The sequence below is a fragment of the Streptomyces sp. NPDC054834 genome (assembly GCF_053611185.1).
This window is the reverse complement of the sequence record NZ_JBSGZV010000063.1, coordinates 1-40556: the sequence shown is the minus strand read 5'-3', so window position 1 is coordinate 40556 and position 40556 is coordinate 1. Positions and strand designations below refer to the sequence as shown.

32 protein-coding genes and 1 pseudogene are annotated in these 40556 nt (G+C 72.1%); 11 read left to right on the top strand and 22 right to left on the bottom strand.

Going from position 1 to position 40556, the window contains the following annotated elements; all coding sequences use genetic code 11:
- Window positions 1–56: 56 nt before the first annotated feature.
- Together typA and ACWGJM_RS44250 are read right to left on the bottom strand one after the other, a co-directional pair.
- Window positions 57–1964: a translational GTPase TypA gene (gene typA / locus ACWGJM_RS44255; RefSeq protein ID WP_453417442.1), complete on the bottom strand. Its 1908-nt coding sequence runs from the start codon at window positions 1962–1964 to the stop codon at window positions 57–59.
- A 281-nt stretch (window positions 1965–2245) separates the two neighbouring features.
- On the bottom strand, window positions 2246–4360 hold the full coding sequence (locus ACWGJM_RS44250; protein WP_453417441.1) for an ABC transporter family substrate-binding protein: 2115 nt from the start codon (window positions 4358–4360) through the stop codon (window positions 2246–2248).
- Window positions 4361–4649: 289 nt separating this feature from the next.
- On the opposite strand from ACWGJM_RS44250, the gene ACWGJM_RS44245 reads away from it, so the two are divergent.
- The 4 genes from ACWGJM_RS44245 to ACWGJM_RS44230 are packed head-to-tail and all read left to right on the top strand — an operon-like array spanning window position 4650 to window position 8512.
- Window positions 4650–4940 (top strand): hypothetical protein, encoded by a 291-nt coding sequence (locus tag ACWGJM_RS44245; protein ID WP_453417440.1) that lies wholly within the window; start codon window positions 4650–4652, stop codon window positions 4938–4940.
- Between the two features lie 25 nt (window positions 4941–4965).
- Window positions 4966–5787 carry a hypothetical protein gene (locus ACWGJM_RS44240; protein ID WP_453417439.1) on the top strand — a complete coding sequence of 274 codons (822 nt, stop codon included), beginning with the start codon at window positions 4966–4968 and terminating at the stop codon, window positions 5785–5787.
- Between the two features lie 17 nt (window positions 5788–5804).
- On the top strand, window positions 5805–7745 hold the full coding sequence (locus ACWGJM_RS44235) for a fumarate reductase/succinate dehydrogenase flavoprotein subunit (RefSeq protein ID WP_453417438.1): 1941 nt from the start codon (window positions 5805–5807) through the stop codon (window positions 7743–7745).
- Window positions 7742–8512 (top strand): succinate dehydrogenase/fumarate reductase iron-sulfur subunit, encoded by a 771-nt coding sequence (locus ACWGJM_RS44230; RefSeq protein WP_453417437.1) that lies wholly within the window; start codon window positions 7742–7744, stop codon window positions 8510–8512. Before ACWGJM_RS44235 ends, ACWGJM_RS44230 begins: the two co-directional genes overlap by 4 nt.
- Here the strand turns inward: ACWGJM_RS44230 and ACWGJM_RS44225 are convergent.
- The 3 genes from ACWGJM_RS44225 to ACWGJM_RS44215 form a co-directional block, all read right to left on the bottom strand.
- Window positions 8493–8798: a hypothetical protein gene (locus ACWGJM_RS44225; protein WP_453417436.1), complete on the bottom strand. Its 306-nt coding sequence runs from the start codon at window positions 8796–8798 to the stop codon at window positions 8493–8495. The two genes, ACWGJM_RS44230 and ACWGJM_RS44225, sit on opposite strands and share 20 nt — an antisense overlap.
- Before the next feature lie 27 nt (window positions 8799–8825).
- Window positions 8826–9743, bottom strand: a complete 918-nt coding sequence (locus tag ACWGJM_RS44220) for a class I SAM-dependent methyltransferase (protein WP_453417435.1) — start codon at window positions 9741–9743, stop codon at window positions 8826–8828.
- 121 nt (window positions 9744–9864) lie between these two features.
- Window positions 9865–11016, bottom strand: a complete 1152-nt coding sequence (locus tag ACWGJM_RS44215) for a hypothetical protein (protein ID WP_453417434.1) — start codon at window positions 11014–11016, stop codon at window positions 9865–9867.
- A gap of 80 nt (window positions 11017–11096) precedes the next feature.
- Here ACWGJM_RS44215 and ACWGJM_RS44210 point away from each other — a divergent pair, with 80 nt between their 5' ends.
- Entirely contained in the window at window positions 11097–12662 is a 1566-nt protein-coding gene (locus tag ACWGJM_RS44210) for a hypothetical protein (RefSeq protein ID WP_453417433.1), read from the top strand.
- 85 nt (window positions 12663–12747) lie between these two features.
- Here the strand turns inward: ACWGJM_RS44210 and ACWGJM_RS44205 are convergent, their stop codons facing one another.
- The 6 genes from ACWGJM_RS44205 to ACWGJM_RS44180 all read right to left on the bottom strand — a co-directional run bounded on the left by ACWGJM_RS44205 (window position 12748) and on the right by ACWGJM_RS44180 (window position 19174).
- Window positions 12748–15333: a SpoIIE family protein phosphatase gene (locus ACWGJM_RS44205; RefSeq protein ID WP_453417432.1), complete on the bottom strand. Its 2586-nt coding sequence runs from the start codon at window positions 15331–15333 to the stop codon at window positions 12748–12750.
- Window positions 15334–15597: 264 nt separating this feature from the next.
- On the bottom strand, window positions 15598–16026 hold the full coding sequence (locus ACWGJM_RS44200) for an ATP-binding protein (protein WP_453417431.1): 429 nt from the start codon (window positions 16024–16026) through the stop codon (window positions 15598–15600).
- A 97-nt stretch (window positions 16027–16123) separates the two neighbouring features.
- The gene (locus ACWGJM_RS44195) at window positions 16124–16522 is read right to left on the bottom strand and encodes a (deoxy)nucleoside triphosphate pyrophosphohydrolase (RefSeq protein ID WP_453417430.1); all 399 of its coding nucleotides are present in this window, start codon (window positions 16520–16522) and stop codon (window positions 16124–16126) included.
- A gap of 41 nt (window positions 16523–16563) precedes the next feature.
- The gene (locus ACWGJM_RS44190) at window positions 16564–16761 is read right to left on the bottom strand and encodes an SPOR domain-containing protein (RefSeq protein ID WP_453417429.1); all 198 of its coding nucleotides are present in this window, start codon (window positions 16759–16761) and stop codon (window positions 16564–16566) included.
- 331 nt (window positions 16762–17092) lie between these two features.
- Window positions 17093–17845 (bottom strand): GntR family transcriptional regulator, encoded by a 753-nt coding sequence (locus ACWGJM_RS44185; RefSeq protein ID WP_453417428.1) that lies wholly within the window; start codon window positions 17843–17845, stop codon window positions 17093–17095.
- Window positions 17846–17992: 147 nt separating this feature from the next.
- On the bottom strand, window positions 17993–19174 hold the full coding sequence (locus ACWGJM_RS44180) for a DUF4190 domain-containing protein (RefSeq protein ID WP_453417427.1): 1182 nt from the start codon (window positions 19172–19174) through the stop codon (window positions 17993–17995).
- 89 nt (window positions 19175–19263) lie between these two features.
- Between ACWGJM_RS44180 and ACWGJM_RS44175 the strand changes: the two genes are divergently transcribed.
- The gene (locus ACWGJM_RS44175) at window positions 19264–20469 is read left to right on the top strand and encodes a serpin family protein (RefSeq protein ID WP_453417426.1); all 1206 of its coding nucleotides are present in this window, start codon (window positions 19264–19266) and stop codon (window positions 20467–20469) included.
- Between the two features lie 366 nt (window positions 20470–20835).
- On the opposite strand, the gene ACWGJM_RS44170 is transcribed toward ACWGJM_RS44175, so the two are convergent.
- The 6 genes from ACWGJM_RS44170 to ACWGJM_RS44145 are packed head-to-tail and all read right to left on the bottom strand — an operon-like array spanning window position 20836 to window position 30528.
- A complete protein-coding gene (locus ACWGJM_RS44170; protein ID WP_453417425.1) occupies window positions 20836–24285 on the bottom strand; it encodes a hypothetical protein in 3450 nt (1149 codons plus the stop codon).
- Window positions 24282–25355: a hypothetical protein gene (locus tag ACWGJM_RS44165; protein WP_453417424.1), complete on the bottom strand. Its 1074-nt coding sequence runs from the start codon at window positions 25353–25355 to the stop codon at window positions 24282–24284. Before ACWGJM_RS44165 ends, ACWGJM_RS44170 begins: the two co-directional genes overlap by 4 nt.
- Window positions 25352–26371, bottom strand: coding sequence for an NYN domain-containing protein (locus ACWGJM_RS44160; protein WP_453417423.1), 1020 nt, complete (start codon window positions 26369–26371; stop codon window positions 25352–25354). Before ACWGJM_RS44160 ends, ACWGJM_RS44165 begins: the two co-directional genes overlap by 4 nt.
- A complete protein-coding gene (locus ACWGJM_RS44155; protein ID WP_453417422.1) occupies window positions 26368–28026 on the bottom strand; it encodes a hypothetical protein in 1659 nt (552 codons plus the stop codon). The genes ACWGJM_RS44160 and ACWGJM_RS44155 overlap by 4 nt, the downstream gene beginning before the upstream one ends.
- Window positions 28023–29528 carry a hypothetical protein gene (locus tag ACWGJM_RS44150; RefSeq protein WP_453417421.1) on the bottom strand — a complete coding sequence of 502 codons (1506 nt, stop codon included), beginning with the start codon at window positions 29526–29528 and terminating at the stop codon, window positions 28023–28025. Before ACWGJM_RS44150 ends, ACWGJM_RS44155 begins: the two co-directional genes overlap by 4 nt.
- Before the next feature lies 1 nt (window position 29529).
- Window positions 29530–30528, bottom strand: a complete 999-nt coding sequence (locus ACWGJM_RS44145) for a hypothetical protein (protein ID WP_453417420.1) — start codon at window positions 30526–30528, stop codon at window positions 29530–29532.
- Between the two features lie 103 nt (window positions 30529–30631).
- Between ACWGJM_RS44145 and ACWGJM_RS44140 the strand changes: the two genes are divergently transcribed.
- Window positions 30632–31774 (top strand): FHA domain-containing protein, encoded by a 1143-nt coding sequence (locus ACWGJM_RS44140; RefSeq protein WP_453417419.1) that lies wholly within the window; start codon window positions 30632–30634, stop codon window positions 31772–31774.
- Window positions 31775–31785: 11 nt separating this feature from the next.
- Here the strand turns inward: ACWGJM_RS44140 and ACWGJM_RS44135 are convergent, their stop codons facing one another.
- From ACWGJM_RS44135 to ychF, 3 genes and pseudogenes are all read right to left on the bottom strand, one after another.
- Window positions 31786–33621: a P-loop ATPase, Sll1717 family gene (locus ACWGJM_RS44135; RefSeq protein ID WP_453417418.1), complete on the bottom strand. Its 1836-nt coding sequence runs from the start codon at window positions 33619–33621 to the stop codon at window positions 31786–31788.
- Between the two features lie 445 nt (window positions 33622–34066).
- Window positions 34067–34303, bottom strand: a pseudogene (locus tag ACWGJM_RS44130) (hypothetical protein); the annotation flags it as partial.
- A 273-nt stretch (window positions 34304–34576) separates the two neighbouring features.
- Complete coding sequence (ychF, locus tag ACWGJM_RS44125) at window positions 34577–35665, bottom strand: redox-regulated ATPase YchF (RefSeq protein ID WP_453417417.1); 1089 nt, start codon at window positions 35663–35665, stop codon at window positions 34577–34579.
- Window positions 35666–36012: 347 nt separating this feature from the next.
- Here ychF and ACWGJM_RS44120 point away from each other — a divergent pair, with 347 nt between their 5' ends.
- Window positions 36013–36420, top strand: coding sequence for a DUF6542 domain-containing protein (locus tag ACWGJM_RS44120; RefSeq protein WP_453417416.1), 408 nt, complete (start codon window positions 36013–36015; stop codon window positions 36418–36420).
- A gap of 9 nt (window positions 36421–36429) precedes the next feature.
- Here the strand turns inward: ACWGJM_RS44120 and ppgK are convergent, their stop codons facing one another.
- Window positions 36430–37200 carry a polyphosphate--glucose phosphotransferase gene (gene ppgK / locus ACWGJM_RS44115; protein WP_453417415.1) on the bottom strand — a complete coding sequence of 257 codons (771 nt, stop codon included), beginning with the start codon at window positions 37198–37200 and terminating at the stop codon, window positions 36430–36432.
- A gap of 51 nt (window positions 37201–37251) precedes the next feature.
- A complete protein-coding gene (locus ACWGJM_RS44110; RefSeq protein ID WP_453417414.1) occupies window positions 37252–38268 on the bottom strand; it encodes a 4-hydroxy-3-methylbut-2-enyl diphosphate reductase in 1017 nt (338 codons plus the stop codon).
- 72 nt (window positions 38269–38340) lie between these two features.
- Between ACWGJM_RS44110 and xseA the strand changes: the two genes are divergently transcribed.
- From xseA to ACWGJM_RS44095, 3 genes are all read left to right on the top strand, one after another.
- Complete coding sequence (gene xseA / locus ACWGJM_RS44105) at window positions 38341–39561, top strand: exodeoxyribonuclease VII large subunit (RefSeq protein WP_453417413.1); 1221 nt, start codon at window positions 38341–38343, stop codon at window positions 39559–39561.
- Complete coding sequence (locus ACWGJM_RS44100; protein WP_453417412.1) at window positions 39558–39782, top strand: exodeoxyribonuclease VII small subunit; 225 nt, start codon at window positions 39558–39560, stop codon at window positions 39780–39782. Before xseA ends, ACWGJM_RS44100 begins: the two co-directional genes overlap by 4 nt.
- A 132-nt stretch (window positions 39783–39914) precedes the next feature.
- Window positions 39915–40505: a malonic semialdehyde reductase gene (locus ACWGJM_RS44095; RefSeq protein ID WP_453417411.1), complete on the top strand. Its 591-nt coding sequence runs from the start codon at window positions 39915–39917 to the stop codon at window positions 40503–40505.
- The last annotated feature ends 51 nt before the right edge of the window (window positions 40506–40556 follow it).

Genomic DNA, 40556 nt, shown 5'->3' with positions numbered 1-40556 from the left:
GGGCGTCCCAGGACGCCCGGCCGTGCTGCTTACCCGTGTCTACCCGTTGCCGTGTCTCAGCCGTGCTTGGCGCGGCTGGCGGCGCGGGCGCGCTCGCGGGCGTCCAGGTTCACCTTGCGGATGCGGACCGCCTCCGGGGTCACCTCGACGCACTCGTCGTCGCGGCAGAACTCCAGGGACTGCTCGAGCGACAGCTTGCGCGGCGGCACGATCGACTCGGCCACGTCGGCCGTCGAGGACCGCATGTTGGTGAGCTTCTTCTCCTTGGTGATGTTGACGTCCATGTCGTCGGAGCGGGAGTTCTCGCCGACGATCATGCCCTCGTACACCTCGGTGCCCGGCTCCACGAACAGCACGCCGCGCTCCTGGAGGTTCGTCATCGCGAACGCGGTGACGGCACCGGAGCGGTCGGCGACCAGCGAGCCGTTGTTACGGGTCTGCAGGTTGCCGAACCAGGGCTCGAAGCCCTCGTGGATGGAGTGCCCGATACCCGTGCCGCGGGTCTGGGTCAGGAACTCGGTCCGGAAGCCGATCAGACCGCGCGAGGGCACGACGAACTCCATGCGGACCCAGCCGGAGCCGTGGTTGGACATGTTGTCCATCCGGCCCTTGCGGACGCCCATGAGCTGCGTGACCGCGCCCATGTGCTCCTCGGGAACGTCGATCGTCATCCGCTCGACGGGCTCGTAGACCTTGCCGTCGACGTCCTTGGTGACGACCTGCGGCTTGCCGACGGTGAGCTCGTAGCCCTCCCGGCGCATGGTCTCGACCAGGATGGCGAGCGCCAGCTCACCGCGGCCCTGGACCTCCCAGGCGTCCGGACGCTCGGTCTCCAGCACGCGCAGGCTGACGTTACCGATCAGCTCGCGGTCGAGGCGGTCCTTGACCTGGCGGGCGGTGACCTTGCGGTCCTTGACGGCCGCCTTCGCGTCGGCGCCCTTGCCGGTGCCGCCGCGGCCGACCAGCGGGGAGGTGTTGGTGCCGATGGTCATGGAGATCGCGGGCTCGTCGACCGTGATCAGCGGCAGCGGGATCGGGTTCTCGGTGTCCGCGAGGGTCTCGCCGATCATGATGTCCGGGATACCGGCGACGGCGCAGATGTCACCCGGGCCGGCCTTCTCGGCGGGCTTGCGGGTGAGCGCCTCGGTCATCATCAGCTCGGAGATGCGGACGTTGCCGATGCTGCCGTCCCGCTTGATCCACGCGACGGTCTGGCCCTTGCGCAGCTCGCCCTGCTCGACGCGCAGCAGCGCGATACGGCCGAGGAAGTTGTCGGCGTCCAGGTTGGTGACGTGGGCCTGGAGCGGGGCCTCCTCGTCGTAGGTCGGGGCCGGGATGTGCTCCAGGATCGTGGAGAAGAACGGCTCCAGGCTGTCGCTGTCGGCCGGGACCGTGCCGTTCTCCGGCTTGGTCAGCGACGCGATGCCGTCACGGCCGCAGGCGTAGACGATCGGGAACTCGATCTGCTCCTCGTCCGCGTCCAGGTCGAGGAAGAGGTCGTAGGTCTCGTTGACGACCTCGTCGATACGGGAGTCCGGGCGGTCCGTCTTGTTGATGCACAGGATGACGGGCAGGCGCTGCTGGAGGGCCTTGCGCAGCACGAAGCGGGTCTGCGGCAGCGGGCCCTCGGAGGCGTCGACGAGCAGGACGACACCGTCGACCATCGACAGACCGCGCTCGACCTCGCCGCCGAAGTCGGCGTGGCCGGGGGTGTCGATGATGTTGATGGTGATCGGGTCCCCGCCGTCCTTGGGGTGATACTTCACCGCCGTGTTCTTGGCGAGGATCGTGATGCCCTTCTCACGCTCCAGGTCGTTCGAGTCCATCATGCGGTCGTCGACGCCCTCGAGCTGGTGGGCGGCGAAGGCGCCGGCCTGCTTCAGCATGCCGTCGACGATGGTGGTCTTGCCGTGGTCGACGTGGGCGACGATGGCGACGTTGCGGATGTCGTGGCGCGTGGCCATAAGTTGCCGTACTCCCGGAGTGTGAGGATTGCCCTGCGCTTACGTCTGTGTCGCGCGGGTCCTGCCGGGCTGGACACGCCACGGCCTCACCCCATGGTACGCGGCCGCTGCCGCTGGGGCTTGCCGGGATACGTCGGTGCACTCCAGGGCTGCTTTTCGGCACCCTGCGCCGGTGCTGGGGCGAGGGAGGCGCAGCTCGGCGCCAGGAGGTGCCGCTGCGCCCACCCGTGCCGCCCCAGCGGCACGATCGCCCGCAGCTGCGGTGGCTGCGGCGGTCGTGGTTACGAGGACGGGGTCGGCGATGCCTTCGGGCCGGAGGTCTTCGCGCCCTTCTTCAGGAAGCCCATGTCCTCGTAGACCGGGGTCTGGAAGCCGAAGGCTCCGGTGTTCGCCAGGGTGGTGCGGGCGCCGACCAGCTGGGGGCGCTGGTAGAGCGGGATCGAGCCGGCGGCGGCCCAGATGCGGGAGTCCGCCTTGCGGATCAGGTCCCGGGACTCGTCCTCGTCCAGCGTGGTGGCGGCCTGGTCCAAGAGCTGGTCGATCTGGTCGGTGCCGACGCGGGTGTAGTTCTGCTCGACGTTCAGGGAGCCGTCGGCGGCCGGGACCGGCTTGGCGTAGATCGGGCGGGCGTCGGTGGCGGGGAAGGCGGAGGACGGCCAGGAGTACAGGGCGAGGTCGTACTGGCCGGCGGCGATGTGGTCCTTGAAGTAGCTCTCGTCCGGGACCTTGGTGATGTCGGTGCGGATGCCGACCTTCTGGAGCATGTTCGTGATCCGGTCGGCGACCGCGCGCAAGGCCTCGGAGCCGGGGCCGGAGGGAAGCACGAAACGCAGGATGAGCGCCTTGCCGTCCTTGGCGAGCGCTCCGGTCGCGGCGCCCCCGGGGGCGGCGGTGCCCCGGGGGGCGTACGCGCCGGGGGCACCGCCCTCCTTGCCGGTGTGCTGCCTGCCGTCCTTCGCGAGGTGCTTGCCGCCCTCGTCGGTCTTCGTGTGGTCCTGGTGGTCCCTGGCGTCCTTGTTGTCCTCGCCGACGATGTACGCGCCGTCGTCGCCGCCCTCCGACTCATCCCCCTTCTTCCGCTCGGGGCCGGCCGCCTTCTCGGGCTTCTTCTGCTTCTTGACCGGCCCGCCGAGCACCCACCCGGCGTCCGCGAGCAGCGCCTGTGCCTCGGCGGTGTCCTGGCCGCCCAGGGCGCCGCTGTTGTCGGCGTAGTCGGCCTGCCCGGACAGGGCGAGGTGGCTGCCGACCGGGACGGCGGGCAGGCCGAGGGGGGTGAGGACGACCTTGGCGAGCTCCGTCCGGTCCAGGGCGTGGGCGACGGCGCGGCGGACGCGCTCGTCGGCGAGGGGACCCTCGGAGCCGTTGAGGGCGAGCTGGGTGTAGGCGGGCTCGAGGGACTTGCGGACCTGGAAGCCGCGCAGCTGCTGCTGCCGGTGCAGATAGGTGGTGAGGGACTCGCGCAGCTTCTTGGCGGCGGTGCGCCCGGCCCCCTGGAGGGGCGTGCCGGTGCCCTTCTCGCGGGTGGCGAGGTTGATGCGCTGGGCCTCACCGGTGTCGACGTCGGCGAGGTCCACCGTGCCGTCGGCGAGCGCGGCGGCCCGCTTGTCGCGGGGCACGGCGTGCAGCACGATCTCGGACAGCTTGGCGGGGTGGCCCCACCAGCGGGGGTTGCGGGAGAGGACGACGTCCTTCTGCGCGGTGTCGACCTTCTTGACCTTGAAGGGGCCGGCGGTGACGTCGAGCTTGCGGCGGGCGCCGTCGTTGAAGGCGTCGGGGGTGCCCATGACGTCCTTCGGGTACAGCGGGGAGAACAGCGACCGCCAGTCGGCGTAGGGGCGGCTGAAGGTGACCCGGACCTCGAGGTCGTTGGCGCCGCGTTCGATCTTGGCGATGCGGTCGTAGCCGGCGTTGCGGGCGGTCCAGTAGGCGGTGTCCTTGCCGGACAGGGCGCGCCACTGGGCGGCGAAGTCGGGGGCGCCGATCTCCCGGCCGTCGCTCCACACGGCCTGCTGGTTCAGCCGGTACAGGACGACCTGGCGGGGCTCGGTCTCGATGACCTTGGCTTCCTCCAGGTAGTCGGGGTTGCGCACCGGGCGGCCGGCGGCGTCGAGGCGGAACATCGACGGCAGGACGGCCTGGGCGACCCGCGTGGTGGCGGAGTCGGCGTCGGCCTGGAAGGTGTTCAGCGTCTCCGGTACGTCGTCCACGGCCCAGCGGAGGGTACCGCCGTCGGCGATCCGGTCGCGGGCGGCGGTGGCGATGTCCTGCCCGGCCAGCGGGGCGCTCGTGTCGTCGTCGGATCCGCAGCCGCCGAGAAGGGGCATCGCGAGCGCGCCGGCGGTGAGGAAGGCGACCGAGCGCATGACCGCGCGCAGTCCGACGCCGTCGTGGGACATCTCTGCTACCTCCGGGGAGCCGCGGGCGTTATGATCACTTTTGGCGGTATATGGAGCTGATCAGATCTATCTCACCCACTGAAGGGGAAAGGATCCGGCAACAGAGCGCGACACGGCGGCGACGGACGGCAAACCCACCCGTGCGGCGCAACACACCAGGAGATGCACCCGTACGCCCCCGGCCAATCGATGCACATCTCTTCACAGAGTCAGGTGTGGCGCGCAACACTCGCAGGCGCATGAACGTTGCCGCCCAGGGCCCGAGGGCCCGTGGAAGTGAGGGCAAGTCATGTCCGTGCACGATGAACTGACATCAGTCCAGCACTGTCTCGACGACCTCTACCGGTCGCTGGGACGTCTGGAGAAGCAACTCGGCAGCGGCGGTCTGGAGATGCGCCGGGTCCGGACGGACGCCGGCCATCTGCGCGAGAGCGTGGCGCTGCTGCGGGACGCGGCCGCCGCCCCGGCCACCGCCAAACGGCCCGACCTCGTCACCATCTCCGACGCCCCCTACGACATGAGCCTGTGGACGGACTCGGACGACGAGGGTCTCGGCGCCCGCGACCGGCACGCCCCCTGACCCCTGACCCGACCGGAGTCCTGCCTTGGCCACTGGTACGGAACCCAGACCTGACAGCGGCGGTGTACGCAACCGTACGCGCGCCGCGATCGCCGCGCCGCACCTGCGGACCGACCGCTGGTGGCTGGCCCCTGCCGTCACCGCGGCCGGTCTGTTCGCGTTCGTCGTCTACTCGACCTGGCGGGCCTTCGCCAACGCGGACTACTACGCGGCGCCGTACGTCTCGCCCTTCTACTCGCCCTGTCTGGCGGAGAACTGCCGGACGATGCACGCGGGCCCGAACGCCGATCTCTTCGGCAGCTGGTGGGCGATCTCCCCCGCGATCATCATCCTGATCTTCCCGCTCGGCTTCCGGCTGACCTGCTACTACTACCGCAAGGCGTACTACCGCAGCTTCTGGGCGTCCCCGCCGGCCTGCGCGGTCGCCGAGCCGCACCGCGGGTACACCGGCGAGACCCGCTTCCCGCTGATCCTCCAGAACGTCCACCGGTACTTCTTCTACGCCGCCCTGCTGGTCGCCGGTGTGCTCACCTACGACACCGTGCTGTCCTTCCGCGACGAGCACTACCGCTGGGGCCACATGGGCCTCGGCACCCTGGTGTTCCTGGCCAACATCGTGCTGATCTGGGCGTACACGATCTCCTGCCACTCCTGCCGGCACATCGTCGGCGGCAAGCTCAAGCACTTCTCCAAACACCCCGTGCGCTACCGGATGTGGCAGTTCACGGGGCGGCTGAACGCCCGCCACATGCAGCTGGCCTGGGCGTCCCTGGTGAGCGTGGCGCTCGCCGACTTCTATGTGTACCTGGTCGCGTCCGGCGTCTTCGACGATCCGCGCTTCTTCTAGATGAGTGGGGCTTTGTGATGTCCGTGGTCGACCGTCAGCAGTGGGACGTCGTCGTGGTCGGCGCGGGCGGCGCCGGGCTGCGGGCCGCCATCGAGGCGCGTGAGCGGGGGGCCCGTACGGCGGTGATCTGCAAGTCACTGTTCGGCAAGGCGCACACGGTGATGGCCGAGGGCGGCATCGCGGCGGCGATGGCCAATGTCAACGAGCACGACAACTGGCAGGTCCACTTCCGGGACACCATGCGCGGCGGCAAGTTCCTCAACCAGTGGCGGATGGCCGAGCTGCACGCCCAGGAGGCCCCGGACCGGGTGTGGGAGCTGGAGACCTGGGGCGCGCTGTTCGACCGGACCAAGGACGGCCGGATCTCGCAGCGCAACTTCGGCGGCCACGAGTACCCGCGCCTCGCACACGTCGGCGACCGTACGGGCCTGGAGCTGATCCGCACGCTCCAGCAGAAGATCGTCGCACTCCAGCAGGAGGACCGCCGGGAGACCGGGGACTACGAGTCCCGGCTGAAGGTGTTCCAGGAGTGCACGGTCACCCGGGTCCTGAAGCAGGGGGAGCTGGTCTCCGGGGTCTTCGGCTACGAGCGGGAGTCCGGGCGTTTCTTCGTCCTGGAGGCGCCCGCCGTGGTGATCGCCACCGGCGGCATCGGCAAGTCCTTCAAGGTGACGTCGAACTCGTGGGAGTACACCGGCGACGGCCACGCCCTGGCGCTGCTCGCCGGGGCGCCGCTGCTGAACATGGAGTTCGTGCAGTTCCACCCGACGGGCATGGTCTGGCCGCCGTCGGTCAAGGGCATCCTGGTCACCGAGTCCGTGCGGGGCGACGGCGGGGTGCTCAGGAACTCCGAGGGCAAGCGGTTCATGTTCGACTACGTCCCGGACGTCTTCAAGGAGAAGTACGCCGAGTCGGAGGACGAGGGCGACCGCTGGTACGAGGACCCCGACAACAACCGGCGCCCCCCGGAGCTGCTCCCCCGGGACGAGGTCGCCCGGGCGATCAACTCCGAGGTGAAGGCGGGCCGCGGCTCCCCGCACGGCGGGGTCTTCCTGGACGTGTCGACGCGGATGCCGGCGGAGGTCATCAAGCGCCGGCTGCCGTCGATGTACCACCAGTTCAAGGAGCTGGCCGACGTCGACATCACGGCCGAGGCGATGGAGGTCGGGCCGACCTGCCACTACGTGATGGGCGGCATCGCGGTCGACTCCGACACGGCGGCGGCGCGCGGGGTGCCGGGTCTGTTCGCGGCCGGTGAGGTCGCGGGCGGCATGCACGGCTCCAACCGGCTCGGCGGCAACTCGCTCTCCGACCTGCTGGTGTTCGGGCGCCGGGCGGGCTGGCACGCGGCCGAGTACGCGGCGGGCCTCGCGACGGCCCGGCCGCCGGTGGACGACACCCAGGTGGACGCGGCGGCGGCGGAGGCGCTGCGGCCGTTCTCCGCCGAGGCGGAGGCCGGGGAACCGGCCGGCGGGCCGCCGGAGAACCCGTACGCCCTCCACCAGGAACTCCAGCAGACCATGAACGACCTGGTCGGCATCATCCGCCGCGAGGCCGAGATGGAGCAGGCGCTGAAGAAGCTCGGGGAGCTGCGGGTACGGGCGCGGCGGGCCGGGGTCGAGGGGCACCGGCAGTTCAACCCCGGCTGGCACCTCGCCCTGGACCTTCGGAACATGCTGCTGGTCAGCGAGTGCGTGGCCCGGGCGGCGCTGGAGCGCACGGAGTCGCGCGGCGGGCACACCCGCGAGGACCATCCGTCGATGGACCGCGCCTGGCGCCGGCTCAACCTGCTGTGCCGGCTCACCGATCCCACGGGCGGACTGGCGGCGACGGACCCGGTCCGCGGCCAGATCACGCTCGCCCAGGAGACCACCGATCCCATCCGTTCCGACCTGCTCGCCCTCTTCGAGAAGGAGGAGCTGGTCAAGTACCTCGCCGAAGAGGAGCTGTACGAGTGAGCAGCTACGAGGCCCGCTTCAAGGTGTGGCGGGGTGATGTCGGGGGCGGCGGCCTGGAGGACTTCAAGGTCGAGGTCAACGACGGCGAGGTGGTGCTCGACATCATCCACCGTCTCCAGGCCACCCAGGCGCCGGACCTGGCGGTGCGCTGGAACTGCAAGGCGGGCAAGTGCGGTTCGTGCTCCGCGGAGATCAACGGGCGGCCCCGGCTGATGTGCATGACGCGCATGTCGGTGTTCGACCGCGAGGAGACGGTCACGGTGACCCCGCTGCGGGCCTTCCCGGTGATCCGGGACCTCGTCACGGATGTCGGCTTCAACTACCAGAAGGCCAGGGAGGTCCCCTCCTTCGTCCCGCCGGCCGGTCTCGCCCCGGGCGAGTACCGCATGATGCAGGAGGACGTGGACCGGTCGCAGGAGTTCCGCAAGTGCATCGAGTGCTTCCTGTGCCAGGACACCTGCCATGTCGTCCGCGACCACGAGGAGAACAAGACGGCGTTCGCCGGTCCTCGCTTCCTGATGCGGGTGGCGGAGCTGGACATGCATCCCCTGGACGCGGCGGCGGAGACCGGCCTGGACCGCAAGAGCACGGCCCAGGACGAGCACGGGCTCGGCTACTGCAACATCACCAAGTGCTGCACGGAGGTCTGCCCCGAGGGCATCAGGATCACGGACAACGCGCTGATCCCGCTGAAGGAACGCGCCGTCGACCGCAAGTACGACCCGCTGGTGTGGCTGGGGTCGAAGATCAGGAGGCGGACCTCGTAGCACCGCGGCCGGGACGCTGGGCCAGGGCCTGGAGTCCGAGGCCGGCCATGAACATGAGCCAGCCGATGACCGGCAGCGGGCTCAGCCCCGCATCGGCGAGGGGCCCCAGGAACATGAACAGGGCCATGCCGGCGGCGCCGAGCAGCGCCCCGTATCCCCACAACCGCGGGCGCAGGACCCGCCCGCGGGCCCAGGGCATCACCCAGTCCGTCGCGACGGCCGCGCCCCCGAGGGCCGCGAGCAGCAGCACGGACAGGACGGCCGCCACCACCAAGTACATGTGCATGACGGCCATCGTCCCACGAGGGCCGGCTCAGGTCTCCGCCCGCAGATAACCCGAGTGCGCCACCCGGCCGAGGAGCCGCAGCCGGGTGTTCGTGGTCATGTGCTTCTCGAAGGCCTCCTGGACGCCCGGCCACTTGGGGTGCCCGAAGTCGTCCAGGACGACGATGCCGCCGGGCGCGACGATCTCCTCGGCCCACTCCAGGTCCGCCGCGACACCGGCGGCGGAGTGGTCGCCGTCGACGATGATCACGCCGTAGGAGCGGTCGGAGAGCAGGGCGCGCACCCCGGCGTCCTCGGAGAAGCCCTGCTGGATCCGGGTGGCGGCACCGGCCGCGCCCGCCAGGGCCAGGTTGGTGCGCACCGCGGCTGCCCGCACGGGGGTGCCCGACGCGTCGTCCGCCATGGCGGCGCCGGGCTGCAACTGCGTTCCGGCGAGCGGGTCGACGATCGTCAGCCGCGGGTCACGGCCGGCGCGCTCCATCATCCGGATCAGGGCCGCGCCGAACATCCCGTACAGGGTGCCGATCTCCAGGATCTCGTCGTTCGGCGGTTCGAGCAGCGGTACGGCGGACAGCTTGCCGACGATGTTCATGGTGCCGCCGGCGATCCGGCCGACCCCCAGCGCCTCCATCGCGATGAGCAGCCGGAACGCCTGGGCGACGTTGCGCTCGGCGCCGTCCCTGTCCCCGGTGACCCGGGTGAGCTCCTCGATCGCGCGGTCGAGGTGCGCGGTGGACGGCAGCCGTGACACGCCGCGCCCGGTCGCGTCGAAGAACAGTTCCAGGGGCCGCTGGCGGTTCCGCAGCCTCTTGATCTCCTTCCGCAGGTCGTCCGAGGAGATGTCGTCGACGGCTCTGCGGACCTGGCGCTCGATGCGCTGGTCGATGAGTTCGGTCACCGGTCGCAGGGCGCGGCGGACGGCCTTACCGGTCAGTGCGGATCGCATCAGTTGAACCTTCACAGGGACGGGAGATGTGGACGCTAGGCGGCTCACAGCGCCCACACAACCAACGGACGCGCCCGTCGAGGAGAAGCACACATGACGACCCTGCGAAGAATCCTCGACCTCAGCCGACCCAGCCTTCCCGGTACGCCGCCCAGTCCTCGTCCGTCGCCGCGAAGTCCACGTACAGAGCGACCCCGAACCGGGCGCGGTCCGCGTCGGTGCGGGACAGGCCCAGGCGGACGCCCCGGACGGCGGCCGGGACGGTCTCGGCGAAGCCCCAGTGACCGAAGCGGTTCTCGTGGTAGAAGGGCAGGCCCATGAGGAGGTCGGTGGTGGGCGGGGTGACCTCCAGGGCCAGGGAGGTCTGCTGGGCGACGTAACCGCCGTACAGGCTCTGCGACGGCTGCATGGTGTCGTACGACATCACGGCGATCTGGTCGACGCGGCGGGCCACCTGGCCGAAGTACGCCTGGGACCACCACTTGGGGTGGTTGGTGAGGGTGCCCCACAGGGAGTGGAAGGCGGGCAGCGGGTCGATCTGGTGGGCGGCGACGGAGAGCAGGGCGTGGTGCTCGCGGGTGACGCGGCGCAGGTCGTCGAGTAGGCCGAGGTAGTCGCGGTTGCCGGAGTGGAGCGGCTCCATGTCGAAGTGGGCGCCCTGGAAACCGGCGGCGAGGATCTCGCGGGTGGAGCGGACGACGGCGGCGCGGGTCGCCGCGCGCTCCAGACGCAGGCCGTCCGGGGACTCGCTGGCCAGTACGTCGCCCAGCCAGGCCTGGACGCGGACGCCGGGCAGTTCCCGGTGGACGGCGGCTATCAGCCAACCCGCCCTTGGGTAGTCCGATGTGGGGAGGGTGCCGTCGTGTTCCAGGGGGCCGGAATGGACGTACAGATCGCGGACGCCGGTGCCGCGCAGGCGGCGGGCGAGGGTCTTGACGTCCTGCTCCTTCTTTCTGCCGTCCACCCAGGCGTGGCCGAGCCAGATGGCGTCCTTGCCCCTGGTGTACGTGCCGTCCGCGGGGTCGCCGGTGTAGTTGGCGCGGAGGGCGATCTCGGCGGTGAGGAGGGGGAGGAGGAGCAGGAGGGTCAGGATGAGGGCCGTGCGCTTGAGCCGGCGGCGCCGTGTTCTGGCCTCTGCTTCGCCTCCGGCCTTCTCGTTCCCACCCGCATCACCCGTGCTGCTTTCGTCGTCGGGCGCGGGTGGCCCCTGTGGGGGGTGCTCGGCGTCGGCGGCCGCGGGTTGCGGCTGCTCCTGTTTCGGTTCCTCGTCCATCCCCGTCCTCCCCGTCGTCCCCGTCCGCCGGCCGCCCGCCCCGGTCGCGAAGCCCGTTACCTGCCCATACGCTCCGAAATGTGACGTCAACCTTGATCCGGGGCCGGCCGCGGCACGCCACGTCGCGCATAGCCGTGCGGGTGGCGCACGCCGTGCTGGGCGGTGCGGTCGGGGTCGGGTGGCTGGTGTTGCCGGGGATGACGATCAACGCCCAAGATCCGGTTCCCGTGGCCCGCGCCGGGCCGGTCGCGGGTGCCGCCGTGGCGGAGCGGGACGAGACGTCCCCCGCCGATCTCGTGCTGCCGCTCGTGGCGCTGGGCGCGGTGGGGGTGCTGGCCGGGTACGGGTACGTACGGCGCACCCGGCGGGCCCGGAGCCGTACGACGCCCGGGGTGGTGTCCGTCCGGCCGCCGGCGCCGACGGTGGCCGACTTCGAGCGGCAGGCGCGGACCGCGCTGGTCGTCGCGGACGACAGTGTCCGCACCAGCCGCGAGGAACTCGGTTTCGCCGAGGCCCTGTTCGGGGCGGAGGCGGTGGAGCCGTTCGTGCGGGCGCTGCGGGCGGCGCAGACGGAGCTGGCCGCCGCGTTCGCCATACACCGGCGGTACGAGCGGGGCGTGCCGGAAGACGAGGTGGCCCGGCGGCAGGCGCTGGTGGGAGTGGTGGGGCGGTGCGCGGAGGCCGGGCGGCGGCTGGACGCCGAGGCGCCCGCGTTCGACGGGCTGCGGGCGCTGGAGCGGGGGGTGGATGCGGCCCTGGAGGTCGCGGAGGGGCGGTTCCGGGAGCTGGCGGGGCGGACGGGCGGGGTGGCCGCAACGCTGGACGAGCTGGGCGGGCGGTTCACCGCGTCGGCGGTGGAGCCGGCCACGGGGTACGTCGAACAGGCCAAGGACCGGCTGGTGTTCGCCACCGGTCACCTCAACGCGTGCCGTCAGGCGGCCGACAGGGATGACCGAGAGCGTGCCGCGCGCCATCTCCGGGCCGCCGAGGGGGCCATCGCCCAGGCCGGCGTCCTGGTCACCGGGGTGGAGCGGCTCGCGGCCGAGGTGCGGGAGGCGGCGGGGCTGGTGCCGGCGGCGTTGACCGGCGCGGAGGCGGAGATCGCGGCGGCGCGGCGGGCCGAGGCGACCGAGGTGCCCGCCGGGGAACTGCGGGCGCGGATCGCCCGGGCCGACGGCGTGCTGGCCGCCGTACGGGAGCGGCTGACCGGGGGGCCGTACGACCCCCTGGACGCCCTTCGGCACATCGCCCGGGCCGTCGAGCCGCTGGGAGTCGGCCGGGCCGGGGTGGTCACGGCAGGGGCGCTGCTCGTCGCCCGCAGTGCTGTCGGCGCCGCGGAGGACTTCATCGGCACGCATCGGGGGGCCGTGAGCGCCGAGCCCCGCACGCTGCTGGCGGAGGCCACCCGGCTCCTGTCCGGCGGCGCCCCCGGGCATGCCCAGGCCGACCGGCTCGCCCGCGACTCCCGCGACCTGGCCGAACGCGACGTCCGCGCACACGGAACCCCCTACCCCGACCAGACCCCCACCGGCCTCACCGGCGCCGTCCTCGGCGGCATCCTCCTCACCGACGAACCCGACGCCGGCCCCCCGGCAAGCTTCGGAGGCCCGGAAACACGAGGCCGCCGGACCCTGCCGGGGCCTTGAGCGGCGAGGGCTTTCGAGGCCGAGGCCGTTCAGGCCAGATGGCGCCCGGGCCTCAGCCCTGGGTCCAGCACACGGCGCCGTCCGCTCAGAACAGGCTCAGCAGTGCCTCCGCCGGGTCTGCCAGGCCGTTTTCGCCGTCGGGGAGGGGGAGTTCGAACCAGACCGTCTTGCCTCGGGGGGTTCGGCGGGAGCCCCAGGCGGCACTGAGGAGGCCGACGAGTTGCAGGCCGCGGCCGCCCTCGTCGGTGTCGCGGGCGCGGCGGCGCCGGGGCTGGACCAGGCCGGAGTCCCAGACCTCGCAGACCAGGGTGCGGTCCAGCAGCAGGCGGAGGCGTATTTCGCCCTCGCCGTAGCGCAGGGCGTTCGTCACCAGCTCGCTGACCAGCAGCTCCGTGGTGTCGACCAGGGGTTCGAGGTCCCAGCTGAGCAGCTGGCCGCGCGCGTACTCGCGGGCGCGGCCGACGCTGCGCGGCTCGCGCGGCAGCGTCCAGTCGCCGACGGACTCGGCCGGCAGTCCCTGGACACGGGCCATCAGCAGCGCGATGTCGTCCTCGCCGTGGTGGGTGTCGAGGGTGTTGAGGACGTGGTCGCAGACGTCCTCCAGCGGCTGGGTGGGGTCGGTCAGCGCGCCCACGAAGGCCTGAAGTCCCTCGTCCAGGGGATGGTCGCGGGATTCGACCAGTCCGTCCGTGTAGAGCGCCAGCAGCGCGCCCTCGGGGAGTTCGACCTCCACCTCCTCGAAGGGTTCGCCGCCCACGCCCAGCGGCATGCCCGGCGGCACGTCCAGCATCAGCGCGGTCTCGCCGGGTTCCACCAGCACCGGCGGCAGGTGGCCCGCGTTGGCGAAGGTGCACCGCCTGGTCACCGAGTCGTAGACGGCGTACACGCAGGTCGCGAGGTAGACCTCGGACAGGTCGGCGTCCCGGGGCTGGCGGGCCGTGCGGGTGGCCTGCTGGATACCTCCGGGCGTGCCGAGGCCGCGGGCGATCTCGTCCAACGCGGCCAGCACCTCGGCGGGTTCGAGATCGAGCAGGGCGAGGGTGCGGACCGCGGTGCGGAGTTCGCCCATCGCGACCGCCGCGCGCAGGCCCCGGCCCATCACGTCCCCGACCACCAGCGCGGTGCGATGGCCGGGCAGCTCGATGACGTCGAACCAGTCGCCGCCGACCTCCGTCGCCGCGTTGCCCGGCAGGTAACGGCAGGCGATGTCGAGGCCGGAGGCCTCCGGGTCGCCGGGCGGGAGCAGGGACCGTTGCAGTATCAACGCCCGTTCGTGCTCACGGCGGTAGAGGCGGGCGTTGTCGATACAGACCGCCGCGCGCGCCGCGAGTTCCACGGCCAGGTCCCGGTCGCGGTCGCCGAACGGCTCGCTGCCCTTCGTACGGGCGAACTGGGCGAGTCCGACGACCGTGTCGTGGGCGACCATCGGGACGGCCAGCGTGGACTGGACGAGCCCGCCGTCCTCGGCGGGGACGGACTGCGGGCGGGCGGTGCGCAGGGCGTCCGCGCAGGCCGAGTTGAAGGGGTAGTGGTGGACGGCGCCCACCGCGACGGGCGCCCCGCCGCCGACGAAGGGCGTGTCCGAGACGGCGCTGGCGAAGGCCACGCGGCGCAACTCCGCGCTGCCGTCGGCGAGTCCGGGCGCAGTCTCGTCGCCGGTCAGCAGGCCCTGGTAGAGGTCGACCGTGGCGAGGTCGCAGAAGCCGGGCACGACGACGTCGAGGAGTTCGCGGGCGGTGGTCTCGAGGTCGAGGGAGTTCCCTATACGGGCGCCCGCCTCGTTGAGGAGGGCGAGATTGCGCCGTGCGGCGGCGGCCTCGCGGGCGGCGGCACGGCGGGCGGTGATGTCGGTGCCGAGCCAGGCGACGCCGATCGGCCGGCCGCTTCCGCTGTGCACGCGGTAGAGGTTGATGGACCAGTGCCGGCGCTCGTCCGAGCCCGGTACGAAGCCGGTGACGTGCATGTCCGTGATGGAGTTGCCCGTCTCCAGGACCCGGCGCAGGGTGGCGGCGACCCGCTCGGCCTCGCCGCGCTGAAGGTAGTCGCGGACGCCGAGGCCCCGGTGGTCGTCGGGGGTGCCGCCGAAGGTGGCGGCGAACTGCTGGTTGGCGCGGCGGACCCGCAGGTCGGTGTCGATCAGCAGGAATCCGAAAGGAGATTGACCGAATATCGCCTGCGAGGCGGCGAGGTCGGTCTCGATGCTACGCAGGGTGCGCACGTCGACGACGATGCAGACGGCGGCCTTGTCGCCCTCCGCGGTGCGGGTGGGCATGACGTAGACCTCGGCGAGGCCCTCATGGCCGCGCTTCCCGTCCGCCGTGTCGGGCATCCGGAAGGGGACCACTCCGGTCCACTCCCGCCCATCGAGGATCTCGGCCATCTTCCGCTCGCCGCGCTCGCGCAGATCGGGGTCGATGAAGGCCTCTATGGGGTCCATGCCGACGGCGCGCTCGGCCGGGATTCCGAAGAGCTGCTCGGCGCGCAGGCTCCACTGGTCGACGAGTCCCTTGGCGCTGATGGAGAAGGACGCCACCTTGATGTAGTCGTAGATGGAGCCGGGCGGACTGCTCTGCCACATGGCGTCCACGGGCGGCCGCTCCTCTACGGCCTCCGTCCTCGCGCCGTCCGACGGGTCCTCGGACTCCGTGGCCTTCGCTGGTATCTCGCTCACGCGAACCGTCCCCTCCAGCTCACCGCGTCCGGCACCGGTCACCGGGGGCGGCTGCCCGCAGTATCCAGCACTACGGCGCCGCACAACACGGTGTTCACGATCACAGCACGTTCCCGGTGGTTTTCGGTCCGGGGCGTGACAACACTTCCAGTCTTCTAACCAGGCGACAGGTCGTCGAACCACACATGGCGACAACGGTCCGTGACAGGAACCGGTCACTGGACAGCTCGGCCGGGCGTGTACAAGTGAGGCGCCCTGCCGCGCTCACCCCGGAACGACCAGCTCGAACCAGACCGTTTTGCCGGCGCCTCCGGGCCTGGTGCCCCAGCGGCGCGAGGAACCGGCGACCAGTTGGAGACCGCGGCCGCCCTCCTCGTCGGGGCGCGGGGCGCGCTCGTGCGGCGGGTCGGGGAGCGGGTCGGAGACCTCGACCAGCAGGGTGTCGCCGAACTCGGCGGGGCGTACCAGGCGTACGCCGATGGGGCCGGTGGCGTGCCGCAGGGCGTTGGTCACCAGCTCACTGACCAGCAGGGTCGCGAGGTCGGCGAGGCTGTCGAGGCGCCAGCCGCACAGTTGGTCGCGGACCGCTCCGCGGGCGGAGCGCACGGCGCCCGGTTCCGCGGGGAAGGTCCACTCGGCGCAGTCGCCATCGGTGTCGATCACGCCGATCACTTCCCAGGCCAGCGAACCCACCCATGTCCGGTTTCATGGGGTTAATGGGTACATACCCGATATCCAGTGCCGAATATCGCCTCGAAGAGCGCACAGTGGCACGAACGGCGTACGGGGCTCAGCGCAGGCGCGTGGCCACTTCCCGCACCGCCGGGACGTCCTGGTCGAGCCAGGGCACGTCCCAGAGCCGGTCCGGCGCGAGCCAGCGCAGTTCGTCGTGGTCCTGGAGGGGCTTGGGCTCCGCGGAACCGGCGCGCGGGCGGGCGGTCCACACCTGTAGGACGTACGGGGGTCTCAGGGGCCACTCCCCCGGTACGCGCTCGACGAGCTCGGCCTCGACGCCGAGTTCCTCACGCAGCTCCCGCACCAGGGCACTCTCGGGCGACTCGCCGGGTTCCACCTTGCCACCGGGCAGCTCCCAGCGTCCGGCCAGCTCGGGCGGCGCGCTGCGCCGCGCGGCGAGCAGACGGCCGTCGTCGAGCAGGGCGGCTCCGACCACCACGATCCGTTCGGTCATGCGCCGGAGCCTACGTGAGCCCTACGTGAGCCCGGCGGGCATCACGCGCGTGAGCCGTTGCCGTTCTGGCCTATGCGTTCGACCCAGTAGATCTGTTTGTGGCCGCGGTCGTCGAGGCTGTCGGCTATCTTCTGGGCCTCGGCGCGGGTCGCGTACCGGCCCACGCGGTAGCGATTGCCGCTGTCGTCCTGCCGTATGACGAGCCACGACAGCGAGACCGTGCCGTTGGCGTCGTTCATCGCACCCCACCTCTTCTTCCGGCCCTCGCCCGTCCGTCTCCCGTCCCCGGCGCCCGCCGTGCCCCGCCCGCTGAGGAAACCGCAGTCCGCATATGCCCGAGCGTACGCCTAACCTTCACGCAGCGAATACGGCTTTTCACGAAGAGGTACGCAACCGGCCAGAACGCGGGGGGCGCACGATCACGAGTGCGCCGTCCGTGCGCAACGGTGCATCGGGTTGACGGGCCGCCGGGCACACCGGGGATCACCTGGGAAAACGACCGGATTCCAACGGCCCGCGCGCGGACGGCAGTCGGCCGGATGGACGGAGCAACTGGCCTGGGGGTGTGCGCTACTTCACTGGGAGGTGGTACGCGACCCGGTAGCGATCGGCGGGGATCACGACGTCGGCGGTCTCCACGGGGCGGCCGGAGGCGTAGTAGGTGCGCTGGACGACCACGACGACATGGCCGGGGACACCGCCCAGGGTGAGCAACTCCTCGGCCAGGCCGGGGCGGGCGCCGACCTCCTCGGTGACGTTGTCCACGATGACGTCGATGGCGCGCATCCGCTCGACGACGCCCATACCGCCGAGGGGGCCCTCCTCGGGCAGCATGACGGGGGTGCGGCCGGTGACCGCGAGGGGCTCCCAGGAGGTGGAGAGCATCATCGGCTCGCCGGCGTCCCTGAAGACGTACTTGGTGCACATCACCCGGTCGCCGGGGCGGACGCCGAGCCGCTCGGCGATGGCGCCGCTCGCCTGGGTCTGCTCGCTGCGGGACTCCCAGGTGCCGCGCGCGGCGGCGTCGGCCTGCTCCTGCCGGAAGGGTGTGGCGCCGGCGGGCGGGCGGAAACCGGAGCGGGCGATGCGCCGGGGCACGGGCCTCTCGCGCACATACGTCCCCGAGCCGGAGCGGCCCTCGACCAGCCCCTCGGCCATCAGCACCTTGCGCGCCTCCAGGGCGACCGTGTCGGAGACGCCGTACTCCTCGCGGATTCTGGCCTGGGAGGGGAGGCGGGCGTGGGGCGGCAGCGAACCGTCGGCGATCTTCTTGCGGAGATCACCCGCGACGCGCAGATACGCCGGCTGCTCACCGAAAGTCACAGGCCGCTCCCATCAGGTTGTACAGACAGCAACAGCCTGGCAACCGTGGGTTGTGCCACGCAAGCAAAGGCCAGAGAATCACTCGATGTGATGACATCTGCCCGGGGCAGGCTTTTCGCAGGCACTTTCTCCCCGCTTCAGCCTCCGTCACACCTCCAGGCCGGTGTCGTCCGCGGACGGCGGGGTCGCGGTCAGCCCCAGAGCCTTGCGTGCCGTCACCGTCCGGTCCGGGTCGATGAGTTCGAAGCCCTTGTCGTAGTGCGCGTAGAAACCGTCGGCGTCGGCGGCCTTCGCTGCCTTCGCCCACTCCACCCGCGCCTTGTCGAGGTCGCCTGCCAGGCCCGTGACCGGCTTCTCGGCGTCCGCGGGCCAGTCGTGCCCGCGCAGCATCCCGGCCTGCTTCTCCAGGGCCGCCGCCACGCGCCGCGCCCACGCCTTGTGGCCGGGCAGGTCGTCCTCGACGTACTCCGCGTCCGGCGCGGTGTCCATGGCCGCGTTGAGGACGTGCGCCGCCTTCAGATAGGCGACCTGGTCGGCGTCGAGCACGGTCTCGTCGTTGCGCAGCGAGCCGGTCAGGCCGGCGTCCTCGTCGGTGTTGCCGAACACGCAGGTGACCTCGCGGTCGCCGAGCGCCCAGCTGTCCCGGCTGGGCGTGAGGTAGTAGACGTCGACGTCGCCGGGAACGGTCCAGCCGTCCATGGCGTAGCCGTCCTGAAGGCCGTAACAGCGTTCGTCCGCCCGGTCGGTGACGGAGGTGTCGCCGGGATACGAGCCGCCGCCCTCGAGCCGGAAGGACGCGAACACCTCACCGTCGTGTTCACCGTCGCAGGACACCTTGTCGACGTCGTACGTCACGCCCTCCAGCGAGCCACCGGGTGCGTTGAAGCACTCGCCCCTCTTCAGCGAGATGCTCGCGCCGTCCCGCGCGCCCTCCCTGAAGCCCTTCCAGAACTCGGCTGCGCCGCCCGTCACCAGTGCCGCCGCCCACAGCGCGAGCCCGATCCCGGACAGCACGCAGCCGGCGATCGCCATGCCCTTCCCACGCTCCCCCCGCTTCCTGATCCGCGCCAGCGCCACCAGCCCGAGCACCAGGCCCACGCCCGGCAGGAAGCAGAGGATGCCGAGCACGAGGGCTGCGATGGCGAGCCCGTTCACCGCCGCCGGGCGGTTGTACGGGCTGTAGCCCTGCGTCCAGGGCTGGTACGGCGGCCCTCCGTAGGGGCCCTGGGGCTGCTGTCCGTAAGGACTCTGCGGGTACGGCGAGTACGGCGACGGCGGCGGATATCGGCCGTCGGGCTGGTGGGGGCCGGGAGGCGGAGGTATGGACACGGGTACCGTGCTCCTGGGGTCGGGGCGGCGGCAGCGCTGAACTGACGTACGACTGCGCGCATCGTAAGCGCGCCGCTGATGGGGGTGGAATGCAGGTCGCGAGTGCGACGGTCCAGGGGGTGAACCGACTCACCACCCGGTGGGCGGGGGCCGCGGAGGGCGGCACGGTGTTCTCGGCGGCCGGTGTCTGGCCGCTGCTGGCCTTCCTGGCCGGCGGAGCCGCGGGCCAGGCACGGGGCGAGCTGGCGGAGGCCTGCGGGCTGCCCGCCGAGCAGGCGGCGGGAGCGGCACGGGAGTTGCTCGGCACCATGGGCGCCATGCCCGGGCTGAACTGCGCCCTGGGGCTGTGGACCGACCGGACGCTCCGGCTGCGCGAGGAATGGCGGGCGGGGCTGCCGGCCGACTCGCACGGGGTGCTGAGCGGCGACCGCCCGACCGACCAGGAGGCCCTGGACGCCTGGGCGGCCAAGCGGACCGGCGGGCTCGTGGAGCGCATGCCGGTCACGCTGACGGACGACGCCAGGATGGTCCTCGCCACCGCCCTGGCGCTGCGCACCGACTGGCCGCGCCCCTTCGACGAGCGCCCGCTGCGCCCGGACGCCGGACCCTGGCAGGGCCGTACGCTGGTCGGACTGCACCGCAGGAGCGTCCGGCCGGACCGGATCGGGGTGGCGAACACCCCGCACGGCTTCGTGACCGCCCTGAAGTTACCCGGGGACAACGGCTTCGACGTCCATCTGGTCCTCGGCGAGGAGCGGATGACACCGGGGCAGGTGCTGGCCGCGGGTGTGGGCGCCGTGGAAGGCGCGCTGCCGCTGACCGGGGGCGGGCAACTGCCGTACGGGCACGTGGGTCCGGGTCTGCACATCGAGCGGCAGCCCGCCCTCTCCCCGGAGCCGGTGACGCTCGACGTGACGACGACGGCGTTCGACGTGCGGGCCGACCACGATCTGCTCGCCCTGGACCGCCTGTTCGGCCTCACGACCGCGCAGGACACCCGGCAGGGCCACTTCCCCGGCATCAGCGCCGATCCGCTCGCCATCGGGGCGGCCCGGCAGTCGACGGTCGCCGAGTTCGGCGCCCTGGGCTTCCGGGCGGCCTCGGTGACGGCGGTGATGCCGGTGGCGGGGAGCGGCCCTCCCCAGTACCGCTACGAGACCACCGTCGTCCGCGCCGTCTTCGACCGCCCCTTCGGCTTCCTCGCGGTGCACCGGGAGACACGGCTCGTCATGGTGACGGGCTGGGTCACGGATCCGCGGCCGTATCAGACGATGACCTTCCCCGGCGGATTCTGACCTCAGCGGGCGGCCCTGCCCCGGGCCAGGTCTCGGAAGCGGGCCGTGGTCGCCTCCGGACGCCGGGCGGCACCGATGACGGCGCCGCCCGCGGTCGGTATGGCCCCGGTGATCGCGCGGCCTGCTCTGCTTCACCTCACCGAGGTGCTGCTCCACAGCCGTGGCAGCACCCGCTCCGGTTGCTCTCCGTGTGCCAGCAGGCGGGCCGCGCGGGGCCAGGCCTCGCGGGGAGGCGGCGCCATGGCTCACCTCGTCGGCGTGCTGCTCCACAGCCGCAGCAGCACCCGCTCCGGCTGCTCGCCGTGTGCCAGCAGGCGGGCCGCGCGGCACCAGGCCTCAGGGGGAGCGGCCGTGCCGCGCCATGGCTCACCTCGTCGGCGTGCTGCTCCACAGCCGTAGCAGCACCCGCTCGGGCTGCTCGCCGTGTGCCAGCAGGCGGGCCGTGCGGGGCCAGGTCTCCGGGGGGAGGCCGTTCTCGGTGATCAGGCGGTACAGGGTGGGGCCCGGGCCCGGCAGCGTCAGCAGTTCGCCCAGCAGCCTGGCCTCGCCCGGCGCGGCGCCGGTGGCCAGGACGAGGTCCAGGGCGTCGGAGCCATAGCGTTCGACCAGCGTGAGTCCGTCGTCGCCGGCCGCCAGCAGCCACGGGGTGAGCCGGTCGGTGCGGCGGCCGTGCTTCTCGCCCTGTTCGATCAGCAGCCGCAGCACACGCTCCCCGGAGCGGCCCGCCAGCAGCGGCAGCCAGCGCGGCCCCCACAGGTTCACCGCCTCGGCGCTGCCCGGCAGCCGCTGTTCCACAACCGCCGCGGTGACCGCGACCCGCAGCCCCCAGCGAGCTCCCACGGACAGCACAGCCTCCAGCGAACGCAGCGCCAACTCGCTGGTGAGGGGTTCCAGTTCGGCGAGCACACGGCGCTGTTCGGGGCTGAGCCCGAACCGCTCGGCATACTGCTGCGCCACCACGCCGAGTCCCTCGCGCAGCAGGGTGCGCAGGGTGAGCGGCGGGTCGTCGGAGGCCAGGATCAGCGGGAGTTCACGACGGGCCCGCGGATCGAGGGCGCCCTCGGGATCGGCGGCGTGCAGCCGCAGCAGAGCGGTGCGCTGCGCGGGGCCGGCCAGGGTGCCCAGCATCGGCAGCAGGACCGGGTCCGCCGCCAGTGCCCCGGTCACCTCGGGGGCCGTGCCCGGGCCGAGGACGGCGGCGCCGACGCGGTGCGCCAGCCGGGGCCCGTTCACGGCCCAGTCACGGATCCGCTCGGGACGCTGTACGACGTTGCCGATCACCCAGTCCAACTCGTTGCCCAGGTCCAGCTGCCAGCGCGACCAGGCGACCGCGGCGGCCGTGCCGAGCGGCTCGGTCTGCTCCACGGTGTCGTGACCGCGCTCCTTGAAGGCCGCGACGACATCGGACAGCGTGTGGCCGATCCCGTCGGCGTAGCCCTTGAGCCGGGCCATCGCCGTCTGGTCCAGGCCGAGTTCCAGCGCGTGCCGCAGGCCCTCGGTGCCGAGTTGGGCGAGCGCCGCCCGGGTGTCGGGGAAGCGGTCGGCGATCTCGGCGATGCCCAGGTCGCCCTGCTCGGACAGCCAGCGGGCCGCGAGCACCGGGTGGGCGCACACGACCGGCCAGTCGGCGGGGGCCGTGCCGAGCAGGGCACGTACCGCGTCGCGCCCCGACACCTCGGCGTCGGCGGCGATCTGGAGCAGCACCCGGGCGTCCACCGCGCCGGCCGTGTCCTGGTCCACGATCTGCACCCAGCCCAGCCCGAGCACGGTCAGGTGCTCGGGCTGGCGCAGCCCGTCGAGCAGCCGCCGCCACATCTGCGGGGTGTAGCGGGCGAGCAGGTCCTGGTCCCCGCCGTGCAGGTGGGGTCGCAGCAGGTCGAGCAACTGCGGGTCGTCGAGGCGGCCGGCGAGGAACTGGAGGCTGGGCGCCGGGATCTGGGAGAGCAGCGCGACCAGCGGGTCGTCCATGCCGGCGACCGCGGCCGCGAGCCGCTCGGGCGCGACCTCGGGGACGGCCGTGCACAGCCGCCCGTAGAGGCCGACGCGGCGGATGCCCTCCAGCTCCCGCAGGGCGGTGGCCATCGTCAGCCCGTCTGCGCCCACCTCCCGGCGCGGGTCGAAGACCTCGGCGAGCCGGCCCGCCACAGGCAGCAGCCGGCGGGCGGCCTCGTCGTACAGGTCACGCTCCGCGGGCCCGAGCAGCGCCGACATCAGGCAGTCCCGGAAGGCGGACCGGGGCACGCCCGACAGGGCGGTCACCAGGCGGCGCATGCCCGCCTCGTCGAGCAGCCTGTTCTGCTTGCGCAGGCCCGGCGCGTTCTGGAGGGAGCGCACCGCCACCAGCAGTTCCGTGTCGGTGCCGAAGCAGTCGGCCAGCAGCTCCAGCAGTTTCGCGCGCGGAGAAGGCCCCATCGTGCGGTCGACGCCGCCCAGTCTCAGGGTCCAGCCGGCGGCGAAGGTGCGCCGGCGCCGTGCCGCGCCGCCCCTGCTGTCCAGGACCTGCTCGTAGTACTCCTCCAGATTCGGGTCGGTGACGAACGGCAGCCGGTCGGCGGCCATGCCCGCGATCTGCGGCGAGGGGACCGACAGGTCGTCCCAGTCGACCTGTTCGACGTGCCCGCCGCGCACCCGCTGCAATTCCCGCAGGGCGGCGGCCGTCATCCGGCCCGCGACCACCACACGGGCGCGCGAGGCGTGGGACGCGATCCGGCAGGCCAGGTTCACCAGCTCGTCGTGCGGTACCAGCACCCAGCCCGCGCCGGAGAGCAGCGTGGCGCCGCGGGTGCTGAGCCGCCGCTGGTCGAAGGCAGCCACGGCGATCACGTTCGGGCCGTGCTCGTGGAGCAGGCCGAGACGCAGCGACTCGGGGTTGATGCTGAGCCGCTCGCCGCCGCTGTACTGCGCCGTGTCGTCGTAGACCAGCAGGGCCTCCGCCCCGGCCAGGTCGGCGCGGGCGCGGGCCTGTTCCTCGTCGTGGGCGGCGCGGGCGAGGGTGTCGGCGAGCCGCCCGGGGCGCAGCGCGGGCACCCGCTGGAATCCGGCCGCCTCCAGGTAGCCGTAGAGGTCGGCCGGGCCGTCGACCGGGCCCCAGGCGCCGGGCGGCAGTCCGCAGGCCATCCAGCCGGCCAGCCGGGTCAGGGCGCGTACCTGCACCTCCCGCCACTGCGCCAGGGCCTGGTCCCCGCTGCCCGCGCTCGGCACGTCACCGCCGAGGAGCAGCGCGCTCGGCAGGGACATGCCCTGGGCGCCGGGCATGCGGCCCTCCAGCGGGCTGTAGCCGTGCCGGCCGATGCCCGCCAGGACCACCGACCCGAAGTTGACCACGAGGTGGTCGGGTGAGAGCTCGACGGGGACGAATCCGGCGTGTGCCATGTCGTCCAGGGCCCGGCCGAGGGGTACCAGGGTGCGCAGGGCTCCGGCGGGTGTCCAGCGGTGCCCGTCGGCGAGCATCGCGTCGAGGTCGTCGCGGTCCCGCAGCGCGTGCAGCGGCACCTTCTTGTTGCCCGGCGCCCAGGCCGTGATCAGGGCGGGCGGCAGCTGGGGGTGGTCGACGACGTCCACGAGCGTGGGTGTGACGGGGCTGCCCGCGGCGAGCAGCGCGGCCGCCCGCCCGCGGTCCCTGACGTTGGGGAAGAGCCGCAGCGCGCCGTAGGCCTCTTCCTCCGCGTCCTTGACGAGCCGGGTGGCGCGCAGCGCGTTCGCCCCGGAGGAGCGCAGATGCCCGGGGCGCAGCTGCACGGTGTGCGGTTCCCAGTGGCGTCCGGAACGGCCGCGGATCCGGGTGAGGAGCCGGCCGAACGTGGCGTTCGCGGTCATCGGGGTCCGCCTCCCAGGGTGCTCAGCGCCGATTGCAGGGCCGTGACCCTGCGGGCGCGGGCGACGTCGATGCGGACGCGGTCGACGTTGGCGAGGCGGTACGTCCGCGCGGACAGGCAGGTGATGAGGGCGCTGGTCAGCACCGGCCCGTAGCCCTGCCTGGTGAGGAACCTCCGGGCCGGGGCGGTTTCCTCGTAGGCGGCCTTCTCCGCGTACAGCAGGCGGCGGTGCTCCTCGGAGAGGCGTTGGAGGGCGGCCGCGTGGGCCAGGGTGGCGCCGAGCATGTAGATGTCGAAGCGCTCGGCCGCGGGGGACTTCTCGCTCGGCTCGTCGGTGCCCTCGGCGGACGGCGGCGCGTAGGCGGCGGTGGTGGTGTCGACGCGTCCGCCGATCCGCACGGCCGCGTCGTAGTCGATCAGGACATAGCGGGCGGGCGGGCCGAGCACCAGGATGTTCTCCGGTTTGATGTCGGCGTGGATCCAGCCCTTGGAGGACTTGTCGTCCTCGTGCCGGTCGGCGTGCAGGGCGGCGAGGGTGTTGCACAACTGCTCGGCCAGGTCGAGGAGTTCGTCCGCGGTGTAGGGCCGGTTCTCGGCCCGCCGGGCGTCGATGTCCTGCTGGAGGGTGATCGAGGCGCCGCCCTGCTGTCCGATGAACTGCTGCACGAGGAAGCTCTCGATCTGCGGCTGCGGGTGGCCGGCCTCGGTAAGCGACGGCGAGGGCTGGGACTCCACGCTGATCACGACGGGGCACTGCTGGGTCAGCTGGGCCGCCTGCCGGGCGGCGTGCAGCCCCTGCCGGCGTGCCTTCTGGTGCTGGGACAGGGGGGCGAGGACGTTGCGTGGGTCGCCGAGGGCCGTCTCGGGCCACCACATGCCCTTGACCACGACGTCTCCGCCGGACCAGCGGTCCTTGGCGAGCAGGGCGTACCCCTGGCCGCCCCGGGAGAGGATCTGGACGGTGGCGAACCGCCCGTCCATCCCGAAGTCGGCGGGCACCCAGGCCTTGCGCGGGGAGCCGTACTCGTCGGGGCTGTCGGCGTACACCCACTGCGGTACGAACGTGGTCACGAGTCGCTCCCGAAACCGATCCGGAGCCGGACGGTGCCCGGCCCGAGGCAGAGTTCGTCGCCTTCCTCCAGTGCGTACGGCGTTCTGGTGGCGAGCCGGGAGGACTTCGGGCGTCCCCGGAAGTCGAGCTCGGGATTGAGGAACGACGCGTTCTGGTCGGGTCTCGGGATGTGCTCGACCATGGGCTTCCCGTCGTCGTCGAGGAAGATCCGCACATGGGCGCGGGAGATCTCCAGGGCCTGCTCCTCGTCCAGTCCGGCGGTGATGACCGTGACCTCCGGGTGGCTGCGCGAGGGCCGGCCCAGCGTCAGGCCCTCGGGGGGCACGGTGAGCGTGTCCCGGGTGCGGTGGCCGTGCAGTACCGTCACCCGGACCGGGCCGGTGCCGGAGGCGGGAGCGGGGGGTGGCGCCGCGAGGATCTCGTTGACGTCGAAGTAGCACAGGCGGCAGTACCAGCGGGCGCCCTGCTTGTGCACGTGCCGGGGCTGTAGTTCCTCGTCGGCGTGTACGCAGCCGGACGTGTCGGAGGCGTGCCGGAACCGTTTGTCGGAGCCGGGGTGGAGCAGGCCCGCCTTGCGGAGCTTCTTGAGCCGGTCGCGTTCTATCTCCTCGTCGGTGGCCACGCCGAGGTGGCGCAGGCTGAGGATGACCTCGCCGCGCATCCGGCGCACGCTCCACACCCGGGAGTTGTTGCCCTGGAGCCAGGGGTGTTCACGGCGGGCGTAGCGGAAGTTGTCGTCGGAGACGATCGCCGCGTCGTACTGGTCGGCGAGGGAGAGGATCCGGTCGTCGGCGTCACCCTGGTGGACCTGGAGCCAGCGGGCGCGCTCGGCCTGTTCGACGAGTTTCTGGTCGTCCAGGTGGGGCCGGACGGTCGCGTCCAGGACGGCGATGGCATCCGCGCCCGGATGCCGGCGCAGCCATGCCTCCCGTACGTCGACGACCCGGGAGAACGGCCACGGGGTCTGGCTGGTCGCGGCCACGTTCGACGCGTCGATGATGACGGGCACGCTCATGACCCGCTCCGGCGCGGCGGCTGGGTCGGGGCGTCGGCACCACCGTGGCCGCCGTGGTCCTGGCCCCTGTCCGGTGCGCCGCGGTACGGGTCACCGTAGGAGTGCCGGCCGCTGCCGCCGCTCGAACCGTATCCGCCGCCGTCCTCGGGCCCGTACGCGTCGTCGCCGTATCCTCCGCCGTCCTCGGAGCCGTACCGGCCGTCGCCGTATCCGCCGCCACCGTACGATCCCCCGCCGTACTGGCCGTCGCCGTACTGGCCGTCGTCATCGTCGAACAGGCTGCGCTGTTTGCGGTGTTCGCGGATCGTGTCGGGCGGCTCGACCTCGATGTCCTTGAACCAGTCCCGTTTGTTGCGGCTGGAGCTGCTGCGGCTGGAGGAGGCGCGGGACTCGTTGAGCACGTCCCTCGACTGCATCCCCTCGCGCAGTCCGCCGACCGCCTGCTGGAAGGCGGCGATCAGCAGGGGGTCCGGGATCTTGCGGGCCCGCTCCACTCCCTCCTCGTAGATCCGTTCCTCTTCGGTGGCGGAACCGGCCGCGGCGACCCGGTTGTTGATGTCCTGTTCGAGTTCCGCGGCGGCGACCTCGCGGCCGTAGTCGGGGCGGAGGATCTGGGCGTACGGGTCGTTCACGACCCATACGTCGGTCGTCACCGGTGCCAGCTCCCGCGCCTCGGGTCCCGAGCCGAGCCGCCCGGTCGCCTTGGCGACGAGCAGCGCGGTCGTACTGGTCCGGTCGGGCGCCCGCAGCTTCAGCACATAGCGCAACTGGCCCTCGTCACCCGCGCCGACCGCGCCCAGGGTGAGCCGCACCCGGCTGGGGCGCCGTCCTCCGCCGTCGGAGACCACGCTGTCGAGGCGCCGGCGTACCGGGTCGATCTGGTAGACGGCGACGACCTGGATGAAGGGGTTGATCTCCAGGGACAGCTCGGCGCTGCCCGCGACCACGTCCCGGCTGTAGGCCGCGAAACTCGACGCGATCTCCCGCATCTTCTCGGCGGCGGTCGCGCGGGAGGACACGTGAGCGGTCATCCCGGTCGGCGCGAGCCCTTCCAGCAGGGCGTAGTCGGCGCCTTCGCCGATACCGATGACGTCGGTGTGCAGCTCGCGACCGGCCGCCTCCCGGGCGATCGCGGCGAGCTGCCCCGGGTCGGTCGCACCGAAGTTGGGCAGCCCGTCGCTGAGCAGCACGAGCCGGCGGGCGGCCGCCGTCCGCCGGCCCAGCTGCGCGTACCCCTCCCGCAGCGCGCCCTCGATGTTGGTCCAGCGCCGCTCGTCCTCGACATTGCCGTTCCAGCTGCCCTTGTCGCGCAGCTCGGCCGCCGTTCCGGAGAAGCGCAGGCCCGCGTTCTGCGCGAAGGTGAGCACGTCGACCCCGGCGTGCGGGGGCAGCGCGGCGACCAGCTCGCGCACCCCGGACTCGGCCACGTCCTTGCGGCTGGCGTCCCGCGGGTCGTCCGGGTCCGCGAACTCGTCCGTGGAGGAGTTCGCCTTGATGCCCATCGACCAGCTGTCGTCGACCGCGAGCACATAGGCGATGCCGTCCGCGATCCGGTCGGCGCGGCGCAGTACGCGCGGGGCGACCGACACGAAGAACTCGTCGCCGACATGGACCTGCGGCCGGTCCACTCCGAGCTTGATGTCCTCAGTGGTCATGCGTCCTTCGCCTCCCCGATCCCGCACACCAGTGCCGTGGCGTTGTCCCAGCCGCCCAGGGCCTCCGCCCGCTGGACGAGGGCGGCGGCCAGCGCCGGGGCGAGCGGCCGCCCCGACTCCTCCAGTTTTGCGGCCAGTTCGGCCAGTACGGCGCCGAACCAGCGGTCCCGCTCGGGTTCCGTCGCCCCGTCCGAGGCGAGCAGCAGCAGGTCTCCAGGGGCGAGGGCGACGGTGGTCTGCGTCCAGCGGCCGGGGCCGTTGCCGAGGTAGTTGACCAGGGCGGACCCGTCGCCGTGGGCGTGCGGGCTGACCCGCAGCCGCTCGGCGTAGCCGGTGTGGGCGGGGGTCAGCTTCCATGCCGCGTACGGAAGTTCACGCGGCGGCGGCCCGCCGGGTGCCGGTCCGCGCAGGGGCCGCACCAGCCAGGCCTCCACGTCCCCGACGGACACCAGGCTCGCCGTGCCGTCCGGGCGCACCGTGGCCAGGACGGCCGCCGCGCTGCCCGTCTCCGTGGTCCGGCCGACGGACGCGTCCAGTTCGTCGACGAGTTGCCGGGGCGGCAGATCCTCCTCCAGCCGCCAGAGCCGCTCGGCCTGCCGCAGTGCCGCCTGGGCGGCGATCCGGCCGGAGCCGTCCCCGTCGCCGGTCACCCCGTCGAACACGGCGCATCGCACCGTGCCCGAGGCGCCCCGGCCGGCACCCGCCGCGTCCTCGTTGTCGGTGCCCGGGTCACCCTTGGCCTTGCGGGAGCCCACCGCGCTCTCCTGGTAACAGGTCGCCGAGACGCGGTCCGGGGCGCGGCGCGCGAGGGCCTCGTGCAGCGGTGCCATGCCCGCTGCCACGCCCTGTCGCGGGTCATGGCCCAGCAGCCGGTGGCACACCGCGTCGAGGCCGGGCGGGAACGTGCCGGCGAACACGCCGAGCAGCTGGAGCGCGTCCCGCAGGTCCAGGCAGGGCCGCTCGGCCACGGCGTCGACCAGCGCCTGCACCAGGGCACGCCGGTCCCGGGGGGCGGGCGCGACCTCGCGCCGGTCGTGGAACTCGATGCCGCCCTCGAGGTCGTAGCGGGGCAGCGCGGCGACCTGCCAGCCCTCGTACGCGTCGTACCGTACGGACTCGGTCACCAGGCATCCGGGCCCGAGCCGTTGCAGGGCGGAGTCCACCCTGTGCCAGAGGGCGGGCAACTCCGCGATCAGATCGTCGCGTTCGGGCCTGCCGTGCTCGTCGACGCACTCGCGCAGGGTCGGTGCCAGGTCCTGGTCCCAGCGGACGGCGATCTCGGGGACGGCGACGGCGACGAATTCCGGCGTCTCCATCTCCTGGACCTGCACGGGCGTTTCGGGCGCCGGGACCGGGCTCCGCTCCCCCGACCCCCGCTCCCCCGGGCTCCGCTCCCCCGGGCTCCGCTCCCCCGCGGCGAGGTTCCCGTCGGCGGCGGTGTCCTCGACGTCACTGTCGATCTCGCCGTCGTGGCCTACGACGTCGTCACCGTGTTCGCTCACGTCACGCTCCCTTGAGGACGACGGTGAGCACGACCGCGATCACGGCCAGTACTCCCAGGAAGACCAGCCGCTGCGTACTCGTCCGGTTGGCGCGTTGCAACTCCTCGGCCGCGCGGCGCCGTTCGGTCTCCGCCTGCTGTGCCCGGTGCTGCCAGTGCTGGACGGCCTGCGCCACCTGGTTGCGGGCGTCGTCGACCTCCCGCCGGGCCGTCGCCTCGGCGGCGGCGATCCGCTGGTCGGCCCGGCTCTCGGCCTCGGCCAGCCGCCGGTCGGCTTCCTGCCGCGCGCGCCGTACCGCCTCCTCGGCCCGCTCCTCACGCATCCGGGCGCCGCGCTCGACGATCTCGGTCCGCTCGGCCAGCTCCCGGTGCGCGTAGGCGAGTTCCTCCTGGGCGCGGCGTGCCGCGGCGGCGGCCTCGGTACGCACCCGCTCCCGCTCCTCCGCCACCGCCCGGTCCAGCAGGGCGTCCAGGTCGGGTCCCTGCCCGACCGGGAAGCGCGCGGTGCGCCGGGGCTCGCCGGTGTCCGGCGGTTCGGTGTCGGTGTAGAGCTCGGCGACGGAGGTCGCCGCGCCCACGGGCGGTTCGGCCAGGGACAGCGGCACCGGGCGCACGATCAGCTGGGACGGGTCGACGACGGTGACCGGGCGCCAGCCGCTGAAGCCGTCCGGCTCGTCGTCGTACACCGCCGTGACGGGGCAGCCGGAGCCGAGCACCGCGTCGGTGCCGTCGACCTGTGCCCACAGCGTCTCACCGGCCGTCAGCAGGGAGCCGACGACCTCCGGTGACGGAACCGGTACGCCCGCCGAAGGTGCGGACGGGCCGGGCCGCCGCCCCCTGGGCCCGGGGGGGCCGTCCGCCGGACCGCCCCGGCCGGCCGAACCACCCGGGCCGGCGGCGTCGAGACTGCCCCACTCGTCGTCGGCGGCCGGGGGCGGCGGGGCCGCCTGCTGCCGTCCCCCGGACGGCGTCTCGTCCGCAAGCGAACCCCACTCGGTCATATCCGCCCCCCGCATTTCCGGATCCCCAAGACCACTGCCCAATAAAGTAATTAACATCACATCAGCGGGCGCGTAGGGACTTTCGGGGAAGCGGGGGAATCCTGTGGAGAAGCATCTGACCGCGGACTTCGAAAAGGCGTGCTTCCTCGTCGATCTCTCGAACGTGGTGCGCCGCCAGGACCTCGGCGAGCCCGGCCAGCGCTCGCTGCGCCGCCTGGCCCTCGTCATCGACGCGGCCGCCCGGCTCGCCCGCGACCCGGACGTCAAGCTGTACCTCGTAGCCGATCGCAGCCTGCGTCACGGCGGCGGCCGCCACGAGTTCACCGACCCGGCTGACGTGCACCTGCTGGCGAAGTGGGTGCGGCTCGGCCTGGTCGAGGAGCTGGGCGACGCGGACGGACGGGTCCTGGAGCTGTGCGAGATGACCGGCATCCCGGTCATCACCGGCGACCGCTACCGGGACGCCCGCGACGACTTCCCCTTCCTCCAGGGCAACACCGACGACTTCCTGGAGCCGGTACCGGGACCGCACGGCACCGTCCGGCTCGTGCCTCTGGACATGGGAGTGGCCACCGCGGCACAGATCTCCCGCAAGAAGGAGGAGTCGGTCCTGAAGAAGCAGGGCCTCCTCGATCCCCGGCGCAGGCCTCGCTCCGAGGTGGTGCTGCGCAACTGGCGCTGCCCGGACCGCCGGTGCACCGTGTACGACACCCGTAGGGGCGCGCTGGTGCTGCTGCCCCGTATGCGGCGCGGCGTCCCGACCTGCGAGCACCACGGTCTCGAACTGGTCGACGACGGCCCGCGCACCGCCACCGCCCAGGTCAAGCTGCTGGTCGCCGACCGGGTCGCGGGCCGCTTCACCCTGGAGGACGGCTCGACGGTACGGATCGGCCGGAAGCCGGACCCCGACGGCATCGCCCTGCACGACCTGCTCCCCGCCGACCTGGCCGCCCTCGTCAGCCGTGCCCACGTGGAACTGCGGGTCGCGGGAGGTGCCGTGCGCGCCACCGACGTGAGCTCCTTCGGCACCCGGTGGCGGGCGACGGGCAAATCGGGCCCCGGGCCCTGGCGCGACCTCCCCAAGGGCACCGCGCGCGACTTCCGCGCCGGGGACGAACTGGAGCTGACCGAGGGCGTCGTCCTGGCCCGCAGCGGGCGGCTCTTCCCGGCGGAGCTGGCCCAGGAATGGCAGCGCCGGAAGCCGCCGAGCGGGGAGGGGGCGGAGGCGGTCACGCGGATGTACTGAGAGGCGGCGCCTCAGCCCCCGGACGACGAGCCGCCTCCGGTGCCCTCCGCCCCGCCGGCCGCGCGGACCAGGCCTCGCGCCTCGTCCTCCAGGCGGCGGGTGATGAAGTGGCCGACCTGACGGTCGTGGAGCCACGCGGCGAGTTCCCCGAAGTCACCGGCGGCGCCCAGGACCTTCCGTCGGGCGTCGAGCCGGAATCCCCGTCGTGGCAGGTCACGGGCGTCGTCCACCTCGCTCAGCACCCGGTGCAGCGTCAGGCGTACGGCCGTCGCCTCCGCCTCCGGCAGCTCCGACCGCGCGAGCAGCCGCTGCACCCGCCCGGCCGCCTCGGCCACCCTGTCCAGGAGCTGTACCTCCCGGTTGGCCGTCACCCCCGACGGTGACACCAAGCTGTTGAGAGCGGGCCGGAAACACGGGTGCACATGGAACTCATCCTCCTCCGGCCCCGGGGGCGCCTGGCTTCCGCCCGAGTACACCACCCCGTCACCGCGCCGCACCCCGAGGAACCCGGCCCCGTACAACACGTCGATCAGGCCCCGTACCGTCAGACTGTCCGTGTAATCGGGGTAGTCCCGGTGCAGCGCGTCCCGGCGCGCCTCCAACCGGCTCGCCAGCTCCTCCCGCGTCACGACGTGCCCGCTGTTCTCGAACATGGCGAACAGCGACCGCAGGAAGGGGTGGTTGACCAGGTACTCCTTGGCCAGATCCTGCAACTTCCACCGGGAGAACCGCTCCGTCGCCGCCAGCACGTCCGCCTCCGTGATCCACGGCCCGCCCCGCTCATGAGCCACACCGCGGCAGGCGTTGAGGAACTGGATGGCGTCCCGGGGCCGGGGCAGCGCGCGCCGGAAGAGGTAGTCGGCAGTCGGCTCACCCCGCACCACCGACGGGAAGACCTCCTCCCACAGCTGCTCCTCGCCGATCTCGACACCCAGCGAGGCCCTGGCCCGGGCGAGGGCGACGTCCTCGAGGCCCTTCCGGCTCCAGCTGATCCTGATCTCGTCGCTGTGGAACTTGTCCCCCTCACTGAAGTTGAGGGTGTCGTAGATGTCGGACCGCAGGAACAGCGCGGTCCGTACGGCGCTGCCGTAGTGCCCGGTCACGTGCTTGGCGGCGAGCAGCAGCCCGGCGACCAGGGCGTGGCTGTCGGCGTCCACGGTCCACACCTGCTCGAGCTGGTCGACGAGGAAGAGCAGCGGTGGATGGGAGCCGTCGCAGCCCAGTTCGGCGAAGGCGGCGGCGACCCCGTCCTCCAGGACCTCCAGCTGTCTGCCCGCCCGCGCCCCTTCGGACGCCCCGTTGACCCCTAACGCGGCCTCCACCACGCCGAACGCCTTGAGGGAGAGGTTCGCGGACTGAAGCCCGCTCGCGCCGCGCCGGAGCCGGTCGTAGAGCCGGGAGTCGTCGTACTCCCCGTTGGCCCGCAGGAACCGGCGCAGCGCCCGGACCGCGGACGGCAGCCGCCGCCGGTGGTGCCCGGTACGCGCGTGGCCGGTCAGGTGCCGTGCCGCGTGCACCGCGAACACGTACCGCCAGATCAGCGACTTGGCGGTGTCGGCGGTGACCCCCTGCAACTCGAACCGCCGGATCTCGTCACCGGCGGCGTCGTCGGGCGTGATCAGCACGGAGGCCCCGGGATGCCCGTCCGCTGTCGCCAACTGCCGGCAGATGGCGCTCTTCCCCGACCCCTTGCGCCCGATGATCAGCGACTTCCGCCCCGAGAGCACCTCCTCGTAGGCATGGTTGGGCCGGAACACCGCCCCGCGCAACAGACCGTCCTTGAGATCGGTCTCGGCATCGTCCCGCCCGAAGAACAACCGCCCGACCGAAACGCCTGCCAACTCCACGCGCGCCCCCCCGATGATCCCCCGGTCAAGGGCCGGACCCGCCGGGAGTCCGGACCTTTCGTTCCGCGTCTCGCATTGAAGCGGAACATCGGCGGCTCCGCCATGAGTCCGCGTGCCTCCACGAGTGCCCGTGTCCCTGACCGGTGTCCGCCCTGGAGAACTGGGCGAAGACGGACAACAGGAGCGCCCAGCCAGAATCCGGCGTGGTCGACGTAGTTCAGGCCAAGGGAGCCCGCCCCGAGCCGGTGGTCAGCGACAGCAGGAGTGCGATCAGCCAGCCCAGCACGATGACATCCGATGGCGTGATAGGTCATCCCGGCCGCCCGAGCGGCCGGGACGGTCACGACGGCTGTCCGGCGAGCACGGCCAGGCGCTCGATCTCGCTCAAGCCGTGCATGCCGGGGCTCAGGCGGGGAGCTGCGTGTGCCGGCTGTTATTGCCCTGATCAGGGCCGACATTGCGCTGAGGCACACAGTCGGCCGATCCGAGCCAACGCCCGGCGGGGAGCCGGACGGGATCGCCCTACAGGCAGTGCCTTTGCTCGGCACGGCACGCTGAGCGTGGTCTCCTCGGCCCGGTCCACGTTGGCTGCGTCGCTGAGCCCGAGGCGCAGGTGCTCGATGTGGTAGACGGCCTGGTCGAGGAGTTCGGCGACGTGGTTGTCGTAGAGCGCGTAGATCACACAGAACCTCATTCTCCCGCCCTTCCCGATCACCTGGCCCCGATCGATCGATTCCAGCCACAGCAAGGAACAGACGGAGCCCAACGGCGAACAGAAGAGGCAACGGGCAACCCTGCCGAACCCTGAATCTTGAAGCGCACATGACAGGTGGCGAGGCATCAGCTAGCCCAGCACCATCCCAGCACGGGAAAAACTAAGGGCCCGGCTCCGAAGAGCCGGACCCTTTCTGACCTGCATGTTTGCCAGATCAGCGACGTGGTGGTTTGCCACCCGCTACACGTTGAAGCGGAACTCCACCACATCCCCGTCCTGCATCACATACTCCTTGCCCTCCATCCGCGCCTTCCCCTTGGCGCGGGCGTCGGCGACCGAGCCGGTCTCGACCAGGTCGGCGAAGGAGATGACCTCGGCCTTGATGAAGCCCTTCTGGAAGTCGGTGTGGATGACGCCCGCCGCCTCGGGGGCCGTGGCGCCCTTCTTGATGGTCCAGGCGCGGGATTCCTTGGGGCCGGCGGTGAGGTAGGTCTGGAGGCCGAGGGTGCGGAAGCCGACGTGGGCGAGGGTGGCGAGGCCGGGCTCGTCCTGGCCGACCGACTGGAGGAGTTCGAGGGCCTCGTCCTCGTCCAGTTCGGCGAGGTCCGCCTCCAGCTTGGCGTTGAGGAAGATCGCCTCGGCGGGGGCGACCAGGGCGCGCTGCTCGTTCTTGAAGTCCTCGTCGACCAGCTCGTCCTCGTCGACGTTGAAGACGTACAGGAACGGCTTCGTGGTGAGCAGGTGCAGGTCGTGCAGGAGCTCGTTGCGTTCGGTGCCCTGGACGATGCCGTGCGCGAAGAGGGTGTCGCCCTTCTCGAGGATCTCCTTGGCCTCCTCGACCGCCTTCACCTTCGGCGCCACGTCCTTCTTGATCCGCGACTCCTTCTGGAGGCGCGGCAGGACCTTCTCGATCGTCTGGAGGTCGGCGAGGATCAGCTCGGTGTTGATCGTCTCGATGTCGTCCTTCGGCGAGACCTTGCCGTCGACGTGGACGACGTTCTCGTCCTTGAAGGCGCGGATGACCTGGCAGATCGCGTCGGACTCGCGGATGTTCGCCAGGAACTTGTTGCCGAGGCCCTCGCCCTCGCTGGCGCCGCGGACGATGCCGGCGATGTCGACGAAGTCGACGGTGGCCGGGAGGATCCGCTCGGACTTGAAGATCGAGGCCAGCTCGGCCAGACGGGGGTCGGGGACGCCGACCACGCCGACGTTCGGCTCGATCGTGGCGAACGGGTAGTTGGCCGCCAGCACGTCGTTCTTGGTCAGGGCGTTGAACAGGGTCGACTTGCCGACATTCGGCAGACCGACGATTCCGATCGTGAGCGACACGTTGCGACTTCCCGAAGGTGAGAGGGCCAGAGGCTGCCAGGGGTGAGGGGCCAGGACTGGACCGGCCGATCCACCAGTCTACGGCGTCCCGGCACTCGCCCGGTGGCCGCGTCGAACGCCTGCACAAGCTCGGCCCACCGGCGTGTCAGATGGGCTATTCGGCACATAAAACGACCTAGGTTGGTCCAGTGGAGCAACACAGGACGCCACCCGGGCGACACGGACCGCGGCGCGGCTCACCGCCGACGTCATTCCCACCGCAGGTCAGGAGCCGGCCGGGGGAGGAACGACGACCCGCCCCGGGGGCGGCAGGGCAGGCGCCGGGGGCACGGCAGACGTCGGCGCCGGTGCCGGCGGCCGAGTTACGGCGGCTGCCGAATCCCCGGCTGACCGGGCTCGGCGGGGGACTGTTCGGCGGTGCGGTCATGCTCCTGCTGGGCTGCCTCGACCAGCTGCTGTTCGGGGCGTCCCTGACGCTGTACGGGGTGCTGTTCCTGCCGGTGTGCGTGGTGACCGCGCTGTGGGTACGCGGGAGCGACCTGCTGACCGCACCGGTGGTCGCGCCGATCGCCTTCGCGGTGGGGCTGGTCCCCGTGGCCGACAGTGCCGGGGGGATGGGGGGCCGGCTCATGGGGCTGGTGACCGCGCTGGCCACACAGGCGGGGTGGTTGTACGGGGGGACGCTCGTCGCCGGTGCGATCGTGCTCGTACGGCGGGTCCGGCTGGTGCGCAGCCGGACCCTGAGGCACCGGTAGGGCCGAGGCTCACACCGGCAGCGGTGCGGCCTCCTGCCCGTCCTTCGCCGCCCGCATCGCCGCCCCCACGATCCCCGCGTTGTTCTGGAGCTGCGCGGGCACGATCTCGGCCCTGATGCCCTCGATCAGGTGCAGGAACTTGCCCGCCTTGCGGCTGACGCCGCCGCCGATGATGAACAGCTCCGGGGAGAAGAGCATCTCGACGTGGGCGAGGTACTTCTGCACGCGCTGCGCCCACTGCTCCCAGGTGAGCTCGTGGTCGTCCTTGGCCTTGCTGGAGGCCCGCTTCTCCGCGTCGTGGCCGTGCAGCTCGAGATGGCCGAGCTCGGTGTTGGGGAGGAGGGTGCCGTCGACGAAGACGGCGCTGCCGATGCCGGTGCCGAAGGTGAGCAGGACGACCGTGCCCCGGCGGTCCCGGCCCGCGCCGAACTCCATCTCGGCGACGCCCGCCGCGTCCGCGTCGTTGACCACGGTCACCGGCAGCCCGCCGAGGCGCCCGCTGAACAAGGCGCGCGCGTCCGTGTCGATCCAGCTCTTGTCGACGTTCGCCGCCGTACGCACCGTCGCCCCGCCCGTGACCACGCCCGGGAAGGTCAGCCCGACCGGGCCCGTCCAGCCGAAGTGCTCCACGACCTGCTTGACGCCGTCGGCCACCCCGTCCGGCGTCGCCGGATGGGGGGTGAGCACCTTGCATCGCTCCTGGGCCAGATCGCCCCTCTCCAGGTCCACGGGAGCGCCCTTGATCCCGGATCCGCCGATGTCCACACCGAAGATCTGCATGGACCCACGCTACGACGTGGGGCCGGCGGTCACGTCACGGACGTACGCCGCTCACGCCTGCGGGGTGCCGGAACCGCCCCGCTCCGCCACCAGGGCGGCCGCCTCGTCGCGCAGGTCGCGGCGCAGCTCCTTCGGCAGGGAGAAGGTGATGGACTCCTCGGCCGCCTTGACGATCTCCACGTCCCCGTAGCCGCGCTCGGCGAGCCACTCCAGGACCTGTTCGACCAGGATCTCCGGCACGGAGGCGCCGGAGGTGACGCCGACCGTGGTCACGCCCTCCAGCCAGGCCTCGTCGATCTCGGCGGCGAAGTCCACGAGGCGGGCGTCGCGGGCGCCGGCGAGCTTGGCGACCTCGACGAGCCGCTTGGAGTTGGAGGAGTTGCGGGAGCCGACCACGATCACGAGTTCGGCCTCGGCGCCCATCTGCTTCACGGCGAGCTGGCGGTTCTGCGTGGCGTAGCAGATGTCGTCGCTCGGCGGGGAGATGAGCTGCGGGAACTTCTCCTTCAGGGCGTCGACCGTCTCCATCGTCTCGTCGACGGAGAGCGTGGTCTGGGACAGCCAGACGACCTTGGACGGGTCGCGGACCTCGACCTTGGCGACGTCCTCGGGACCGTCGACCAGCTGGATGTGGTCGGGGGCCTCGCCGGAGGTGCCGATGACCTCCTCGTGGCCCTCGTGCCCGATGAGGAGGATGTCGAAGTCGTCGTTCGCGAACCGGACGGCTTCCTTGTGGACCTTGGTGACCAGGGGGCAGGTGGCGTCGATGGTGGCGAGGTGCCCGCGCGCGGCCTCCTCGTGCACGACCGGGGCGACACCGTGCGCGGAGAACATCACGATGTTGCCCGGCGGCACCTCCTCCGTCCGCTCGACGAAGACGGCGCCCTTCTTCTCCAGGGTCTGCACGACGTACTTGTTGTGGACGATCTCGTGCCGGACATAGATCGGGGCCCCGTACTGCTCCAGGGCCTTCTCGACGGCGATCACGGCGCGGTCCACACCCGCGCAGTAGCCACGGGGGGCGGCGAGCAGGACACGGCGGCCAGGCGAAGCAGTCATGCCACCCATCGTAAGGCCGCGTCCGGGGCCGTAGATCGCGTGCGTCCCGCGTTGTCGGTACCGGCCGTTACGCTCGACCGCATGGCTGTGAACACGTCCGCGGACGCCCCGCTGCCCGTCGGCGAGATCTCGCGGCTCATCGGGGGCTGGATCGACCGGCTCGGCGCGGTGTGGGTCGAGGGGCAGATCACCCAGTTGTCGCGGCGGCCGGGCGCCGGGGTGGTGTTCCTGACGCTGCGCGACCCGTCGTACGACATCTCGGTGAGCGTCACCTGCTACCGGCAGGTGTTCGACGCCGTCGCCGATGTCGTCGGCGAGGGCGCCCGGGTCGTGGTGCACGCGAAACCGGAGTGGTACGCGCCGCGCGGGCAGCTGTCGCTGCGGGCCGCCGAGATAAAGCCGGTGGGGGTCGGGGAGCTGCTGGCCCGGCTGGAGCAGCTGAAGAAGACCCTGGCGGGCGAGGGGCTGTTCGCGGTGGAGCGGAAGAAGCCGCTGCCGTTCCTGCCGCAGCTGATCGGACTGGTGTGCGGCCGTGCCTCCGCGGCGGAGCGGGACGTGCTGGAGAACGCCCGGCACCGCTGGCCCGCGGTCCGCTTCGAGGTGCGCAATGTGGCCGTGCAGGGCGTGCATGCCGTACCGCAGGTCGTGCAGGCGGTGAAGGAGCTCGACGAGCTCGACGCCGTCGATGTGATCATCGTGGCGCGCGGCGGTGGCAGCGTGGAGGATCTGCTGCCCTTCTCCGACGAGCAGCTGGTCCGGGCCGTGGCCGCCTGTCGTACGCCGGTGGTGTCGGCGATCGGGCACGAGCCGGACAACCCGCTGCTGGACCATGTGGCGGACCTGCGGGCCTCGACGCCGACCGACGCCGCCAAGAAGGTCGTGCCGGACGTCGGCGAGGAGCTCGACCGGGTGCGGCAGCTGCGGGACCGGGCACGGCGGTGCGCCACGGCGCTGGTGGAGCGCGAGGAACGGGGGCTGGCCCATGCGCTGGCGCGGCCCTGCATGGAGGACCCGCACCGGATGGTCGACGAGCGCGCCGACCATGTGGCGTCCCTCGTCGACCGCGGTCGCCGTACCCTCGGCCATCTCCTCGACCGCGCCGACTCCGAGCTGACGCACACGCACGCGCGCGTGGTGGCCCTCTCCCCGGCCGCGACCCTCAAGCGCGGGTACGCGGTGCTCCAGAAGGCCGACGGGCACGCGGTGCGTGATCCGGGCGAGGTCGCGGCGGGCGAGGCGCTGCGGGCGCGGGTCGCCGAGGGTGAGTTCTCCGTACGAGTGGACACAGGGATGGGCGGATGACCGGCAAGGTGGATGAGGCGCTCGGCTACGAGCAGGCGCGGGACGAGCTGATCGAGGTCGTTCGGCGGCTGGAGGCGGGCGGTACGAGTCTGGAGGAGTCCCTGGCGCTCTGGGAGCGGGGCGAGGAGCTGGCCAAGGTCTGCCGGCGGTGGCTGGAGGGGGCGCGGGCCCGGCTGGACGCGGCGCTGGCCGAGGAGGAGAAGGCGGAAGCGGAGGAGTAGGCGCGGCGGAGGGCTGTGAAGCGGATCACGACGCCCTGATATTTGTTGAAGGTTGAACTTCCACTGACGTACTGTCGTGCCGTCAGCCGGTCCGCGCCCCGGATCCGGACGTCATCTCCAGAGAGTTCAGTCATGTCACTCGTTCTTGACCCCACCGCCCAGGACCTGCTCTTCCGTGAGGCCCGTACCGCGAACGCCTTCACCGACGAGCCGGTCACCGACGAGCAGGTGCAGGCGATCTACGACCTGGTCAAGTACGGTCCGACCGCCTTCAACCAGACCCCGCTGCGCGTCACCCTGGTCCGCTCCGCCGAGGCCCGCGAGCGCCTGGTCCCGCACCTGTCCGAGGGCAACCGGGCCAAGACGGCCGCCGCCCCGCTGGTCGCGATCCTCGCCGCGGACAACGAGTTCCACGAGGAGCTGCCGGCCCTGTTCCCGGCTTTCCCGCAGGCCAAGGACGCCTTCTTCGCCGAGCGCCCGGTGCGTGAGCGCTCCGCCGCGCTGAACGCCGCCCTTCAGGCCGCGTACTTCATCGTCGGCGTCCGCGCCGCCGGCCTGGCCGCCGGCCCGATGACCGGCTTCGACCCCGAGGGCGTCCGCAAGGAGTTCCTCGACGACGACCACACCCCGCTGATGATCGTCAACATCGGCAAGCCGGGCGAGAACGCCTCCTACCCGCGCTCGCCGCGACTGGCGTACGACGAGGTCGTCACCACCGTCTGAGCCCGAGCCCGACACGGTGCCGCACGGCACCGCCGCACGGCACACGAAAGG

Bases quoted from the DNA above. Each gene is read 5' to 3' on its own strand.
- typA (WP_453417442.1), bottom strand. From the start codon at position 1,964: ATGGCCACGCGCCACGACATCCGCAACGTCGCCATCGTCGCCCACGTC.
- ACWGJM_RS44250 (WP_453417441.1), bottom strand. From the start codon at position 4,360: ATGTCCCACGACGGCGTCGGACTGCGCGCGGTCATGCGCTCGGTCGCC.
- ACWGJM_RS44245 (WP_453417440.1), top strand. From the start codon at position 4,650: ATGTCCGTGCACGATGAACTGACATCAGTCCAGCACTGTCTCGACGAC.
- ACWGJM_RS44235 (WP_453417438.1), top strand. From the start codon at position 5,805: ATGTCCGTGGTCGACCGTCAGCAGTGGGACGTCGTCGTGGTCGGCGCG.
- ACWGJM_RS44225 (WP_453417436.1), bottom strand. From the start codon at position 8,798: ATGCACATGTACTTGGTGGTGGCGGCCGTCCTGTCCGTGCTGCTGCTC.
- ACWGJM_RS44220 (WP_453417435.1), bottom strand. From the start codon at position 9,743: ATGCGATCCGCACTGACCGGTAAGGCCGTCCGCCGCGCCCTGCGACCG.
- ACWGJM_RS44215 (WP_453417434.1), bottom strand. From the start codon at position 11,016: ATGGACGAGGAACCGAAACAGGAGCAGCCGCAACCCGCGGCCGCCGAC.
- ACWGJM_RS44195 (WP_453417430.1), bottom strand. From the start codon at position 16,522: ATGACCGAACGGATCGTGGTGGTCGGAGCCGCCCTGCTCGACGACGGC.
- ACWGJM_RS44190 (WP_453417429.1), bottom strand. From the start codon at position 16,761: ATGAACGACGCCAACGGCACGGTCTCGCTGTCGTGGCTCGTCATACGG.
- ACWGJM_RS44175 (WP_453417426.1), top strand. From the start codon at position 19,264: ATGCAGGTCGCGAGTGCGACGGTCCAGGGGGTGAACCGACTCACCACC.
- ACWGJM_RS44170 (WP_453417425.1), bottom strand. From the start codon at position 24,285: ATGACCGCGAACGCCACGTTCGGCCGGCTCCTCACCCGGATCCGCGGC.
- ACWGJM_RS44160 (WP_453417423.1), bottom strand. From the start codon at position 26,371: ATGAGCGTGCCCGTCATCATCGACGCGTCGAACGTGGCCGCGACCAGC.
- ACWGJM_RS44155 (WP_453417422.1), bottom strand. From the start codon at position 28,026: ATGACCACTGAGGACATCAAGCTCGGAGTGGACCGGCCGCAGGTCCAT.
- ACWGJM_RS44145 (WP_453417420.1), bottom strand. From the start codon at position 30,528: ATGACCGAGTGGGGTTCGCTTGCGGACGAGACGCCGTCCGGGGGACGG.
- ppgK (WP_453417415.1), bottom strand. From the start codon at position 37,200: ATGCAGATCTTCGGTGTGGACATCGGCGGATCCGGGATCAAGGGCGCT.
- ACWGJM_RS44110 (WP_453417414.1), bottom strand. From the start codon at position 38,268: ATGGGTGGCATGACTGCTTCGCCTGGCCGCCGTGTCCTGCTCGCCGCC.
- xseA (WP_453417413.1), top strand. From the start codon at position 38,341: ATGGCTGTGAACACGTCCGCGGACGCCCCGCTGCCCGTCGGCGAGATC.
- ACWGJM_RS44100 (WP_453417412.1), top strand. From the start codon at position 39,558: ATGACCGGCAAGGTGGATGAGGCGCTCGGCTACGAGCAGGCGCGGGAC.
- ACWGJM_RS44095 (WP_453417411.1), top strand. From the start codon at position 39,915: ATGTCACTCGTTCTTGACCCCACCGCCCAGGACCTGCTCTTCCGTGAG.